A 57,671-nucleotide genomic window follows, 5' to 3' on the forward strand; every position below is an offset into this window, starting at 1 on the left:
TCAGAATCAAAATGTTGTATGTGATTAAAGACTGAGCTGGTGCCTTTGTCTGGGCTGATCACGGCTAAAATAGTATGCGTGTTTTGCAATAAAATATCGGTGAGAACACTAGCATGACCTCCTGAGCCGATCATAATGATAGGCTTAATCATAAATCACCTCCCCAGCAGCGTAGTCTTTACCTGCTTGAGTGCCGAGTCGTTGCCAATATTGATAAGGGCTTGAGCCTGTACCTGGTCGCTTTACCGATAAGTTGTCGGTAGAGAAACGGTCGCCTTTTTTAATCGCTTTCGCCGTAACTAAGCTTTTTCTGGCAACGCTAATATTTTTAAACTCACTGGCTTGGGGGGTCTTAACGCCATTTCCCATGGCAAGTTCAACAGTACGAATTGCAGCAACCATGGCCGTTAGCTCATCAGGCTCCAGAGACGCTTTATGATCGGGGCCTGGCATTTTTTTGTTTAAGGTAAAGTGCTTTTCAATAATGCTGGCTCCACGAGCCGTAGCGGCGATGGGTATCGTGATCCCTTGACTGTGGTCAGAGTAACCTACTGGTAGTGAAAAAACCGACGCTAAGGTATCCATTGCTTTGAGGTTTATCTCATTAAACGGCGCGGGATATTCAGTCGTACAATGTAATAATGTCACCTTTTCTTTCAGTGCTTTTTGCCCCTTATCAGTTATATAAGCCGCTGAGAAAGCATCTATATTTGGTTCGGTGTCGCTTGGTGTTGTCAGGCCGAATGCAATAACCCCTAGTGCTGACTCTATCTCGGCTAAGGTCGACATCCCTGTAGATAAAATGAGATCGCAACCTGTACGTGCATGCTCAAGTATAAAGGGGGCATTGGTGATTTCACCCGAGGCAATTTTTAATCTCTTAAGTTGAAGTGTGTTAACTAAGAAATCTAAACTTTCAGTGTCAAATGCCGTAGAGAGAAACTGTATACCAAGCATTTGGCAATACTCTATCAGGCGTTGATGAGTCTCATAGGACAGCTCCAAGCGGCTTAACATTGTCAGCTGAGATTCAACTTTTTTTGTATTACTAATCTGATATTCAGCTTGCTCTGCTGTGGCTGTCACTAAACTTTTAGCATTAAAAGTTTGAAATTTAACGGCATCTGCTCCTGCTTTATGCGCGACATTGATGAGTTCGATGGCTAACTTTTCATCGCCATTATGATTAACGCCAGCTTCGGCAATGATCAAGGTCATATTATTGTCCTACCTCAATATCATAAAAAGTCTTTATGGGATCAGTATCCATGCTTACTAATATGTTTCTAATGTCATGGCTGGCAAGTCCTTGCCCATAAGGGTTACTCACAGGGGATACTTTTAGCTCTTCAGTCATGTCAATGGCTTGCGTTATCGCATTGACTATTGCATTGAATATTGGCTTGGTATTAATGACGCTACTTGCAGCAAGCCGGCCTTTTTGACGATCACCAATATCGACAGTAGCCACGTTAAAAGCAGGGACTTCAATAACACCACTTGATGAGTTACCAATTACAGCTGCTGCATGTTTGACTGCGCTAAGATAACGAGTCTGCCCGAGAGAGGGGATGGCAAGTACACGACCATTTGACTGTGCAGCATAGGCTTGCAGTTGTGAGATCAGCCCGCGTCCACCATTATCTGCATTGGGATAAGTTAAAATAACTTGGTGCGAGGGAAATTGCGTTAGCGCATCCAATAACGCGCTAAACGTCTCCTGCGCTGGTTCCTTAGATAAGGTAACTGGGTGGTAAGTCACAACAAAGTAGGGTTTAGTTAATGAGTAATCTAGCGATGTAGATAACGCTTCTAAACTCATCAACTGACTGCGGTTGATATGGTCTAAGCCTATTGCACCAACATTGTGGACTCTACATGGGTGTTCACCCATCTGAATTACACGTTGTCGGTATGTTTCGGTTGATGTGCAGTGAATTTGACTTAGTTTGGTTATCGCATGTCGTATTGCATCATCATAAGCACCTTCGGTAATTTCACCACCGTGAATATGTAATATTGCAATGCCGAGAATCGTTGCCGTTTGCGCTACAGCCAACGCCTCAAACCGATCACCCAATATGACCAACACATCAGGTTTCAGTTTATCAAGTGCTTCAGAGTAACCAATAATGCCTAAACCCATGCTTTTGGCTGTGCCAACTGCAGAGTCTGAAGAAAGTAACATCTCAATTTTTTCATCAATGTAAAATCCATCTTTCTCTATTTGTTCAAAGGTATTACCAAACTCTGGAGATAGGTGGCTACCGGAAACAATAAGTTGAAGAGTGAGCTCTTTTGAGGTTTGAATATCTGATATTAACCAATAAAGTAAACCATAATCGGCTCTGGTGCCGGTGAACACAGCAATTTTTTTAGGCATGAGTTAATCCTATTGTCGTAGGAGAGCTTGGCAGGTTAATCAGGCAAGATTCCACTAACTCTGAGTGCTGAAGTGGACCTCGAAGAGCATCTTTAAACATGGGAAGACGATGCATCAGTTGCCAGACCGGTCGAGTCATCACACCACTCTCATTGGTTGACTTAAGCAGCTCGTCACGACGATAAGTATTAGGACAAATAACTGCATTGAGCCAATAGTTCGATTTGGCATAAGGGGGTTCTAGAACAAATTGCAGATCGCTGTCATCAAAAAAAGCTTGGTAGTGTTTTGCCAGTGCGCGTTTTTGTTCGATAAATCGAGGCAGGCTTTCCATTTGGGCACAGCCAAGCGCTGCATTTAAGTTAGGCATTCGGTAATTAAAACCGGGTTCATCATGATAAAACTCGTAAGGGTGTGGCACCTTTGCGGTTGTTGTTATGTGTTTGGCTCGTATTCCACCTTCCTGGTTATTGGTCAGTACCATCCCACCACCACCTGTGGTGATGATCTTATTGCCATTGAAACTAAGCGCGGCGAATTCACCTAACGTACCAGTGTGCTTGTCTTTATACCGAGAGCCTAAGCTTTCGGCCGCATCTTCAATTAAAATGAGATTCCATTGCTGACAAATGAGCACCAACTCATCTAATTCAACAGGATGACCAAAGGTATGCATAGGCATCACAGCTCTAATAATTTGGCCTGTCTCCTTGTGAACACATAAGCCATTTTCATTGAGAATGCCATGCTCTTCTAAATAGTCTTGTACGGCTTGTGGGCTTAACCCTAAGCTTACCGTTGAAATATCGACAAAAATAGGCGCTGCGCCCATGTGATATAAAGTATTGCAGGTGGCCACAAATGTCAGGGCTTGAGTGATCACCAAATCGCCATGGGTTACTCCAGCCAGATACAAAGCAGTATGCAATGCGCTGGAGCCACTCGAAGTAGCAATGGCTTTAGGAGACTGAGTAAAGGCTTCAATTTTTTGCTCGAAATCAGTGACAAACTTACCAACACTTGACACAAAAGTACTGGCTATTGTTTCTGCAACATAAGCCTGTTCGTTACCTTCAAACGTAGGAGCATGCAAAGGAATAAACGCATTGGTTTGATAGGTTTCTCGAATAAACTTAACTAATGACGACATTGAAAATAAGTCCTTTCAGCGTGGTTTGTTTACATTTTATCATCGAGAGATCTTCCAGTTTCTTTATGTCCGAATTCAGGCAGCATAAGATGAAAAAGCTGGACTAATTGCTCTTTACTCCATGATTTTTTCGATTTCATCGATTGGACTTCCTGTTCGAATAACTCGATTAGTTTTGGATCATATTCGAGCTTATTCTTGATGATGCCGAGCTCAGAAAATTTAGCCATATCGAGGGTTTCTTGTTCGGTAAAAAACTCCTCAATGTCTTTCTCACCAGTAGTATCACTTACAGTGAAGTAACATGGCCAAAGGCCTTTAGCTGGAAGAATGGCAGCGAGTTGCCTAGCCTCCGCTTCACTACGGCAAATATAGGCTTCATAGCCACGAGATTTAAGATACCTAATAGCGATGTCAGCAAAGGATATAAGATGAAGAGATGGATCCAGTTTAGGAAAGAAGATGTCCCTATTCTCGCCGAAAATACAAGACATTAAACAGAGTTCACCAGATTCTTGAGCAGTAACAAAATAACGCTTAATATCTGTTGGCGCGACGATGGGTTGATGTTTTAGCATGCGCTGATTAAAACTGTGCAACAACGAACCATCAGAGAATGCGACATTGGCAAAACGTGCGGTTGATATCGTTATTTCCTGACTGCGGCGCATCAGGAACATCTCCATAATACGTTTAGATGCCCCCATCATATTCACTGGATTTGCGGCTTTATCAGTGGACACGCAAAAGTACTTCCTCACGCCGCATGCTATCGATTGTTCAATCGTCTTATCTGTGTTGAAAATATTGACATTTATCATGCGCATCAAAGTGAAAGGGTCTTTCTCGCTTCTTACATGTTTGAGTGCTGACAGATTGAGTACGTAATCATATTGGCCATCTTGATTAATAAATGCGTCATATTCTACGGAGTCAATATCTAGCGTGAAGGTTTGAAAACCTCCTTTGATATAACCAAAAGAACTGCGTACATCTCTGACTAGCTCAGCTAAGTTATTCTCACTGATATCGACGACATGCAACTTCAATGGAACACGCTTAAAAATCTCTTTCACGACAGCCTGACCAATGGAGCCTGCACCACCGAGAACGAGAAAGCGAGACTGGCTAACCTCATTGATTAACTGAGTCTCATGTTGGCCAATATCTGATGAAAAAAGAGCTTTATCTCTTCCAATCAAGGTTAAGGTGTTTGTCATTGTGCTACCAGTGGTTTGATGTATTCAATTTATAAGTTAAGTCAGCTATCACCAGTGAATTTAGTGATAACTAAAGTCTATCTTATTTTCTACTGAAAATATTTTTAATACACCGAGAATTAATGCAAAAAATGAACCAAATCAAGCTTTATAGTTAAAGCAGAGTTCGATATCGCGACAGATTGAGGTAAATAAAGTGAACTATTGAGTAAAAAGTATGTTTTATTTAGAGATACAACCTTGATAGATCACGTTTTGGATGAATGAGCCAGATGTTCAAGGCCGAAGACACCATTTAGGAATAAACAGAGATGCCTTTGACAATAAATTGGCGCTTTATTAAGAGTGTTTGCAGATTAATAATTTGAAAAATGAAGATAAATTGTCATTAAATCATATACAGTATGAAGTGATGACAAGATTGTTGATCGCTCATCCTCGCTTGATGTGTTTTGCTATGAAACTTCAATGAGTATTCGTTAGACTGATATTTAAACAAGAGCCCGTTTAGATGTCGAGTTGCTGAGGTTTAGCTGGTGGGGTTGAGTCGGAAATGACAGTGACTCATTTGCTTGGGATTGAGATTTAAGAAGCCAAGTAGAGTGGAGCAGTTACAGATTTGAACAATGAGTCGAGATACCGTTGCTCTCGAAGGATGAAAGCGAGAACAATTTACTAGGATTTAAGTAAAACTAAAATTATAAGGAATGATATGTTAAAGCTGACAAACTCTTTTTGTGAAGCACTTATTTGTGGTGAATGGCGTTTAATACCTGTTGAGTCACTTCAAGGAGTTGATGGTGTTATACGTAGATGTCCAGAGTGCCATGCCTCCGTTAAGTTGATGAAAGAGGGCAAAGATGGGCAGCGACCACACTTTGACCATGACAAGAGAAATCCAGGATGTAGCCTTGGTAACTCTATGGGAAAACAACTTAAGTATGAACATAACTCTGTAAAGATCACGGCAGAAGAGATAGAAGAGAGTGTTAAGTTTGAAAGTCTACTCTCTCTTTGTATGAAGCGTAGTGATGTGATTAATGATGGTGAGGCCAGTGAAGATATCCTTGATGTGTTAGCCACCCCTTTATCTGACTCTGAAAAGCGACATGAGATAAATGCTCGCATAGGCCAAGGTAAATTTCGCCAAGAAGTTATCAGAGTATGGGGCAGTGAAACCTGTGCATTAACGCTCACGCCAGTTAAAGAAATGCTGATTGCTTCACACATCAAAACATGGCGAAATTGTGAAAACAGCGTTGAGCGATTGGATGGTGCTAATGGTATTTTATTGTGTGCTCATGTCGCTGGACTGTTTGATAAACATCGAGTCACCTTTAAAAAAGTGGGTCGTGAATTCAGATTGAAATTGGCCGATGATCTAGACAAAACACTCATGGCTCAATTGGGAGTCAATGGTGGTGACGCACTTGCGACGGGCAGAATGAATAAAGCAGACTTTGAAAAGTTTGAAGAATATCTATTCCATCACGAAAAGATTTTTAACCAGCTAAATGATATTAATGTGGCCTAGGCCCATAAGCTTCAGAAAATAGTCATTGTAATAGACAATAATTACTCTTAATTGTTGTCTGTTTTTCTGCTCTAATATCCTAGATTCCGAGTGTCATTTTCATTTCTAGACGTACATTCCCCTGCTTTTGTTGATAGTCTTTTGTCGATAGGCTGAGAAGCCAATATCACTGTCAATATCTATGAGATTCGATCTTGTAACTAATTCTGTGAAATTTATGCCTAATAATGATATGAGCAACTTACTTTGTGTTTGTTGTCAAATTATCACTCATTCAGGGGCGGGATAGTTTGCTATGCTCTTGTAATAATTCAACTGCTTGATTCGCATTTGGACTATATTTAACACCGAGTTGTTCAGCAAGAGACATATTCATCGCAGCCCCCCCACATAAGATTAAATAATTATCCCGTTTTCCCTCTTCGGTCAATAACTGAATTAGGCGTTGAACATAGACAATTGACGAATCAGTCATTATGGAAATCGCGATAACATCTGCTTTTTTCTCCTCTGCAGCTTCGATAAATAATTCCGGACTGACATTTTTTCCCAAGTCGTGGACATCAAACCCGTACGCGGTAAATAACAGTGATACCAAGTTCTTTCCAATATCCTGAGTATTTCCCCGTACTAGACCGATAACAATTGTCGCGCTCTTTTCTCCTCTTGCTTTGCGTTTTTCAGGATCAAACAAAGGAAGTAATAGAAGCATTGCTGTGTCCATAACCTTTGCCGATTGCATCAAATCGATAACGAAGATCTGATGTTCTTCATAACGTTCACCACAGATCTGCATGCCAATCGCCAAGCCATTAAAGACGAGGTCCTCGGCAGAAATTCCCTCTTTCAACCCTATGTCGACTAAGTCGAGTACCTTATCTTCATCCTTATTGATAACAGCTTGGGTGATTTGATCTAATATCTTGTTTTTCGGCGTTAGGATTTTAGTACTAGGGTGCTCTATATGCTTAGCTTTACGCTGAATGGTTGCAAAGTGTCTGGCGTGACCTGAAACGAATATTTCTGACAGTTCACCTAGCGAACCAGGTTCAATGGGGTATTTAACTGATTGACAAGTCTTTATCAAACTATGAATATTTTCAGCGGGTACATTCCAATCTAAATCGCAACCAGGAGAGCAGATAAATGCACCATTCATTCCAGCGGTTTCGATACATTTTAGCGTTTCGGTTCTGACTTGTTCTGGCGTCCCTTTAAGCATTGTTGTGAATGGATTAACAGAGCCAACAAGGCAATACCCTTCACCCACAATCTGTCTCGCTTTATCGATTCCCGGCCAAAAATCGCCATTAAGTGCAACCGCTCCAGTCTCTTTCATGTCTTCCCAAATAGGACTGGTAAAGGTGCATATATGTAAAATAGGCGCAAGTCCCAGCCCACTGACGTGTTTCATCACTTCGGTAATATAAGGTTTAGAGAAAGTTCTAAAATGTTCAGGTGGCATGATATCGGCAGAACTAAAAGGGTCAAGGAAATTGATAGCATGTAATCCTGCTTGCGCCATGACATCACATATCGACTTGATGTTATCTGTTGCAAGGCGTAAAACCCGATGACAAAATTCAGGATCTTGATCCATTAGGGTTATAAAACGCGCCGAGCCGACAAGAAGTTGAGCAGTTGTTGCTGGCCCTCCCATAGGGATCAAAATTAAGTGGCTATCCTGAAAACCATGTTTAACTAATATTTCAACCTCTTTTGCCACGTTTAACACGCGTCCTATATCCGGGTTAAAAATACGTTTTGATTCGACTAAGCGTTCGAAGTCATCTTTTGTAGGACAAGGATGTTGAAAAAGTGTCGGTTGGGCACGTTCTAAGTATTCCATACCCGCACCTAGGTTTTCGGCGGACAAAAAAAGATCGGTGCCCGCAATAATGGCATCTCCACCAAACATCTGTGAGGTCACCATCTTAGCCTTAGCCATAATTTCAGGCTCTCTTTGGCATCGATCTGCTAATACCTGACCTCCAAGATTACGAATAGCCCGAGTCATCATGATGGGAATGATAGGAACTCTATCGGGTTGTTCATTGAGTACTGCAGCAAAAATTCGCTCTCGACCATTCATTTCACTGTTCATTGTTATCCTCTCCTATCGGGATAGTTAAAGGCACCATAATGATGACTTCACATCCTTTATTGAGTGAGCTACGGACCGATATCGTACCTTTAAAAACATGAGTGATATAATTATAGAGATGGTTCATTCCTATCCCCATAGCACCGGAACTACGTAACGTCGTGAAAAATGGAGTAAAGATTTGCTCACTTGTCTCAGTGCTCATCCCTTCACCATTATCGCTAAAAAGTACGATTAGCTCATCTTCATTACTATCTATGTAGATGTTGATCTGGCCGTCATGTTTATGCTTAAACCCGTGAATAACGGCATTTTTAGTTAATTGTTCAAGTATCTCTTGCCAGTATTGAGCATAAGATTTGATCTGAATACTTTCACCGCATTCTACAGAAATGAGCTGTTCGTGCTTGCAGTATTTCTGATGAAGATAGCTCTGCATCTTGGTTATAAATGGCATCATATTTATGATTTCTAAATCAACCTCTTTCTGCTGTAACGCCAGCTTTTTAAAATTTGTCATCATCTCAGCAAGGCGCTGGAGGTTTGCTTCAATCAAAACGATACAATCTTCGCTCATATCGAAAAAATGTTCGATATGATTCTCATCCAAGGTACCGCCCTGATAGGCCGATTTAAAAGAGACTAAATCCCGTTTGATGACTGAGCTCGAGGTCACACACACGCCTATTGGTGTATTCGCTTCATGGGCCATTCCTGCAACTAGCTGCGCCATCGATGCCATTTTTTTCTGTTCCACTGTGAGAAGTTGCTTTTCATGCATATCATCGAGTTTTTGCTCATATTTTTTACGCGCTTTAATCGCTTTACTAAGTTTAGATTTTAATTGTTCAATCTCAAGGTGTAATGAAGCTATTATTTCTTGTTGTAGATCTTCCTCATTGTTATTCATAGAGCTTCCACTCCATGAGAAACTCCAAGATCTGATTGGCGATACTCATTAATCAATTGACTTGCTAATTCTTGCCAGTCAGTTACCTGAGACAACTTTTCAAATAACTTAGTGTTGCTCTTAAGAGTGGTAATGGCTGTAATACAGTCACGCTTTCTCTCTTGGGTGGTTGGTGGCTCTGTCGTTGCTGCAATCCATGGCATGATCAGTTTCAAAAACTGAAGTCTTTTAGCGAGTAAAGCAACGTCACCCTTACGAAGTAAACACCCTATTTCACATAGGTCAACGCCACCGTATAACACCATGGTATTAGGTATTTGAGCTCTCAGCTTGTCGAGTGACATATTCTTGATACCAGTATCAACATTGAGTATATCTATCTCTAATTGAACAAGATCATCAATATAGGGTGATATATCTCCGCATGAGTGAAACAGTATTGCAGCCTGAGACTGGTTCTTAAGCCAACAGAGCACCCGCCTCATTTTAGGAAACAGAAATGCTCTATACATCTCTTCTGATAGAAAAGTACCGTTTACAAAAGCAATATCATCACCATAAAAAACAATATCTGCTGATATCTCAGTACTATCAAATAGCTGTTGATAATATTGCAGCACTAATTCAGTGGACCAATCTAAAATACGATGAGCAGATATGGGATCGTGTGCAAAATCAGACAGTAGATTCCAATAGCCGCGCATTAAAAACGCCAAGCCTAAAATGCCTGGTACTGGTGCATCAAAAATCGTGTATGGACGATATACACCTTGATGAGTAAATGAAAGTTGAGTGGCTGGGGGAAGGGGACTATGCCTATCTCTAATGGGATGTAAAATAGGCGAGAAACCTGAGTTAGGATCCTCATGCCATTTAACTCCGAAAGGATCACTCTGGGACAATGGATTGTTTCTTTTGTAAGTTGCCCCGATGCGCTGAAAATCAGAGTGCCAAAGTGCAACTTCTTCAGGTTGCAATATTCCAATGGGCTGAATCGCATCCATAAACTCTGTTGGAGTATCATTAAACCAACTTAAGGGTAGCGCACTAAGCTGAGTGCAACCCACATCGAGTAAAATTTCAGTCAACATATGCTGACGAAACCTATTTTTTACCATCTTTCCCCCCTCTTCATTTATATTGTCATGAAGTTATGATTGTTCTTCACCATAGTTCATCAGAGAAAGCACTTTGTAAGGATAGCAAATATCTGAAAGAGGACTTTTCTTATTGTATTGAAGGGAGCTAAGTCGATCCCAACATTACTTCAGTAACAGGCCATAGCCATCTGTCGTTTGACTGAGGTGAGATCTAAACAAGAGTGAGCATCACCGCCAGTATCTATGCCACCTTGATATAGAAACTGATGCTCAAGAGCCGAAGGTTACTGACTCTGTGAGTTTTTATGTAAATCTTGTGTAAGTAGTAGAGGTAGAACAGCTCTCGGAGGAGAGAGCTGTTTGGTTGGATGGCAATCAACTAAAATAAAAGTTTGTACTGATCCCACTAATTCAAAAATTAATTATTACCTCTTGGTAATAGTTAATTACCAAACCAGCCAATTATCATATTTCTGTTATTCCTTATAATCCTTGACCCGCTTTTAGATGCGCAATGCTCAATTTGCGATTGAGCACCTAATTAGTCTGCTGCTTAACCCTATACTTGCCGCTAGTTGTAGCTAGCCAGTAAATAAATCAAATTGGAAACGCCTTATGTGGAATAAAATTCGCAGCTCTTTGCCGCTGCAACTGGTCTTAGTTGCGGGCGTCGCTTGGTTATTCGCTACCATGCTAATCTCTTTAGTTCAACCCAATGTCATCGCTGAAGTTGAACAGCAAGTCTGGTATCAGTTCTTAATGTTAGGTAAAACCGTATATATCGGATTGTTGAAGATGGTCGTAGGCGTCATGGTGATGCTGTCGTTAATCGAAGGGATCAGTAACATAGGTGCGATCGCTAAGCTTAAAACCTTAGGCGGGCGTACGTTAGCGTTTTACACCTTCACCACCATTATAGCGGTATGTCTTGGTTTGGGTGCGTCGCTACTGCTACCAGCTTGGGAACCACTAATCCAGGCAGTGCCTTTAGCTGAAGGCACCACTCTGATTGGTGAAGAGGCGGCAAGCAGTGGTGCCATAGCGACTAAGTTATTGAATATGGCACTAATAAATCCGGTTGCGGCCATCGCTGATGGAAACTTACTCGCTGTGGTGGTGTTCTCTATCATGTTGGGGATTTCACTATTAACCGCATTCCCTGAAAAGCACCCACTGTTCGAAGTAATAAGTGGCCTGAATAAGGGCATAAACACTATGATTGACGGAATAATTCGTCTATCACCTTTAGCCATTTTTGCTATTGTGCTTGAGTTTTCCCTTAAAGGTAGCACTGCTTTATTTAGTCAATTGGCCCTATTTTCGCTTTTAGTGTTTACACTAACGATGATCCATGGGCTGGTGGTGTTACCTAGTCTGGCAAAATTGTTTACAGGGATCAAAATAACCACGCTGTTTAAGGGCATTAGCGCTCCTCTAGCAATGGCCTTTGCAACCTCATCGAGTGCTGCAACCTTACCCTTGTCGATGCGAAGCGCTGAGGAGCTTGGCGTATCACCCACTACTAGCAGTATGGTATTGCCTTTGGGATCTGTGATGAATATGGACGGTACTGCGCTATTTGAGGGGGTGGCAGCTGTTTTTCTTGCTCAGCTATTTGGCATTGATCTGACAACAACTGGAATCGTGTTGATATTTATAATGGCAATGGTGTCTTCTATTGGCGCTCCAGGAATGCCATCTGGATCGATGTCGGGTATGCAGTTAGTGTTGTTGGCTGCAGGGATCCCTTTAGAAGCGATAGCAATTTTGCTCATTATTGAACGACCCCTAGATACATTTCGCACCGCTGTGAATGTTGAGGGTGACATCATAGCTGCTCTTGTTGTTGATAAATGGCAGCGAAGCTAAGGCATTGTTTGAATCTAATATTCTTCAAAAGAGGGTAAGAAACAAAACGTCACTATCCATGACTTGAGGCGAACCATTGCTTGTTGGAGCGTCATGCGTGGTGGCACTCTTTACTTGATGATGCAAATTCCCAGTAAGCTATTAGGTCATAGCCATCTGTCGATATGTAGTGGTCAACCTTTTTTGGCCACGGTTTTATACGTAAGTCAGTATTACTGCCAGTACTTATGATCATCTTGATATTGAACCTTCTTGTTGTACAAAGGGAGTAGGGTAGAGCTTGGGATCATCACGGCAGAACTGATGGGGTTAAATGTGACTGTGATTGTGAAAGAGTCGAAAGTGGATAAGCTACTGATTGTGTAAGTGCTGGTGTAAAAAGTAGATACAACAGCTCTCAGATGAGGAGAGGCGAGAGCTGTTTGATCAGGAAAAACATTGCCGCGAATGATGTAACTTGAGTTCAAATATTTAGGGATATTAATTATTCGAAAGATAGGAGGTAAAACACAACACTAGCTAATGCGTGAAAGCTGAAAGTGCCATATATGAGGTCTAATTTGAAGACTAACTAGCAAAACAATAATCAATATTAGCGTGAATAAGCGCGTGGCACTTATGGTCTCCCCACAGGTGAGGTGTTTCGAGGTTAACCAAAATTTACCAAAATTAACGAATCTTTATTTATCAGTTAGTTATGTGGTTTTATGCGTTTTTGACATTAACCAAAATTACTGTAGATTGGTCTAAATTAACCCCAGTGGTGACACAGGGGTGACACAGGGAAGCGATAAAATTGAGGCTAAGTCATTATGACAAAACAAATACCTTTCACAAAACGTGCTTTAGAACTGCTCGAAAAGCCCGAAAAACGCTATAAAGTTCCCGATATTGGCCATAAAAGCTCCGTTAAAGGCCTTTTTATTGATGTTTTAGTATCGGGCAAAACTATTTTTCGCTTTCGTCGCAAGCACTTAGGTAGAGCCGTTACAATCTCCCTAGGAGACTTCCCCACGATCACCATAGAGAACGCTCGTAAATTAGCCTTAAAACATGCCGCAACAATGTCTCAAGGACTGAACCCCAACGAAGTAAAACGCGAGAAAAAACAACTAGCTGATCGTGAACTTGCCTTGTCTATGACAGTGCAACAACTCTTCGATGTGTACGAAGTTGAGTTTCAGCTAAAGATTAAAACCAATGAGAGGCGGCCAAAATCCCTACGTGATATTCAATCTCTCTGGAAAGCCCATCTTCAATCTAGAGTCGCTCATCTGCAAGTTGGTGAACTAAGCCGTTTAGATGCTAATAATCTGCTTAAAAAAATCCTCATTAGTAAGACTGTGCCAATTCGCAATAAATGCCTGTCGTTGATGAAGTCGATGTACAACGAACAAGAGCCTAATCCCTTTGCCAAGATCAAAAAGCTCGCAGGTGTAAAACGTGAACGTGTGCTCAGTAAGCTTGAAGTTAAAAACTTGCTCGAAGCCCTCAACTACGAAGATCAAATCTATCAAGACGTGATTAAGTTGTTATTGCTCACTGGCCAACGTAAAAGCTGTGTATTTGCCATGGAGTGGCGCGAGGTGGATCACGAGCGCGGTGTTTGGATTATTCCAACCAGTAAGATGAAAGCTAAGCGGCCTCATGCTGTGCCATTAACCATTGAGGTGATGGATATCCTTAAACGCAGAAGTTCCGAAGCTGTGCAAGGTGAGAAATATGTTTTCCCCGCCAGCCGCACCGCAACAGGGCATATCACCGAAAAATCAGGCAAGGGAGGCTTTTGGTGGCGCATAACCGAAAGGGCGGGTCTGCGAAGCGAGGAGAAAGAGCTAAACGTCACCATTCATGATTTGAGGCGAACCATTGCCAGTTGGAGTGTCATGCGTGGCGGTAACATTCAGATGACCAGCAAACTGCTAGGTCACAGTGATATCAGTATCACTGCCAGCACCTATGCTCACCTTGATATCGAACAGGTGAGGGCGGAGCTTGGGATCACCACGGCAGAACTGATGGGCTTGAATGTGGTTGAGTCTAAAGTTGATAAGCTAGTGAAAGAGATACAACAGCTCTCTGGAGAGGAAAGAAGAGAGCTAATGATTATTATTGGAACATTGAATTAATTTATTTGAATAGATAATCGATTTAAAATAATCAAAGGGATAGGGTATTTAAGTAAAGAAGTAAATATAGTCTTGATGAGTTGTGGGCTTCACAGCCAATATCGTGTGTGAAATCAGATTAAATCTGTATTCTATGAAGCCCACAAATTAATATATCAGTTTCCGTATGGCGTTCTCAACTCTTTTTTCTGTAAAAGACGCTCGATTGGTGCATTTTTGCTCCAATCAATAAACCACATATTTTCAGAAGATTTTTTTTGAAAATCTTCAATGTCTAAAGTATCAAAACACTTAAAATCATTTAAGGCTAATTTAGTTATTTTCGATTTAAATTTATTTGTTAAATATGGGGTGCTCATTGAATCAAAATACAAATGAGTAGATTCTGAACTCGTATTTGTTTGTGGTGCAGTGATTTTAGTAACAATTATTTTTTTGAGCTTTTCTTTCACTGTGCGATAATTTTTGTCATTTCTTATATAGTATAATCCAACCATGATTCTGAAGTAATCACACTCATCGGTTTTCAGGCCGAGTATCGACTCTAGTGTTTCACTTGGAATTTTATAGTTTGGATCAATATCTTTAAGGGCTATGATGAGATTTAGAAGTTCAACATGATGTTTTGAATCACTATTAAGAGTTATACTGATTGCTGAATTTGATTCGTCATACACCTTTTTTACAAACCTTTCACGCTGTTCTGGAGATAGTCTCTTAGATAATCGGTTAAGTATAATGACAATCTGACTTACTAAATAAGTGCTTCTTACTCTTAAGTCCATCGCATATACAAAAAATGACAGTTCAATAAGTATAAGTATAAATCTACATAATTTTTCAGATTGAGTATCGTCACTGAATTTAGACGAATATGCTTTGTCAATCTCAGCTGATTTTATTTTTATAAGAGTGAAAAAATAACCCGTTACACTACAGTAATCAACATTGCTATCATTAATAATACATTTCAGGTCTCTGATTAAACGGTTTGAAATTAAGTTGTATCGATTTAAATTTAATGTAATAGATAGTATGTGGTGAGGGTCTTGCTCTTCACTTTCATCAGTGATAGGTGTTAATTCTTCTTTGTCTGAAAATATATCAAAAAGTTGATTTAATTGACTCTGTATATTGATTTTTGCTGATGTTACAGAAGTTATGAATGGGACTGAAAATTCAATACATTTCGACTCATTACAATATAGTTTGAATTTTTCAAGTTGATCTTTGATTATCTCGAAAGACTGTGTTTTTATTGCGCTATCATTATGGAAGAAGAAGTAATCATCTACATACCGTCTAAGTTCATAATCCTTACCTTCGATTATATCACATTCTTTCAATGCTGATTTAATGTTTAAATCAATCGACTGTAGAATTATTTCAGCAAAAATCCTAGAGAACTCAGGACCTATAACTAATCCATGCATACGTCCAAAGTTACAACTTTCCATTAATTTTATGAACGTAGTATCAAAATTATTAAATGACATTGAATTCTTTGCAAGAACTTCACCTCGGAGACTATTAGCTAACATATGTGTAGAAATAGAGTCAAAGCATTTGGCTATGTCAAATTTGAATAATTTTTGAAATTTCCTTTCAATTCTATGAAATTCATAATTATCGTAAAACTTATATAGGAAGTCATAGTTTTTATATTTGAAAAATGAACTTGCATATTTTGGAGAGTCATTATCATTTGACAGGTCAACTCCTTCATCTTTAAAATCTTTGTGGGGTTCACTACATCCTTTTTCATAATAAATACTGGCGACTGAATGTGGAGATCTTAAACTGAAACTACTTCTAGAACATAGGTGTGTGATTAATAATTTATAATCGTTATATAGCTTTGTGAATTTAATTTGGTTTGAAGGATGTATTAAGTATAATTTCCTTGAAGATTTAGCGTTTCTATTTATCAGGTATTCAAAGGGTTTTGTATCATTGTCTAAGTTAAAGAAATATGAGTAAATGACATTGCTGTCAATGATCCCATTCTTCATTGACTTATAAAACCCTTCATTGGTTAATATGAATGGGAGTTCATAAGGGAGTACATCGGTTAAGACTACTCTATTATAATCATTCTTTTTTATTGTTATGTATTTATTCTTTTTCATTACCAGCACTTACATATAGATTTGAATTGAGTTTCAGTGAAGTTGAAAAATATCCTTTTCTCGAAACCACTTTTAAAGCAAAGAGAAGAAATATATCTTCTGTCTCTGATTGGGATTGATTTTACAATTTTACCTAGGTTTGAATTTCTTTTGCAAAAAACAGTGTTCCTTAAGAAAATATTTAAACTGGTAAGGTTCGAAAGATCATTTATTAATTTGTTGTTGTAATAAATACCTCCTTTCAATGTTCCCATGTCTTCTGAATACTGTGATTTTTTTGAGTTGTCATTATGTAGACTATAGTTTCCAGTTAAAAATTCTATTCGATTTTTTAGTAATTCAATTTCACCTTCTTTAGATAAGTTGTTTTTTCCATATTTAAGAACGGCTTTTATTATTCTTGTTTTTATTTTATTAAGTTTATTTTTTGAAAGCCTGACTGCAACAAGCCTTCGTTGATCTTCTGATCTACTATTTAATGAATCCATTTCGTATTCATAACCAAGATAACTAATAATATTTTTTGTTTGTTGGCTATCTGTAATGTTATTTAAAACAACTTCTGAAGTCTTATTGTTAGACTGAAGTTTGTGTTCTGAGATAATTGGTTTTACCATAGATTTGAATTTTAAATTCAAATCTGGCGTTATTATTATTATATCATCAACATATCTAGTATAAAAATATATCCTATCTAACTCTTTGATTCTTTTATCAATAACTTCCATGTATAGTTCAGAGAGAACTGAGCTGATAGCTAGTCCTCTTGGAAGTCCTGTGAATTTTTTTGGTAAGCACTCTTTGATTTTATCAAGAAGCTCAACACCTTTATAAGATAATAAATTGTCGTTTTTAATTTTACTTATTAAATCTTCAAATGGAACGCTTTCGAAAAAATTCTTTATATCAACTCGTATAACCTTTAAGTGCGATCCATCTTCAAGGATTTTTAGTACTTGTTCTGATATATCTTCTCTGTTACTAAATTTTATTCGGTACAATCGTTTTAAGTTATAAGTAAGTTTTTTTAGTGCATAATAGTCACAGTCACTGTCAACAGAAAATATATTCCTTTTGTCTTTAGTGAATAATGTTAACGATTCAAAATTAAAATTATCATGTTGAATTTTTTTTGATATATTATCTAAGCTTTCTTTATACTCGTCAATATTCCTCCCTAACCTAAATTTAATTATTTCTTGTTTTCTAGTTAACTGTAATAATGATTTTGTATCGAAGGTTTGATTAAGCATTTTTAATCCAAAATTATCGGGAGGCGTTAATGTAGTAGATTATTTGATGTGTGGTATTCATTGTTGTACATATAAAGTTGGTTTGATTGTACTTGAGTAGAATATAGGCGCATGAAGTTAAGTAGAATATAAATATTGCTAAGTAAGATGCAAATATGAAATGGTTTTTCATAAAGTTAAATATGTCGACGTAATATGTGTTTTTATTATCCTCTTCATTCTTCCTATCTGTTTTTCCATATTCAAATTCAAACTCTTCATGGTTAGTAGAGTTGGACTTTAATGTGTTGTAGTCAAATCTAATATCAGCTTCTAATGATGGGGTCATTGAACTATTGTTTAACTCTATTTCACTTACTAATTCATTTAATTTTTCAGCACTTTTCAACATCTCGGCAGATTTTGATGAGTAATTAGATAAAGTAACAATTAGCGATAATGTAGCAATGAAAATTGATGATAGTATTTGATAAAGTTCAAATGAATTAGAGCTAATTACACTTGTTGCAGAATACTTGTTTATTATTGAAATGAATATCAGTGAGAATGACGATGTTGTCAATGCAAATAAAGAGTATTTGTTTAGTTTTTTATATCTTCTAGCCGAAAAGAATCTTGCGTATGCCGTGTTTTTAATTCGCTTTCTAAGTTGTTCTACTTTTTCTGTGTTCATTTTTTAGCTCTGCTTTTAATTTGTTGTATAACTATTTGTATTTCGTTATTTTTTGTTTGATATTTATAAACCTAACTTTTCACCTATAGTTCACTGATATAAGCAATAATAGGCTTGTAGCTAAGAGAGGCATTACAGTACATGTTGAATAACTTTCTGCCTTTCTGGTTTAAGTTCCCCTTGCTCGACAGCTGCGTGCACAGTTCTGTGAACATGGTTTTGGCTAGTTGGGTGCATAGTGAAAACTGAGTAGCTTGCTGTTCAAGGTCGGAACAAACGCTCTTTGGTTTAATTTTCCAAAGTTGATGTTGGAAACGAATATTTGTGTCGTTATAGACAATGTTTTGGGTTGTAACAGTGGCATTGACTGAATCGATTATGTGATCCGCTATGTTATTGCTAGTTACTTGCAGATATGCTGCGATTAGCTGTGATAGTGGATCCATTACTCGTCCTTAAGTATATGTTTAACTGATATTTATCTTGATTGTGATAATACTTTGTTTTCGGCTAAATGAAAGTGTTCTAGACCTCTTTTCATCGTTACTGTCACACTTTAGTCGTTTCAGTACAGTTATTGACAGGACTCCAAGTTAACAGCGTTAGGCTGATGAGTAAGTGTTAGTGTCCATTCGTGATGGCGAGTGATGATCTCAACACCTAGATAGATAAGTCCTTTGAGTTGGGTCATGAGTTCGTCGCCATAACGGTTAGTCTTGTATGCGCTTTCTCGCTGCTCTCTATATGCGCTTGCTAGCTTCAAATCACATGCGCTTTCTTGCTCGATGCAAGTGCTTGCTAACTTGTTTACAGGTTCGCTAGATGTGCTTTCATGCTCAGTGCATATCACGGGACATGTTTCGGCATTGCTTAGTGTTGGTGTGGCTTTGCTATCGATTTTGAACGTTAGATAGCTTTCGGCATTCTGTTGTTGAGGTTCGGCAATTTCGGGATCTTGATTCGGGGATATTCGGGACCCACTGTGCTGTGCATCCCTAGGTTCTATCTGGACTTCCCTGAAATTAGTGTGTTGCTGGTGTGCGGGTTGACGATTTCGTTTTTGAAGGTAGAGCGGTCTTACCGTTTGCTCGTTACGTTTACAAAATACGCCTCCCATAAGCGAGGTGTATTCATTCCAATCAGAGTTGTCTGCGGCCTGTCTAATTGCCTCGAATTCATCAAGGGATTGGTCTGTTTGAGGCGGCAGTCGCCTAAGCTCTCGCCACTGGGTGACACCAACACCGCCTATCTGTTGAAACTGGCGAATGCCCCAACATGAAGCCCACACTTTGATGCGGACTGCGGAAGTGACTGCTTCCTTACCGTATGAATCATGCTCTATGCCTTTGCCGTCGATATTCTTTGAAACGTACTTCACCACATAGCCAGTGGCTGAACCTTTTTCGGGGTCGATATATTCGACCTTGAAACGACGCTGTTTAGCACCGTGTTCGTCTCCGTCTTCCTCTAAACAATATTGTTCGAAGGTATCGACTAAGGCTTGTTGCTGTTCAGTCGGAATGAAAAGTAATAGATGCCAATGAGGCGTTCCGTCATGGTGGGGTTCGGCAATGCGGAAACCAAACGGGACTATTTGATCTCGGTTAAGTGATGCCCTAATGCGCTGGAAAGTGCGATTAAGATAATCTTGGCCATCAAGTGGCGTTGCCCCGTTCCAGTTGGGGTTTTCATCCCCAGATTTCGCAAAACTGCGATGATACTTTGATGGAGTGGTCATAGTAAGAAATAGGGCTGAATAGCCCATCTCTTTAGCGTGATCTTCAAAGCCACGGATGCGAACCATGAGTTCGGCTTTGCGAATAGCGGGATTAGAGACATTGAGCTTTGACAGTTCAGCCAAACTCATGCTGAAATCATCCTCATTGGTGGCTATGGTCTGTTCGAGTAACTGTTGATTACTTTGCCACTGTTTCTTAAAACCGCTCACCGTTATGTCACTGGCATAGATCCCTTTGTGCTTGTTCACCAGATTCAACATGCGTGAGATGGTTTCTATCTGCCTGTTATGCAGCTTTCTGAGTTTAGGCTTCCACCATGACTCATCATTTGCCCGTAACAGTACACCGCGCACTTTGGCGTGTTCGAGTTCCGTTAACGAGTCATGCTTTAGATTCATCAGAATCGTGTCAGACAGTTTAGGCGGGCTTATCTGATAACAGTGCATATAGTGAACCACAGCGTTATAGGTTTTTAGTAACCCTTGGCTGTGTTCACTGGCTGCAATCTTAATGCAACGCCTAGCATGTTGCTTGGCGTTGGCTTTATGATCCTTGTCCTCGATGTTGATGCTGTAAAAGCGGCTATCTTTCCCCAGTATTTGGGCGATAGACTTGGTTAGCTCTAATACCAAAAGATTGGCTTCTCTCCTTGTTGGCCTTTTCTTGTATAGGGCAAGAATCGCTTTTTTATGGGGTGAGGGCAGGCCATAAAGCTTTTGCTTAAGCCATGGCCTATCATGCTGATGAATTTCAGGCATGAGTGCCCCCTAGGTTTTTATTAAGCCAAGCTTTACCTCTTTGATTTAGACTGGCTCGCAACCAGTGGATCCCCGTTACGTAATGGGCTTGCTCTGCAATAAAGCCCTGCATTTTTAATCTAAACAGGGTGCGCTTTTGAAAGTGGCCGTTAAAGGTGTCGTATCCTGTCATCTTGCCTAAGTCAGCACACACTTCGATACAGACCTCAATACTGTTGTCTTTATCTAACCACTCGATAAATTCAATTTGCTCTTTAGTGAGGGCGACCATTATTTGCCCCCTTCTTTTTTCGTTGCTTGCTGGCTATCGCCATGTTCCTTTACATAACCTAACGGGTCAGGTTTTCGTAACGGGGTAAGATCAGCAGATGGTTCGTTAACGAGTACCGATTTCGTTAACGGGTACATAGACTCAGGTTTAGGCGCTGTACCCGTTAACGGGTACGGGGTGCCGTAATATGAACTAAATACCACTTTCGTAATTTGAATGTTTGCCTCAATCTTCCACAGTAGGGCAATGACAAGGATGTAAAAAATGCCATGCAGTATGTTCATAAACGCTCCCGTTAACGAAGTCCTTTCTTGACATAGTTTTTTCACCTTAAAGTAGTTCCAGATTATGTAACCGAGTATCACGCCATAACAGCAGCAGATGAACAGATAAGACCAAAAATCAGAGAGTGTGTTCATAAACCCTCCCGTTAATGAAGTTTTCAACATCGCTTTCGCGATACATCACTCGACGGCCAACTTTGATAAAGTTAAGCGGGTAGCGGCCAGTACAGCGCCAGACAGATAAGGTTCCTATAGTGACGCCTAAGCAGTCAGAAACCTGTGAGGGGGTAAGCAGTGTATTCATGATAACTCCGATAGATTTGTGTTCGTCGGAGTGAGATTACGATCAGATGGTTAATGTGTATTCACGTTACAGGGTGTGAAAGTACTGCGAGAGGGTGTAAAAGTACCGTCACAGGGTGTGACGGTATAAATTAAAGCCATTTATAATTGTGACCAGTAGCTATTAGGTTCTGTTTAAGCCTATTTTTAACTTCTTCGCTCGCTCTGAAGTAAACAGATTTTATATCGTTATCGTAGGCAGCTTGGCTGAAGCCTCGCTCTTTTGCTTTGTCATACCATTCATGGCCTAAAGTGAACTCACCAGTTGAAAGGTAAATAGCACCAAGTAGTGTGCATGGTCTGAAACTCAATAAGGTGACTTTATGCGCTTCATGGCCAAGGTCTATACCTCGGTCATATTCATGTAAATCTCGACAAACACCACCGTAAGTTGTCAGCAGTGCCGATTTTAGCTTTTTATCCTTTTTGGCTTCTTTAAATGGATATACTTCATCTAGTGTTTTCTTGATCTTCTTTAATTCACGCGCCTTTCTGTAAGATGCGCTGGCATTAACAAGCTCCCAAAGTTGGTTTTTCTGTTTCCAGTTCTGGAAATGTTGGTGGGCTAATTGTATGTGGTATTGCCTCTCGACTAACTGATTTGAGAAACCTCTTTCATTTAGCCACGTCATGTCATCAGGGGTGATTGATTTCTTACGGAGCTGAGTAAGAAGAATATCTACCCGTGAGTTTTTCTGGATATCAAAAATCTCGAAATCTTCAAAACTAACTCGACTTGCACTATAGACTTCCTTTTCTGCTCTAAGCTGTTTCTGTAAAGCTTCGGCTTTAGTTTTTCGCTCTTCTAACAGTTTCTTTTGTTGCTCAAAGATCGCTTGTTGTTTACGAGTCTCAATTTCATCAAGCTTGCTTTGATATTGTGAGATAACCAAATTAACAACAGCTTGATTTGACTCTTTTGATAACTCAGTTTGGTACGTAGCAAGCCTTTTCTTTACTTCGACTTTAAGTTTGAGACCATTTGTGAGTAAACTTTCTAGCTTATCTCTCACACTCGTTTTCGAGGTTACGGTTTTGAATAAGTGTTGAGAGGTAGAGCCTAAAGCTATCGAGAGTATTTGAATATCAGATTCGGATACACAGATATCCTGCTTACTTAACATTTTACTAAATAGCTGAATGTAACGACTGTGTATAGGGTAAAGCCCTTTAGGGAATAGCATTTGAACTTGAGACACTTTTTTAGTCATCACTGATAAATATCCATTTTCATAATTGTGATTTCTTGTGTTTGCTCAACCAAGAGTTAATTGTTTTGGTCGCTTGATAAGCTGTAGAGAATGAATACCCTATAGTCTGTGCATATTCCATAACTTGTTCTGCTATCAGTTGCGCTGCTTGATGTGGGGTCGCGTAATTTCTTTGGCTATAAAGCTGTATAGCGTAGGCGTTTACTTTATCTCTTTTCTCATATCTCTTATTTCTACCTGATTTCCCTGCTTTGGAAGAGTTTTCAATAACGCCTTTCTGCTTAGTGATCTCTGTCTGTAGCTTTTGGTAGTCTTGATTAGCATCAATGAACTGACGTTGAGTGAAGAGGTTGAATAGCAACTTGGCAGGTTTTGTCATGCCAGCTAACTGACAGGCGATTGCGGCATGGATAATTTCAGCACTCTCTTCTGATATGTCATCAGCTAGCGTTGAAAAGGCTAACTGCTCCTCTTGGGGGAAAGCGTCTTTCAGTGTTGCAGCATTGGCAAACAGTCTAATCTCTTCAATATCGTCACAAGGTTCAGAATCTGCCAAAGAGTCAAACATGAGATTAAATATAGCGGCAGCTTCTTGTTGCTCTGATTCCAGTATTGGCTGGCTAGCGTCAACTTTTGCTAATTCCTTAGCAAGTGTTTCCTCTGTTGTGTCTTCGGGTAATAACTGTCTAACTTGTGAGTCAGTTTGAGTGAGCGAGTCAAACTTCTGAAAGGTATCTATGAACTGTTGTTTGAACTCTTGTTTGGGCTCTTGCTTAAGCTCTGGGTTTGGATTCTCGGTAGAGTCGAGTAGGGCGGCTAATTGTTGTCGTGCCGCTTCGGGCATTTCAGGGATGAGTCGTGCCAGTTCAGTTTGGAGATCTGCTTCTTTGGGCTTTGGTTTAAGTTCTGGTTTCAGTTCTGAGCTGACTTTTGAAGTGTTGACCGATTTTTGAGTGCTCATTAAATACGACTTCCATGTTATCTCGTAAAGAGAAAACTATTAGAAATGGAGCGATTTGTCTATAACTGAGTTTAATGCAGTAAAACGAGGGTTATTTGAAATGCTTATAAATAAAAGTGCTAAAAAAGCACATTCCTGTGGTGATACAGGGGTGACTCAAGATTGTTAATAAAATGTTAACCCGTTGAATCTAATAGGAAAATAGGCCTATTTGGTCTCCCCACAGGGACTCGAACCCCGATCGATCGCTTAGGAGGCGACTGCTCTATCCTGTTGAGCTATGGAGAGACGGGAGTGATTATACTGGTTTTTTCCTCGATGAAAAGCCTTTAAATTTAGTTGCTTATTTCTTATTCAAAAGCTTCGTTTGTTGGTCATCGTTAATCGTTAGCTAGGCGTTGATTAAATCAGCAAACCGTTTGCTTGTCTGTGGTCAAATTTTTATCGCGATATCATTAACCTGAACATTATAGGCTGCTTTCTGATCTACAAGAACAGCGGTGGCGGTATCTTGGGTGACTTGATCTATTTTGACTGTGGCTCGGCTTTTGCCGACGACTGCGCGCATCTTGTCAAAACGGTCGGGAAAGTTTTCTTGCAGGACTAACTGGAAGGAGTCACCAACACGTATGCCATGGCGCCGGCCTAGGTTGATTATCAGCCGGTCATGTTGTTTGGCGACTATCTGACCAAGAATGGGGCGACAGCTTAAACTACGATCTATATCTTGAATGGCTTGAAGTAGTACTTTATCAATATTATTCCCATAGGCAGAGTTCCAGAATCGGTTTTGGTTTGAAGGCACGGTCTCTTGGCGTTTAAACTCCCACGGCGCTGATGAGGTGTAATCTTGGCTCCAGATCTGTTCGCCACTTATACCATGGTATAGGGAAAGTCTGAGTTGAAATTGTCGGATAGGATCACTGCTCCAGAGTCCCAACATGTGATTTTCTGCTGGATCTGTTGAGATATCGATAATTTCAGGTAGCAGCACGTATTGGCTATCGGTTATTTCGCTGAGCCAACTAGGAAGTCGATACCCTCTGATATCGACTAAGGCTTGTTCTATATCTAATCGCTCGTTTGCATGTAAGTGAGGGAAACTACTGTTTGATGCTTGAGTCAATGTATCGCTAATGCGTACAGACAGTGCTTTTTCAAAGAAGCCGATGTTGCCGTAACGTAACTGGGTTCTGTCGTTAATCAAGGATTGGGGGACGAGGATAGCAGCTTTTAGCGACTGACTTTCACACTGGGCCTGATGTGAACTAGCGCCTATTACATCGACTCTGATCATGACGGTCAGTTTATCGCCTTCAATCAGTTCGTTGATTAACTCTACTTTAGCGGCTTGAGATTGCTGCTTTATTGAGAAACTGTCTTGGGTTAACTGGCCATTATTAACCGTTTGTGTGCTGGTAAAGCTGGCTCCATTTTGCAATGTTGCATAGGTAAGAGCCTGATGAATGGCATCTTCACGAGCTTTGGTCACATTGCCATCGACGATATTCGACTCTCCTTTGACCACGACCCAGGCCCCGATTGCTAACTGCGAATAGAGAGAGAGACAGGTAAGGAGAAGCAAGGCTACAAATTTCATCTTTTATCCATTTATCCTTGTAGATGCAGTGTTAATGTATCTATCGACATAAAAATGACAGTTGATTCACTGATAATAAGTTATAGAGAGTATTAAGCAATAAATGTGCCTTTATGGAGTCATTACGTTCTTGAAAAACACCGCGAGTCTAAGTGGGCTGATTAGATATTCATAGCAAGTTGAATCATGCACATGAAACAACTGAGGGGACGCTAAGTTCAACTCTGCATTGAACTTAGCAAGTGAAGGCTAATCTTGATTTACCAGTGTGAGTAATTTTTCTGCAAGCCAGGTGTAATACTTGTCATTACCGTGGATCCAATCATGATTGCCATCATCATATTCAATATCTGACAGATAACTCTGAGGATCTGACACCTCTTGATCAAAGATGGCAGCAGCATTAAAAAAGGTGATGCCGAGTTGACTCCACACATATTCCATTGCATAAAAGTATGAGTAGATTATGTTTGTCATCGACTTTGATTCTTTAAAATATTGACAGAAAGGCGGATCGGATACCACGATCACTCTATGTCCATGATTGTGAAGTTTTAAAAGGATGGATAGCTGATCGGTTAAATCATCGTTGAAGTAATCGACAAACTCTTTGGTGGTGATTTCAGCGACTCCCTCAGGGTATGTTTGTTCCAACCATGTTGAAAATCGCGAGATGTTTTGGTGTGTCTGCATGCCAAGGTTGGTGATGATGGTGGAGTTCGCCGTGGTTTTATCCTGCAGGTGATTGTTCAAGTTATTCAATATTCTTGACCATAGCTTTCTCGATACCGCACTCTCCAGTGGGACAAAATATTCGGCATCGCACATGGCAAATTTCTTTTGTGAGAATCCGGAGCCATTCATCACCATACCGCCACAATGTTGGATATCTATCTTGCTAAATGCAGTGGACAATTTACCCATGTGGCTGTCACCAAACAGACTAATATCAATTTTTTGTTGCTGTGTTGGGTTTACTTGCAGCTTCATTGCGGCTTCGAGTAGCTCATCTTCGCATACCACTTCATCACTGCTCGAGACGTTTATTCCGGACTGTAGAGTGTTAACTGTTTTTTCTTGAGGTGATATGACATGAGTCGTTTTATCAATAACGGAACGAAAGTGCTGCATGACATAGTTAACCGCTTGAGGTGTGACCGATCTAAGGTTTTTCTCAAATCTAAAATCTCCTGCACCGGGAACGGTGATGATTTCGTAGGAGGGGAAGTAAGAGAAATCAACATGGTTATCACTCAGAAATCCCGCCACAGTGCGTAACAATGATTTAGAATGTTGATTGGCTACCATAATATGCTTGTTTGTCATGGTTGCTGTGAGCGGGACTGGTGAAACGGTCAAAATGATCTGAATTTGGGGGTTAATAGATTTTAGCCGGGTAGCAATCTCTTCTAAATCGGTGCGGATCTCTTCATAGCTGAAATTATGGAAGGTATAAATTGAGTCATCAAATAGACCTGATACCACTCCTGGGCAGCTTGGGTAATAAACATCACTGTTATCTTTCCATGCTTCGGTTAATCCAAGGGTAAAAACCAGTAGGTCTGTCGCTAATATCGTCTTTCGCATCTCATTTGATGCCGCGAGCCTGGCTGTAACTAACTCGGCTTGTGAGTCGAAACCTTCTGGATTAAAGCTGGGTCTCAAAAGATCGAAATATATACTGTTATGGGTGTAGACCGCACTATTGATGTCGAATGACTTATCGTTATCACCCATATCAAACCACTGCAGAAGGCACCTTGGAGTGTATAGGTTGCCAAATGCAAAACTGGAGATTTGATTCGTTTCAAGTTTACTTTGATTAAACTGGTAGCCACCACTGTTGAGCCACTTACCAACATGTTGAGCAAAACAAGATCCAATTGAGGATATCCTTGGGTTCTTGATCGCTATATCAATTTGATGCAGTTGGGTGAACTCCTCTTGTCCAAGTTCGATACTGGCTACGGCAGTCCGCCAGAAGGCGTATTTCCCCTGATTATTATAAGGGGTGGAATCGGTTCCCTGCATAATGTTATCTCCATACTTTTGAATTCGACTGTGTCGTTTTTGTGGCGCTTCGTTTCCTTATGGTTAATAAAGCAATTTGTGTGCCTGTAAGTCAGAGATAAGGGATGATAGAAAGATAAAGAGCTGTAAAGTTATGTTCGCTAGGGCCGATAAAATGCTATTACAGATATTTAGTTTCTTTGGGCTAAATGGGATGACTCTTTTACTTGGCTTGATACTTGCTGTTTCTTTAAGAAATAACCGATATTGGTTTAGTGTATGTCATTAACTTTGCTGATTTAGCCATCAGTGTTGTTTATTTTTCGTTTGTTTAATTTAGGGTTTAGCCATGCGTATCATACTGCTTATCTTCTTTGTCTCGTTTCTTAGCAGTTGTGCTCAAGTTAAGCACACAACTAAGTCTATACTTGATGACGGCAATCGATTGCCGTCAAGTTCGGCAATTAATCACATGTCTGAGCAAATAGTAAATGAGTTGGTGAGGCAAAATGATGCTCTACGGTCTAATCAACCTTTGTTGGTGTCAACGCCTGTATTGTTGGCAGATCTAAATAAAACCAACGCAGTGGGTCTTCAACTTCAGCAAGGTTTGACTGCTGCGATGCATCAACATCAATTCAGTTTGGTCGATATTAGTGTGGGCGAGAATATACGTGTGACTCCTGAAGGTGACTTTATATTGACAAGAAATTGGCAACAGTTGCCAGCAGATATCGCCGTTGAACATGTGTTAGTGTCCACCATGAGCATGAGCAGCGAAGGCATGGTCGTGAATGCTAGAATTGTTAATATAACCAATAACCGGGTTGTTTCGGCTTCCCAAGCGAGTTTTGGGCTCACGCAGTTACCTGGTTATTTAAGGTCTTCAGAGAAAGTGGTATCTCAAGATGGTTTGCTTTACCGAAATAACCATATGGGAATGCAAGAGGTGCAGGTGATTGGAGGTTTGAAATGAATAGATGGTTAATATTGATGATGCTTGCACTATCGGGCTGTGCCTCTGATGATCGATACATTGAGTGGGAAACTCAACAACCAGAAAGTTTTCCTAAACTCACTGCAATAGGTTACGCGAGCTTGGATTCTCAACCATCAAAGGATAAGTCACAACGTGTGTTGATGGCGATGCAAGCATCTAAAATCGCTGCATACCGTGAGTTAGCTGAACAGGTGTATGGCCAGGAGTTGTCTGCCAGCAGTCAGGTGAATGATTGGATGTTGACCGATAACACCATTCAAGCGTCAGTGACAGGCATTATTAGAGGGGCGAAAGTGGTAAAAAGTTACCCTGCTGGTGAGCATTATGTGACTGAGTTGGAACTGGACTTTTCTCAGGTTTGGGCGCTATACCAACAAAATAGCAGACCTCAGAAAATAAAGAGTGTGACCTATTTTTAAAGACCGTTTTTAGTATTTCAGTGGCAAGTAATCTCTTGCCACTTTTTTATCACCCGCATTACACGAGCCTATCAGGTGTCGAATTTCTGACGATTACCATTGCTTTCATTAATTTGAAAGCCTGAATGACGTTGAGTTGACTAACTATTGAGTCAGCTTGGTGCAATAGGGAACGATTCAGGAGTGATGAAATTAACCGATAGTCCAGTGAGAACTCGTGCTTTGTAGAGCCATAACCTCGTTCAGCTTGCTAAGCCTTTAAGTTGTTGCCTAATGAGGATATGGTTGAAGTCTTGCCTTTGTCATTATAGGTTAGACTCGACGCATTTCGACTCACTTGCAGAGCTTGAGCGAAGCGATTAACGCTGGCAATATTGAGCTCGATTAAGCTGGTATTTTCTATATTAAGTTGCTGGCATTCTGCGAGTTTTGTTTTGGTAATATCTACCAGCTCAATTAAATGAGGATCAGATGACAAACTCGCGATATCAGGTTGAGATGACAAGTTGTCATCGTTGGCCTTAAGGGCATCAAGTAACTTAGCTTTACTGGAAGCGAGAGAAAGTAAAAGCTCTGCATCTTGATTAACTAGTGCGCTTTTTTCTTCAGAGATCGTTACTTTTAACTCTTGTAATAGCCGGTGTTGTTTTTCAATGATGATAGATAATTGACTCATAAAAACTAGTTAAGATCCTTAAGTTCATTTTCAAACATAGCAATATTACTCGCTAATTTTTCTGGATCAACTTTGTAGCGACCTTCTGCGATAGCAAGCTTAATTTCAGCTACTTTCTTCTTGTCGACTTCAGGAATATCACCGAGTTTTGATTGAATGTTTTGCAATTGCTGAGCTTTGGAAGTGATTGAAACTGAATCACTTTTTGGTGGAGAACTAATTGAACTCGCATTGCTATTTGTCTGGTTTGCTTGGGGATCGGTTTTATTCGCCGATGTTTTGCCAATATGAGAGTTTGCAGCTGTATTTACTTGTTTAATATTAATAGCCATCATTAGGCTCCAGCAGTAAAAAAGGAAGAACATACCCATATATCGGCAGTGATGGATAGAGCTTTAGTAAATTTTTATTGTTATTACATTCTAACTTCAACTTCACCGACACCGATCACTGTAGCATGTAGGCTTTTATTGGAATTCGTGTTCTTGATACGGATTCTATCACCTAAATTGCCATCACGTAGTGCTTCACCTACTGTTTTTATCACTAGAGTCCGTGAACGTGCGAATATGGATACAATATCACCTTTGCAAACAAAGCAGAGGTTGTTACTAAAAATAGGTTGGTTAGGCGGAATTCGCCGTTTTACTCGCGTACCGATAACCTGTTCGACAGTATCAAATTGCTGTCCCCTTAAATAGGTTTGGTCTACATATTGAACTGAAACATCGCCACTAGAAAGTAGATCACCAGGCCCTAAGGTTTCTCTTGCTACGACAACCGGGTAAAGAATGTCGACACGAACGGAGAGAAATATCTGCCAAGGATAATCCAGCTGCGGGCTATCACAACTTATTTTAACAGTATTTGTTCGTTTTATTGCCCTATTTGTCGCGAGTTCTGCTTTTATTGGTGGTAAACATAAAGGTGGGGTAAGACGGGAGTCTAAGCTCTGGGGGGTAATTTTAATCTTAGCTCCATCAGCAACATTTATCTTTTTCTCTATAACCTCTATAGCTAATTTAGATATGGCCGATAAGCTGGGTATACTAGCCTGACTTGCGCCAAAGCTCGGTATAGAAAAGAAAACCGTAAATAAAATGAGTATATTTTTTATTTTCATAATGAATAGACTAGCTTGATTCACTAGATTACACCTATACTTTCGTAAAGACCGAGATTTTACATTTCTCAAATCGAGAGAATGAGTCAGAAACTTGACTAATTCAGTGGTCTGGTTGTGAGGTCTATCTACTTAAGCAATTAATATGCCTATACTCATTGAATAATGAAATGTAGGTCAGCATCCAAAAGACGACAAGGCAAGCGTATTATGTCAAGTATTCTTGAGTCAGTTAACAAACGAACCCAGTTAGTTGGGGCCAATCGGTTAGAGCTTCTACTTTTTAAGCTTAACGGTCGCCAAAGGTTTGGAATCAACGTGTTCAAAGTTAAAGAGGTACTCCAATGCCCACCTCTTACAAGTTTACCTAAACTAAATCCTTTCGTAAAAGGTGTTGCTCATATTCGCGGGGCAACTATTTCGGTTATCGATTTGAGTGCGGCAACGGGTGGTCGCCCTATCGAGAATATCGATGGTTGCTTTATTATTATCTCTGAGTACAACCGAAGTATTCAGGGCTTTCTTGTCAGATCAGTTGAACGTATCATTAATATGAACTGGGAGGCGATTATGCCGCCTCCAGAGGGCTCTGGAAAATACTCCTATCTAACGGCTGTTACTGAGATTGAAGGAGAATTGGTTGAGATCCTAGATGTTGAAAAGATTCTCGACGAGATCTCACCAGTTAAGACTGAAATTAGTCAGGAACTTAGTGAGAGTCTAACCATAGATAAAGAACAGTATTTCCATATTATGGTGATAGATGATTCTGCAGTGGCTCGAAAGCAGATTATTCGTGCGCTTGAAGCATTGGGGTTGCAAATTGATACAGCCATTGATGGTAAAGATGCACTGAATAAACTAACCAAGATGGCTGAAGAGATGGATGATGTGTCAAAAGAGATCCCATTAATTATCTCTGATATTGAGATGCCTGAAATGGATGGGTATACCCTAACTGCGGAGATAAGGGATAATCCGAAATTAAAAGATATTAAAATTGTGCTGCATACTTCATTGAGTGGAGTTTTTAATCAGGCTATGGTAGAAAAAGTTGGTGCAGATGATTTTATTGCAAAATTCAACCCTGATGAACTTGCAGCAGCAGTGAATAAGCACTTGAGTTTATAATGATTGTTGTGCGCTGTTTTATATTAAGCTTGTTTCTTTTTTACTGCTAATGTATAAACCAGCGCTCTGTACGATTAAATGCTGTAATAGCCTATTTTACTGATATTAGGACACCAAGGTGCCAAACAAATCACTTGCTGAAACTGAATACACACAATTTAGGTTATTTCTGGAACAACACAGTGGAATTGTGTTGGGTGATAATAAGCAGTATCTAGTGCGTAGTCGCCTAGCACCTTTGATGGGGCAATATAATCTTCCTTCGTTGTCAGAAGTTGTAAAGCATTCCATGAGACCTACGGAGCGACAGTTACGAGCTTCTGTGATCGATGCCATGACTACAAATGAAACCTTATGGTTTAGAGACAGGTATCCATTTGAGTTGTTATCTAATAAATTGTTACCTGAATACAGTCGACTTGGACGACCTCTAAAGATTTGGTCTGCTGCATGTTCATCAGGTCAAGAGCCATACTCTTTGGCTATGACTATTCTTGAGTACCAACAAAAGAAACCTGGCAGTCTACCTGGCAACGCATCTATTTTGGCAACCGACCTTTCACCGTCGATGTTGGATCGCTGTAAGCATGCAGAATATGACAATCTAGCCTTAGGAAGAGGTTTGTCTGATGAGCGTAAACGTCAATTTTTTGCGGCTACCAATAACGGCACTATGGTGATCAATGATAATGTTAAGCGCCTGGTAAATTTCAGAGCTCACAATCTGCTTGAAAGTTATACCTTGCTGGGTAAATTTGACATTATCTTTTGTCGTAATGTACTTATCTACTTTTCTCCTGAGGCAAAAGCGAAAATATTGCGGCAATTTGCTGCCGCTTTAAACCCCAAAGGGATACTCTTTCTTGGCGCATCTGAGTCAATTGCCGGTTTAACGGAAGAGTTTGATATGGTTCGCTGTAACCCCGGCATCTATTATCAGAAGAAAACGTAATTGCAGGTGCGAGGACGCTCGTTAATAAGTTGGTTACGAGGGCGTTCTCAGGATTAATTTATAACATCAATACGATAAACTAGGGGTGTAGTATCTTCTAGGATACTCTCAATCTCGCTGCGAGATGCCAACATCTTGGCTACGGGTACGTTCACCAGCTCACTTCAAGCAAAATCAACCAAAGGAATTGAGTTGGACAGAGTCCATCTCAATTTGTTTCTCCTAGCTGGCGACTTTTCCGTCGCCCAGTGAGCTGTCTAGCAACATCCTCGAATCTTCCTCCCTTTTTTGGCACAACTATTGCTACATTATTGTCAACAAGTTCAGGAGGCAATTTTATGGCGATTAATTTTGATAAGGCGTTAGGAGTTCACCAATACACTCTTGGGATCCGTGCCCAACGTGCAGAGGTCATCTCTTCTAATATCGCTAATGCCGACACTCCTCACTATAAAGCCCGTGATGTTGATTTCGATAAGGCTCTGCAAGCCGCAACGAGCCGTCAACGTGGTCTTGTTATGACGGGTAATGACGGCAAACATTTTGATCTAGCCGCCCTCTCTGAGCAACATTATGGCTATAGAGTGCCAAATCAGCCTGATACTGGTGATGGAAATACGGTCGATATTCAGCAAGAGCAATCAGAATTTATGCAGAATGCACTTGAGTATCAAATGTCTCTAGGATTTTTAGACAGTAGATTTTCTGGGCTTAAAAAAGCCTTGAGAGGTGATTAATTATGAGCTTATTTAATATCTTTAATGTCTCGGGTTCTGGGATGTCTGCTCAGTCGGTAAGGTTAAATACTACAGCCAGTAATATTGCGAATGCAGATTCTGTCTCCAGTAGTATTGATGCAACCTATCGTGCTCGACACCCTATTTTTGAGGCCGAAATGGCCAAAGCCAGCCACCAGCAACAGTCTTCTCAATCTGTTGTAGTAAAAGGCATTGTTGAGAGTGATGCGCCTTTGCAGAAGGAGTTTTCTCCCAATCATCCAATGGCTGATAATGATGGTTTTATTTATAAACCGAATGTGAATGTGATGGAGGAGATGGCCGACATGATATCTGCATCTCGTTCCTATCAAATGAATGTCCAGGTAGCTGAAGCGGCGAAGTCAATGCTTCAGCAAACTCTCAGAATTGGCAAATAGAAGGAGGTAATCAGTGAGCCTCATTAATCCGTTAAATAGTGCGCAAACGTTAGGTGGAACTTCGCAGACATCAAATCAGTCTGTGGCGCCAGCAAAACAAACAGCATCGGCGGTTCAAGCTGCTACAACTCAAAGTGCTGAGCAGACTTCAACAACAGGTAATCCTTTTATTGATGCGATTCGTCTTCCTGATGAATCATCGACCCCAGAGCCAAATAATCAAGAGTTGACTCAGGAGGATTTCTTTTCATTACTGAGTCAACAGCTGTCGATGCAGGACCCTTTTAAGCCCGTCGATAACGACCAGATGATTGCACAAATGGCTTCGTTTTCGACAGTGGATGGCATTAATAATCTCAATGATGAAATTATTAATCTGAATACTGTTATGACGTCAAGCCAAGCGCTGCAAGCTTCAGGTCTCGTCGGGCAAAAAGTACTAATTCCATCAGATACAGGTAATGTCTCAGCTGAAGGTCGAGAGATCAAAGGGATTATCAGTACTCCTGAAACAATCGAAAGTATCACAGTGCGTGTCGAGGATGATACCGGTCAGTTGATTAAGACTTTTACTGTTGATGGCAGTGCGGGGGGAAATATCGATGTCAGTTGGGATGGACTGAATAAAAATGGTGAACCAGTAGCCGATGGCAATTACTCCATCAAAGCTTCCGGTAAGGTTGATGGTAAGAGTGAAGAACTGGCCGTTTCAACTTATGCCCATGTCACCAGCGTTTCATTAGGTACGGCCAGTACTGGTGCCATCCTTAATTTACGTGGGGTTGGCGGGATTAAGATTGGTGATGTCTTAGCTGTCTCTGAAAGCTAATTAGAAATGAATTTAAATCGAGGTGAATTATGTCGTTTAACATAGCATTGAGTGGTATTTCCGCTGCCCAGAAAGACTTAAATACTACAGCGAATAACATCGCTAACGTTAACAGCATCGGTTTTAAAGAATCTAGAGCTGAGTTTGCTGATGTTTACGCAAACTCAATTTTTGCTAATGGTAAAACTGCGGTTGGTGGTGGTGCTACGACGAGTCAGGTTGCTCAGCAGTTTCATCAAGGTAGTTTACAATTTACCAATAATGCCTTAGACATGGCGATCAATGGTGGCGGTTTCTTTGTCACATCTAGTGGATTGGATTCACAAGACCACACCTTTACTCGCGCAGGGGCTTTTAAGGTCGACTCCAATAACTACTTGGTTGACTCTCAAGGTAATTTCTTGCAAACGTTCGGTGTAGATAAAGATGGGAATTCGACTTCTGTGAGCTTAACCACAACGAGTCCCGTTATTATTCCAGATTCGGCAGGTAGTCCAAAGAAAACAGATGGAATAGGCATACAGATGAATCTAAATGCGGCAGATTCAACATTAGATCCCGCTGCATTTGATCCCAATGACCGTGATACTTATAACAATTCGACAGCGGTGACTATGTATGACTCTCTAGGTGAGCCTCATGTTATGACAACCTATTTTGTTCGTCCACCTCAAGCGGCATACACGGGTGCAAGCCACTGGGTCGCATTTTATGCCGTTGATGGTAAACAAGTTGATTTGGCCGGTGCCGCAGGTACGTACCAGACCGATGCTAACAGTGATGGAACTGCTGACGGTACAGGCACTGCGACAAATGCTGGTGGCTGGAAAGGTTCGGTAATGACCTATAATGATACCGGTGCTTATACTGGAAGCGATCCCGCTGTTATCTTAACTGAAGAGTTAGGTGTTAATGGTGCTGGTGTTTTAGGTCCTGGAGCCGATGGTACACAGAGTTTGACGGTTAAATTCAATAATCCGACTCAATATTCGTCTACTTTTGAAGTGACTGAATTAACTCAAGATGGCACCACCGTGGGTCGTTTGACTAATGTTGAAGTGGGCGCCGATGGCCTGATTAATGCCAGTTATAGTAATGGTTCCACAGTACCGCTAGCCCGAGTTGCTCTGGCTCGCTTTGCTAATGAACAAGGTTTGACTCAAGTGGGAAACACCTCTTGGAAGGCCAGTTTAGATTCAGGTATTGCACTCGCAGGTGAAGCAAACAGTGGTACATTTGGCAGTATACGTTCGTCAGCACTTGAGCAGTCAAATGTAGACTTGACGACTGAGCTGGTGGATCTTATCTCTGCCCAACGAAATTTTCAGGCTAACTCGAGAACGTTGGAAGTAAACAATACGCTGCAGCAGACGATACTTCAGATCCGTTAATCGCTGAGAAGAACAAGCCGTGGCTTAAAAGCTAAGGCGAATACGACTAGCGGTTACGGAACGCTTCGCTCACAGTAAAGTCAAAAGTAATGCCGTACATTTAAAGCAAAATCAAATAATTGATTTTGCTTTTTTATTAGTCTTAAGTTTTTACCGTAAGCGCCAGCGTTCCGTCATCTGTTGACTCTTTATCTTAGCCTGCGAGACTTTCTAATTGGCACGTAATTTGCTCTATATTATTTAATATAGAGAATTAAGTGAAAGATTGACGGAGGAGCGGATGGACAAATTACTCTACGTCGCGATGAGCGGCGCTAAGCAGAATATGAATTCGCTTGCGGTTCGTGCGAACAACTTAGCCAATGCCAATACTGATGGTTTTAAAGCCAGTATGGCACAAGCCCGTTCGATGCAAGCCTTTGGTGAAGGTTTGCCAACCCGAGTATTTGCAATGACAGAGAGCCCATCGGCAGATTTTTCTTCTGGTCCGATTAAGACGACTGGACGGGATCTTGATATTGCCGTTAATGGCAGTGGTTGGATTGCTGTGCAAGGTGCCGACGGGGGTGAAGCATATACTCGTTCCGGGAGTTTAAGTTTTGATACCTCTGGTTTATTACGTAACGACAGAGGAAACCCAGTAATGGGGGATTCCGGTCCTATCGTACTACCGCTTCCTATTGAGAAAGTTGAAATAGCTCAAGATGGCATTATTTCGGTAAGGCCATTAGGGGCAACAGCTGAAGTGATTGAAGAGGTGGGTCGAATTAAGTTAGTTAACCCAGGCGATCAAAACATGATGAGAGGTGCTGATGGTCTATTCAGACAGATGTCAGGAGAGATAGCACCCGCAGATCCATTTGTTAGTGTTGAAAGTGGCGCTGTTGAAGGCAGTAATGTGAATGCTGTCGATGAGATGGTGTCTTTGATTAGTATACAACGTCAATTTGAGATGCAAGTCAAAATGATGAAAACTGCTGAAGAGATGGACCAAGCATCAGCTTCGTTAATGCGCATTAGCTAGGAGATATATTATGCATCCGGCGTTATGGATAAGTAAGACTGGGTTAGATGCCCAGCAAACAGACATTTCAGTGATCTCCAATAATGTGGCTAATGCCAGTACCGTTGGCTATAAAAAAAGTCGTGCTGTTTTTGAAGACCTCTTATATCAAACCGTCAATCAGGCTGGCGGTGTGAGCGCATCAAATACTAAGCTGCCTAACGGTCTTAATATTGGTGCGGGGACAAAAGTGGTTGCCACGCAAAAAGTGTTTACTCAAGGCAACATGCTCACCACTGATAACTCTTTAGATTTGATGGTTGAAGGGCCTGGTTTTTTTGACATCCAGTTACCAGATGGGACCGCAGCTTATACCCGAAATGGACAATTTACCTTAGATGATACGGGGCAAATAGTGACTTCTGGTTCCGGTTACGTGGTTCAGCCCTCAATTACAATTCCGGATAATGCAACAGGTATTACGGTTTCTGCTGAGGGTGAAGTTTCAGTTAAAACGCCGGGTACTGCAGAGAGTCAGGTGGTTGGTCAGTTAACTATGTCCGACTTTATTAATCCAAGTGGATTAGATCCTATGGGTCAGAATTTATATACTGAAACGGGAGCCAGTGGCACACCCATTCAGGGAACTGCCTCGTTAGATGGTATGGGAGCCATTCGTCAGGGAGCATTGGAAACATCGAATGTTAATGTGACCGAAGAACTGGTGAACTTGATAGAGAGTCAACGTATTTATGAGATGAACTCTAAGGTTATCTCTGCTGTCGATCAAATGCTGTCATATGTTAATCAAAACTTGTAGAGGCATCGACATGAATAAGTTATTGCTTTGGGGCATATTGATAATATTGTTTATGCCAGCATTAGTAGGCTGTAGTTCAACGGGGAGAAAACCCATTGCAGACGACCCTTATTATGCCCCGGTTTACCCAGAGGCTCCACCGACTAAAATTGCGGCAACAGGTTCAATGTACCAGGACAGTCGAGCATCTAGCCTCTATTCAGATATTAAAGCCTTGAAGGTGGGTGATATCATTACGGTGATCCTAATGGAGCAGACTCAAGCAAAGAAAAGTGCTAACAATGAGATTAAAAAAGGCACGGACTTAAGTTTGGATCCTATCTATGCAGGTGGTGGTAATATTACGATTGGTGGGCAACCTATCGATTTGAAATATTCAGACAGTATGAACACTAAACGGCAATCTGATGCAGATCAAAGTAATAGCTTATCTGGCAGTATCTCCGCAAATGTAATGCAGGTATTGAATAATGGCAATTTAGTCATTCGTGGCGAAAAATGGATAAGCATTAATAACGGTGATGAGTTTGTACGCCTTACTGGTGTTGTTCGTTCACAGGATATACGTCCAGATAATACTATCGACTCTCCACGCGTCGCCAATGCACGGATCCAGTACAGTGGAACGGGGACCTTTGCCGAGGTTCAAAAAGTGGGCTGGTTAAGCTCTTTCTTTATGGGCAGTTGGTGGCCTTTCTAAGGGGAATGAAAATGAAACTTAAACTATTTTATCTATTTGTTTTGCTGTTAGTTTCAGGTACTAGTCAAGCACAGAGGATAAAGGATATTGCCAATGTCCAAGGTGTGAGAACGAACCAATTGATAGGTTATGGCTTAGTTGTCGGTTTGCCTGGAACTGGCGAGAAAACAACTTACACAGAACAAACCTTTAAAACTATGCTGAAAAATTTCGGCATTAATTTGCCGGATAACCTAAGGCCAAAAATTAAAAATGTTGCCGTGGTCGCGGTTAGTGCTGAAATGCCCGCATTTATTAAACCAGGTCAAACTCTTGACGTTACGGTTTCAAGTTTAGGAGAGGCGAAAAGTTTGCGAGGAGGCACATTACTGCAAACTTTCCTCAAAGGGGTTGACGGCAATGTGTATGCCATTGCGCAGGGAAGTATGGTTGTCAGTGGCTTTAGTGCTGAGGGGTTGGACGGGTCTAAAGTAATTCAAAATACACCGACAGTGGGTCGTATTCCTAACGGTGGAATTGTGGAAAGAACCGTGATCACACCATTTTCAACGGGTGATCACCTCACATTTAACCTGCGCCGTGCAGACTTTTCGACGGCGAAGAGATTAGCCGATGCCATTAATGAACTGCTTGGTCCAGGAATGGCGAGGCCTCTGGATGCCGCATCAGTTCAAGTCAGTGCACCAAGGGATGTTTCACAACGTGTTTCCTTTCTTGCCACTCTTGAGAATATTCAAGTAGAACCCGCCACTGAATCGGCAAAAGTGATCGTAAACTCGCGTACAGGCACGATAGTTGTCGGTAAAGGTGTTCGTTTGCTGCCTGCGGCGGTGACTCACGGTGGTCTGACGGTGACGATTGCTGAAGCCACTCAGGTTTCGCAACCCAATCCTCTGGCTGGCGGGCAAACAGTGGTGACGGCTAATAGTACTGTGGATGTCGAAGAGGAAGACAGCCGTATGTTTATGTTCAATCCCGGTACGACTCTCGATGAGTTGGTCAGGGCGGTTAATTTGGTCGGAGCTGCACCATCGGATGTGCTCGCGATATTAGAAGCATTGAAAGTTGCCGGAGCCTTACATGGCGAGCTCATTATAATCTAATCTTAATTAGAATCATTATCTTCCAATCTAAAGGCTTAGTTTATCGACTAGGCCTTTAATGTTTCTGAAGGAGAGATTTTAAGAACATTAACAGGACGAGAATTATCTTAGATAACTGGTATGTCTTTTGCATTATGTAGTTATAAACGTCTATTTATTGTCGCAATAGCTGGAATACATTATGGAAAAGCTGTCAAATTCTTCTCACTTTTTGGACCTTGGAGGTCTAGATTCCCTTAGAGCTAAAGCCCAAAAAAATGATAAGGCAGCTTTGAAAGAGGTCGCTCAACAGTTTGAAGGTATTTTTGTACAGATGCTAATGAAAAGTATGCGTGAAGCTAATGCTGCTTTTGAATCTGACAGCCCAATGAATAGTCAGTACACCAAGTTTTATGAACAGATGCATGATCAACAGATGTCTTTGAATCTCTCGGATAAAGGGATGTTAGGGCTCGCAGATTTGATGATACAGCAGCTTTCTCCAGAGACCAGCAAGGTTACTCCTTCATCGGTATTACGTAATGATGGCAATCTTGGTGGCGGTATTGAGCAGACGATGGTGATGAGTCGTGTTGCAAGATCTGAGTCTCAATCCAGCCCACAATCTGAGTCCCATAAGAAAGCGGCAAGTGATCCGCTACAAACTGTCTTATCAGGCAAACAATTGCCGTCAGAGGTGCCATATTCGAATATGACATTCAATGACCGCAATGACTTTGTGGCTCAACTTTATCCCCATGCCCAAAAAGCTGCTGCTGCATTGGGAACTCAAGCCGAAGTACTCATCGCTCAATCTGCGTTGGAGACAGGCTGGGGCCAGAAGATGGTGAAACGACCCAGCGGCGATTCAAGCAATAATTTATTTAACATCAAGGCTGATAATCGTTGGCAGGGAAATAAAGCCGCAGTCAAAACGTTAGAGTTCGACCAAGGGATCGCTGTACAACAAAGAGCTGATTTTCGTGTGTACGATAATATTAAACAAAGTTTTGATGACTTTGTGAGCTTCATCTCTGAAGGACCTCGCTATCAAGAGGCAATGAAGAAAGCAGCCAATCCAAATGAATTTATAAAGGCGTTACAAGATGCTGGTTATGCCACTGATCCGAAATATGCAGACAAGGTGATGAAGGTAATGAAGTCGCTTTCTTCAGAGATACAAGCAGTTTTACCTAGGGAAGCACAATGAAAACTCTGTTTATCATTATCCAGCAGCTTAGGAGTGCCAAGTAATGGGTATGGATCTTCTTAATATCGCACGGACCGGTGTGTTGGCTGCTCAGTCTCAACTAGCAGTGACCAGTAATAATATTACTAACGCCAATACTCAAGGCTATCACAGGCAAGTCGCAGAACAATCCAGTCTAGATAATCAACAACTTGGTGGCAATTTCTATGGTGCTGGAACCTACATCTCTGATGTTAAACGTATTTATAACGATTATGCAGCCAGAGAGCTGAGAATAGGTCAAACCAGTGTTAGTGGGGCTCAGACCTCTCAAGTTAAGTTAAATGAGTTGGATCAACTATTTTCACAAATTGGTAAGTCTGTTCCTCAAGGTCTTAATGATCTATTTGCTGGATTAAATAGTTTAGCGGATCTTCCTGATGATCTTGGGATCAGAGGGAGCGTATTAGGTTCGGCAAATCAGCTTGCCAGTGGTTTGAATCAGATGCAATCTCATTTAGATGGCCAGATGAAACAAACTAATGATCAGATCTCTGGTATCACCGACCGTATTAATGAGATCGGTAAAGAGTTAGGTCATATAAATCAGGAGTTAATGAAGTCCCAAGGCGAGGACATGAGCTTACTAGACAAACAAGATGCTTTGATTCAGGAGTTGAGTCAGTACTCACAAGTTAACGTGATCCCTTTAGATACCGGGGCAAAAAGCGTCATGTTAGGGGGGGCTGTGATGTTAGTCTCCGGTGAAGTGTCTATGTCAATCGGGACAACTGTGGGTGATCCATATCCTGGAGAGTTGAGAGTGACGAGTTCTGCAGGTTCGGCGACCATGGTGATTGACCCTACACAGATGGGTGGTCAGCTTGGTGCTTTATTTGAGTTTCGTGATGATACGTTAGTACAAGCTCAACTTGAAATAGGCCAACTTGCTTTAGGTGTCGCGGATGCATTTAATCAAGCCCAGTCTCAAGGGTTTGATCTCTCAGGTGCGCTGGGTAAAAATATCTTTACTGATATTAATGACCCTAGTATGTCAGTTGGCCGTGTCGGTGGGTTTGGTACCAATACAGGGAATGTAAACCTTAGGGTTAACATTGATGATACTTCCGCATTAAACGGGTCAAGTTATGATCTGACTTTTACCACTCCTGCAACATACGAGCTTAAAGATACGAGCACAGGTGTCGTCACGCCGCTGATTTTAAATGGCACTCAACTTGATGGTGGTGATGGTTTTTCGATTCACATCGATTCAGGTGCGTTTGCCGATGGTGATAAATTTGAAATTCGCCCTTCGGCGGGGGCTGCAGCAGGTATAAAAGTTGAGATGACCGATCCGAAAGGGATCGCCGCTGCCGGCCCGAATATTACTGTCGGAGCCGCTAACTCTGGAAATACTCAGGTTGAAATTGTCAGCATAGATAGAAATAACGCCAATCTTCCTCTGACTGGATCTGAGCTGACGTATCAGATAGACCCAGTCGGCAATACTTTTACCGTATTCGATGCATCCGGTACGTTAGTGAGTGCTGCAGCGCCTTATACACCACCGACAATCACCAGTAATGGTTTTAGTTTCAATGTTAACACTACATCCACATCTACAGAGAGTTTCACATTTGATTTCGCTTTTGCCGAAGGGGATAACAGCAATGCTGTGGCAATGGCCAAACTTAGTGAAGCTAAATTGATGAACACTGGTGGCTCTAATACTAGTGGCTCAACATTAGCTGATGTATATGAAGGCACTAAATTAGTTATCGGCGGTAAAGCCAAGGCCGCATCGGTAGCCGTTGGATCGGCCGAAGCTGTGTTTTCTCAAGCTTACAATCGAGTCCAGAGTGAGTCAGGAGTTAACCTTGATGAAGAAGCTGGCAACTTAATTCGATTTCAACAAGCTTATCAAGCGTCAGCAAGAATCATGACCACAGCTTCAGAGATTTTCGACACTTTATTTAATTCAGTTCGATAGGGGAGGAGAATATGAGAATTTCAACTTCACAGATGTTTAACCAAACTATCAATAGCGTGTTAGATAAGCAAACGTCTACGAGTAAGATTTTAGATCAGCTTTCGAGTGGTAAAAGAGTTAATACAGCGGGGGATGATCCTGTTGCCTCCCTTGGTATCGATAATCTGAATCAGCAAAATGCCTTAGTCGATCAATTTATGAAAAATATCGACTATGCCAATAATCGTCTTAGTTTGAGTGAAAGTAAACTGGGCACTGCTGAAACATTAGTGGCTTCAACACGAGAGCAAGTGATCCGTGCAATCAATGGTGGTATGTCGACTTCAGAGCGGCAAATGATTGCCGATGAGTTGCGTGGCACTTTAGAAGAGCTTCTTGCTGTAGCGAATACTAGAGATGAATCAGGTAATTATATTTTTGGTGGTAATCAAACTGGTCAGCAGCCTTTTGCTTTTGATAACGCAGGAGATATCGTATACAGCGGTGACAATGGAGCACGTCAATCCGTTATTGCGTCTGGAGTGACGGTCGCGACAAACATTCCTGGTGACACGGCATTTATGAATGCACCTAGTGGACTGGGAGATTACAGCGCCAATTATCTGGCTAGTCAAGTGGGTGATTTTTCAGTAGATAGTGCAAAAATCACCAGTCAAGCTACTTATGTTGAAGATACTTATACCTTCACTATGGTTGGAGCAAATCTTGAAGTTAGGGATTCAAGTTCTGCTTTAGTGACGACGGAAGTCGGTTTCGATCCTGCTAATCCAGTCTCTTTCAATGGTATGGAAGTGAAGTTAGATGGCTTGCCAGCGAATGGCGATAGCTTTTCAATTACGCCTCAATCAGAGGTGAGTATTTTTGACACCATAAATCAAGCGATTGCCTTAATCGAAGATGCAAATAAAGTGAATACACCGCAAGGTGTATCTGAGTTGGCACAGATATTGAATAATATTGATAGTGGTGTCAATCAATTAAGTATTGCTCGAAGCGAAACAGGGAACAGCCTAAAAAGCTTAGACAGTTACAGTACGCAACATGTAGAGGAAAAGTTAGTGAATAGCTCGACTCTCTCTATGTTGGAAGACCTTGATTACGCATCGGCGATTACGGAGTTTGAGAAACAGCAGTTGGCTTTAAATGCAGTTTCAAGTGTGTTTAGCAAAGTAGGGTCTGTTTCACTGTTCGATTATATATAGACCTCAATATTGAACCTATAAATCAATTTAATTTAGCCAAGGTGCAATCTTGGCCTTGTACTAAAAGAGGAAGTCAAAATGGCTATTACAGTTAATACGAATGTGACATCATTGAAAGCGCAGAAAAACCTGAATACATCCAGTAGTAATCTAGCTACGTCAATGGAACGTTTATCCAGTGGGTTGAAGATTAACAGTGCAAAAGATGATGCGGCAGGTCTTGCTATTTCAAACCGTCTAAACTCCCAAGTTCGTGGTTTGGAAGTAGGCATGCGAAACGCTAACGATGCAATCTCTATTGCACAAATTGCTGAAGGCGCGATGCAAGAGCAAACTAATATGCTTCAGCGCATGCGTGATTTGACCATTCAGTCTGAAAACGGTGCAAACAGTACAGACGATTTAGTCGCGCTAAAGGCTGAAATGGATCAATTGGTGACAGAAATTGATAATATCGGAACCAGTACGGCTTTTGGTAATACAAAGCTGATGCAAGGTGGTTTTTCAGCGGGCAAAAATTTCCAGGTTGGTCATCAAGATGGTGAAGATGTCAAAATTACTGTTAAGAAGACAGATAAGACCACACTTTCCGTTGCCGCACTCAATAATGCCACGTCAGCAAACCGTGCATCGTCATTAGCTGCCATCGATAAAGCCATTAAAACCATCGATACTCAACGAGCTGATCTTGGTGCGGTGCAGAATCGTTTAGCACATAACATCAGCAACAGTGCCAACACCCAAGCTAACGTTGCCGATGCCAAAAGTCGTATTGTAGATGTCGATTTCGCTAAAGAAACAGCGACGATGACGAAAAACCAGGTACTGCAACAAACGGGTTCAGCGATGCTTGCTCAGGCGAACCAACTGCCACAGGTAGCACTTTCTCTTTTAGGGTAACGTGGCATACCATAAAGCGACTCGCATATGTAAGTATGGAGTCGCTTTTAGTTATCTGTTTTATCAATTATTTCTTCTGTTCATTTGTTATGATTTATTTTATTTTTACTTTTTTATCAAAAAAGATTAAAGATAAAAAATCCTCTGCCGTTAAATATACTGTAACCCAAATGCTCCGCCTGGCTAAGAAGACAGGCAACGTTTCAAGCCAGGTATAAAGAGGAAACAAATTATGGCTATTACAGTAAATACGAACGTCACATCACTGAAAGCACAGAAAAACCTTAATAGTTCTAGTGGTAATTTAGCCACCTCTATGGAGCGTTTATCAAGCGGCTTACGTATTAACAGCGCAAAAGATGATGCGGCAGGTCTAGCGATTTCAAACCGTCTTAATAGTCAAGTTCGTGGCCTCGAAGTCGGTATGCGTAACGCAAATGATGCAATCTCAATTGCTCAAATTGCAGAAGGCGCGATGCAAGAACAGACTAACATGCTACAACGTATGCGTGACTTGACTGTTCAGGCTGAAAACGGTGCAAACAGTACAGATGATATTGCAGCATTAAAAGCTGAAATGGATCAGCTTGTAAATGAAATCAATGATATTGGTACTAATACCGCTTTTGGTAATACCAAATTGATGACTGGTGGTTTCTCTGCGGGTAAAAATTTCCAGGTTGGTCACCAAGATGGTGAAGATATTAAAATTACCGTTAAGAAAACGGATAAAGTTTCATTGTCAGTTGGGGCTCTTGTTCTAGCAACGTCGGCTAACCGAGCTTCAGCTCTAGGTGCTATAGATAAAGCCATTAAGACCATTGATACTCAACGTGGTGACTTAGGTGCGATTCAAAACCGTCTTGCTCATAACATCAGTAACAGTGCAAATACTCAGGCAAACGTAGCCGATGCTAAGAGCCGAATTGTAGATGTGGATTTTGCAAAAGAGACGTCTGCAATGACCAAGAATCAGGTATTGCAACAAACAGGCTCAGCTATGCTAGCTCAGGCTAACCAGTTACCTCAAGTTGCTCTATCACTACTATAATATTAACTAAAGATTAGTTGATGATATAGTTGAAAGGGAGGTTCGGTTACGGATCTCCCTTTGTTCTTTTTAGGACAGTGAAGTTATTTGGTGAGAGGAGAATATAGTTATGGATATCAATTTTACAAACTCATCCAGCACTGCAACGGCTAAAATAGAAGTCGCTACTGCGCCAGTAAAATCGACGGCTGCAGAGAGTACTGAGTTGGAGCGCCGCGCAACGATTCAAGCGGTGGAGGAGACTGAAAAGGATACTGAAGTTCAGTCAAAAAGCAGTCAAGCTGAAATGCAGCAATTGGTCGAAGATCTCTCTGATATGATGTCAGTGATGCGTAAAGGTTTAGCGTTTAAAATCGACGAGAGTTCAGGTAAGAATATTGTCAGCGTTATGGACGTTGAGTCTGGTGATATCATTAGACAAATCCCTAATGAAGAAGCGTTGAAATTAGCACAGAAGTTGTCTGAAGTAACGGGTCTTCTGATGAAGACTGAAGCGTAAATAGTCAGTTTTAACATTATAGATTTATGAGGTATTTATGGCATTAACAGCGACGGGAATAGGTTCAGGGCTCGATATCAACACTATTGTCGGTGTTTTAGTTGATGCTGAGAAATTGCCTAAAGAAGCTATTTTTGATAAAACGGAAAAAACTATTGATGCAAAAGTGTCAGCAATAGGCACCTTAAAAAGCGCTTTGTCGACTTTTCAGGATGCATTAGAAAAACTTAAAGATGGCAATAATATTAACCAGAAAACGGTATCGACTGGTGACAGCAAGTTTTTGACTGCTACGGCAGATAAAACAGCCCAGACAGGTAGTTACAGTTTAATAGTCAAACAATTAGCAACTGCCCATAAAGTCGCGGGGGCCAATACCCTTGATCCTACAATACCTGTTGGAGAAGGAAGCCTAGATTTAACCGTTAATGGTAGTAGTTTTTCTGTCACTGTTGGAGCAACCGACTCACTTGCAGATATTGCCAAAAGTATCAATGACGCCACTGATAACGTTGGGGTAACAGCAACGATTATTACCAGTGATCTTGGAAGTCGATTGGTGCTGAGTTCAGATGTGGAAGGAACAGATAGTCAGATATCCTTGGTTGCCAATGATACTGTTGGTTCTGGGCTGAATGATATGTTTGGTGGTGCGAACTTAATCGAACTTCAAGTTGCTAAGCCATCAATTATCCATGTAGATGGTCAGGAGTTAACCTCTCAAACCAATGAGGTTAAGGGGGCCATTACTGGCGTTACGCTATCTCTTACTGCTGAAGATTTGAATACCACTAGTACAGTTAAAATTGAACTGGATAAAGAGGGAATTAAAGAGAACATCACTGGTTTTGTCGATGCTTATAATAGTCTTATGGGATCTATCGATAAGCTTAGTGCTTATGATATAGAAAAAGAGACCGCAGCAGCGCTTCAAGGGGACTCTATGATCCGCTCTATAGAGTCTCAAACCCGTAATCTGATCAGCTCTCGAGTGACCGTAGATGGTGAAACCGTTGCGCTTTACGATATTGGAATCTCAGCAGATCGCTATGGAAAACTCACTATAGACAGTGAAAAACTTGATAAAGTGATCGATGAAGATATCGGTAGTATTGAAGGCTTGTTTTCAACGGAGACAAGCGGAATTGCGGTTAAGTTAGATGATCTTGTAGAAGGTTATGTTAAAACCAGTGGTCTTATCGATTCCAGAAATAATGCCTATACTAGTGATAAACAGAGATTAGACGATCAACGAGAAGCGTTTTCATTAAAGATGGAACAACTGCAAGCTAGACTTTTCAAACAGTTTAATGCCATGGATCTTGTTGTTGGTCAGCTAAACCAACAAGCTGGTGGTATTATCAATGGGCTCAACTCCCTTCCTGGAGTTGTTAGGGCTCAAAGTTAAAACATCTATTATTTTGGAGTGAAATTTGACGAGTTTTCTTGAGTTGGAAGCGTTGAACAAATCTCTCGCTGAGTTGTTAACTATTTTGGATAAAGAACCTGCGGAAAATGAGCTGGCGGATGAGTTGGTATCAAACTTGCTTGACTTAGTTGGTAGGCGTCAACTTTTGCTTAATGAGTTACTTATAAATATTCAGCCTGAAGATAAAACAATGTGGCTGAAACAATTAGAGTTAACTCATGGTTTTGAGCAACGAGCTAAAGTTATAATGCGGCATAGACAAGAGTTGATGCATCTGAGTAGTAAAAGTAAACGTCAAATTAGTGTTTACAAATCAATCGATGCTAAATAGGTAGGAATTTATGAGAAAGTCACTGCAATCATATCGTAAAGTATCTGTTGAGAGTGAAATCTCGGTCGCTTCACCACACAGAATAATACAGATGATGTTTGAAGGTGCTTTACAGCGTCTAGCACAAAGTCGCTATGCAATAGAAAACAATGATATAGCCAATAAAGGCATCTATATAGGTAAGGCCGTAGGTTTAATAACAGGCTTAAATAACAGTCTGGATATGGATGCCGGTGGTGATATTGCTGGTAACCTTTCCGATCTCTACGATTTTATGTTACGACGTGTTTCTGAAGCAAACATCAATAATGATGTACGTGCGATTGATGATGTCAGCGATATCTTAAAAACAATAAAAGAAGGCTGGGATGCAATTCCGCCCGAAATGCATCATATGGCTTCGCATACTGAAGCTATTTAATCTTTATAGGTATATATCTACAAGGGGCAATGCCCCTTGTTTCATTGACTCCAGTCAAAAAGTTGACATTCAAACCATAATTCGTTGACTAAATTCAGAAAAACTAAAATAGTTCTGCTAAAATCAATTTAGTGGAGCATAAAATGCATCAGGCACTTGCTAATAGCTTGCTGATAATACACTATTCCTCACGGTAGTTATTTTGTTAAATATGTACTGGAATATACTACTCCGCTTTTTGAAGCAACAAACACTTATAATTAATGCGAATAATAACGAGCGCTTTACGGCTTTTTGAATGATGCAAACAGATCAACGAATTCTACTTGTCGGTAACCAGTCTGAGCGAATTAATCGCTTGTCGTGTGTATTTGAATTTTTGGGTGAGCAAGTTGAGTTAGTCGCAGTCGATAAATTTGAATTGCGAATTCAGAACACTCGATTTAGAGCCCTTATCATCTCCTCTGACATTCAGTCTAAAGAGTTACTTCAATCTCTTGCGGTGACTTCACCATGGCAGCCCATATTATTACTTGGGGGTATGGAAGGCACCGTTGTGTCAAATATACTCGGCCATATTGAAGAACCACTTAATTATCCTCAACTGACGGAGCTATTACATTTTTGTCAGGTTTTTGTCCAAGCTAAACGGCCCAACATTCCGACGAGCGTTAATCAGACAAAGTTGTTTAGAAGTCTGGTTGGAAGAAGTGATGGTATCGCTCAGGTGCGTCACTTGATAAATCAAGTCGCACCTTCAGATGCAACGGTACTTATTCTTGGACAGTCTGGAACAGGTAAAGAGGTGGTTGCTAGAAATATTCACTATATTTCAGATCGCCGAGATGGTCCTTTTATACCTGTAAATTGTGGTGCAATTCCTGCTGAACTGCTTGAAAGTGAGCTTTTTGGTCATGAAAAAGGTTCCTTTACTGGTGCGATAAGCGCACGTAAAGGACGGTTCGAACTAGCTGAAAAGGGAACGCTTTTTCTAGATGAGATAGGTGATATGCCCCTGCAGATGCAAGTTAAATTATTGCGAGTGCTGCAAGAACGTGTTTTTGAACGTGTTGGCGGAAGTAAGTCTATTGCTACAGATGTACGTGTTGTAGCTGCAACTCATCGCAACCTTGAATCTATGATAGTAGATGGAGATTTTAGAGAGGATCTCTATTATCGTTTAAATGTCTTCCCCATAGAGATGCCTGCATTATGTGAACGTAAAGATGACATTCCTTTACTGCTACAGGAACTCATTAGTCGGGTTTATAATGAAGGACGAGGAAAAGTACGCTTTACACAAAGGGCAATTGAATCATTAAAAGAACATGCTTGGTCCGGTAATGTACGTGAATTATCAAATTTGGTAGAACGTTTGACGATTCTGTATCCTGGTGGCTTGGTCGACGTTAATGATTTACCAATCAAATATCGTCATATTGATGTACCTGAATACTGTGTTGAAGTGAGTGAAGAGGAGTTGGAGCGTGACGCGCTAGCTTCAATTTTCAGTAATGAAGAGCCTATTGAGATACCTGAATCACGTTTTCCAAGTGAACTTCCACCTGAAGGCGTGAATTTGAAAGACCTCTTAGCTGAGCTTGAAATTGACATGATCAGACAAGCTTTAGAGCAGCAAGATAATGTGGTGGCCAGAGCAGCTGAAATGCTAGGAATTAGGCGAACCACACTTGTTGAAAAAATGAGAAAATATGGTATGGGGAAGGAATAATCCTGAATTATATCAAGTTTAACAATAATGACCCTTATATTTTGTAAGGGTTTTTTTTATCTGGTAGTTTCCTATACAGTCTTACCCATGTCAGCTTTATTCCTTCAGTTTTGTTTCTGGCGTAAAACTTGCTTTATCCATGTTAGTAGCAATTTTTTGACGGAGTGAATATGTCCGTAAGTCCCCATATACACAATGATACGACGCCTGTGCATAAAGCGGCATGGTTGGAAGTGGCACCTGCTGCGAATATGTCCAATCGGATGGAGCATATTTTGCAAGCTATGCCCTCTGGTGTGGTGATCATTAATGGTGATGGGGTTGTGACAGATGCCAATCCAGTAGCGATTAAGCTTTTAGGTCTACCTTTAGAAGGCTTAAAGTGGATTCAAATTATCAACCGTGCTTTTTCTCCTCAAGATGATGATGGACATGAAGTCTCGCTTCGAAATGGACGTAGGGTCAAAATTGCAATTACGCCACTTACGCCAGAAAGTGGACAATTGATAGTGTTAACTGACCTGACAGAAACCCGTTTATTGCAAAAAAACCTATCTCATCTTCAGCGTCTTTCGGCGTTAGGCAAGATGGTAGCAACTCTGGCACATCAAGTACGAACACCTTTAACTGCAGCTTTACTATATGCTTCAAATCTAGGCAGTCCTAAATTAGCTGAAAGCTCTAGACGTCGATTTCAAAAGAAATTAGTAGACAGGCTCAATGAACTTGAACATCAAGTAAATGACATGCTGTTGATGGCTAAGGGTCGGCAACAAGATCAAGATAAGCCAGAGAACATTTCAACTGTAATGGATAGGGTGTTAGCTAATTGTGAACCGATTGCTGAACAGTATTGTTGTCGCCTTGAATTTATCGATTCAACCAAGAGTCAATTCTTGGCTAACTCAAGTGCACTGAGTTCCGCAATTAATAATCTTGTTATTAACAGTATCGAAGCGGGATCGACAGCAATTAAAATTAATGGATATGAAACAAGTAAATTTTTGCATATCGATATTATCGATAACGGTAAAGGCTTAGACAAAGCGTCACAGCAGAAAGTACTTGAGCCTTTTTTTACTACCAAGGCACAAGGCACTGGGCTCGGTTTAGCAGTTGTTCAGTCTGTTATGGCTAATCATAGTGGAAAACTGCAACTTAGATGTGAAGAAACAAAAGGTTGTACGGCATCATTGCATTTCCCCAAAATTTTGCAGGATGGATCTGAGCGTCAAACTCAGTCGTATATTTTAGAAGATGATGAAGGAGCTGAGTATGTCGGAAGGTAAACTATTATTAGTTGAAGATGACCATTCACTTCGAGAAGCCCTATTAGATACCTTATTGATGGCACACTATGAGTGCGTTGACGTTGCTTGTGCAGAAGATGCAATAGTGAAACTCAAGCATGAGTCATTTGATATGGTGATAAGCGATGTACAGATGCAAGGCGTTGGCGGTTTAGGTTTACTTAATTATCTTCAGCAGCACCATACACAAGTGCCTATGTTATTGATGACTGCTTATGCCACGATTGATAATGCAGTTAATGCTATTAAGCTAGGTGCAGTTGATTATTTAGCAAAACCATTCTCACCTGAAGTTCTATTAAATCAAGTGTCTCGATACTTAAAACCTAAATCATGTCAAGGGCAACCTATTGTTGCCGATGAAAAGAGTTTAGCTTTGTTGTCGTTAGCTCAAAAAGTAGCGGCATCTGATGCCTCTGTAATGATAATGGGCCCTAGTGGTTCAGGTAAAGAGGTGCTAGCTCGCTTTATTCATCAAAATAGTAGTCGGGCTGAACAGCCGTTTGTGGCAATTAACTGTGCTGCGATCCCAGAAAATATGCTTGAAGCGACTCTTTTTGGTTATGAAAAAGGGGCTTTTACGGGGGCTTATCAGGCTTGCCCTGGGAAATTTGAACAAGCTCAAGGAGGAACCTTACTGCTAGATGAAATTTCTGAGATGGAGTTAGGACTTCAGGCTAAACTGCTACGTGTTTTACAGGAGCGGGAAGTCGAACGTATTGGTGGGCGTAAGAACATAAAACTCGATGTAAGGGTCTTGGCAACCTCAAACCGGGATCTCAAGTCGTTGGCGGCTTCAGGTGAGTTTAGAGAAGATCTCTATTACAGGATCAATGTTTTCCCTTTGACCTGGCCCTCATTAAATCAAAGACCTGCCGATATTTTGCCATTGGCCAGACATCTGTTGTCAAAACATGCCATCACATCTGGCTTAGCTGAAACTCCAGTGTTGGAAGAGAGTGCTGCACGTCGTTTGTTGACTCATCGATGGCCCGGAAATGTCAGAGAGTTAGATAATGTTATCCAAAGAGCATTGATCCTATTTAATGGAAGTTGCATTACTTACAAAGACATTATTCTAGATGTAGATGAAGTGATACTAACACCGGATAAAACGTTTAAAATCAATAGTCAAGAGAGCTCAGTTGAATTGGAAGCTTTAGGTGACGAGTTAAAAGCGCAGGAACATGTCATTATTCTCGAGACGTTGACTCAATGTCAGGGAAGTCGAAAACTGGTTGCTGAGAAGCTTGGAATAAGCGCGAGAACACTCAGATATAAAATGGCTAAAATGAGAGATGCTGGAATACAACTTCCTGCTTAATATACGCTAGCAGGATACGTTAAAGCCAGCCGCTAGCGACTACGGATAACGGAATAGCCTATGGCCGCACAGAACGCTGAGCTTACGGTATAATCAAAAAAAAGTAGTGTCATCTAGAGCAAAATCAAAGAATTGATCTTGCTCTTTTTATTTTTAGTAACATTTATCCAAGCTTTAAGTTCTTAACCGTAAACGCCAGCGTTCCGTTATCCGTCAACGCAGCGTCAATTTTTGCTTTGAATATATTGGCTAATTTATTGCATGGTCATTATCAAGATTCATTTTTGTCAACTATCTGTCAATACCCTAACCGTTAGTCGACTATTTGGGAGAAACCTATGCAAATCGGAGCAAACTCTTTACTACAAGAGATGAAGTCACTTAGTGGTGAAATTCCTACAGGTAGTATCAGCACCCAAATTTCACAGCAGGTAAGGAGTACTTCAGGAAGTGATTTTGCTGCGTTGCTATCTCAAGCAGTAGGTCATGTTGGCGAGTTGCAGGCAAATTCAGGTGAGCTTTCCACTAGACTAGATATGGGAGACACTCGGGTTTCACTGTCTGACACCGTTATCGCGCGCGAGAAAGCCAGTGTTGCTTTCGAAGCCACTGTTCAAGTTAGAAATAAACTAGTAGAAGCGTATAAAGAGATCATGAGTATGCCTGTGTAATACATTGCAACATTTAGTTTTATTACATTTCGTTGGTATTTAAATTACGTAGTAAATAATAGACAAGCAGGGATCTATTTTGAGCACAGATATGGTTGTAGGTACAAACTCTACGCTAACAAGCAATGACGTTGCCGGTGGGGTACAAGAAGAGAATAAGTCTGGTGGACTTGGGTCTTTTGGCGGAGCAGATATGTTGCGCCAGCTGACTATGATTCTTGCGCTTGCTATCTGTCTTGCCGTTGCTGTGTTTGTGATGTTATTGGCACAAGAATCTGAATTTAGGCCATTGGGGAAAATGGCAACTGAAGATATGATTCAGGTGCTCGATGTGCTGGATAAGAATAAAGTTGCTTATAAGATTGAAGGAGATGTAGTCAAAGTTCCGGAAGAGATGTTTCAAGATGTCAAATTGATGCTTAGCAGAGAGGGTGTTGATAACTCTCCCAGTGCGAATGATTACCTGAGCCAGGACAGTGGATTTGGTGTTAGTCAACGCATGGAGCAAGCAAGGCTAAAACACAGTCAAGAACAGAATTTAGCGAGAGTCATTGAGGAGCTTAGAAGTGTCACTCGTGCAAAAGTGATATTGGCCATACCTAAAGAAAATGTGTTTGCAAGAAACCGTGCAAAACCAAGTGCAACCGTGGTGGTCACTTCTCGTCGTAGTGGTTTAGGTCAAGAGGAAGTCGATTCAATCGTCGATATCGTTGCTTCTGCGGTTCAAGGGTTAGAGCCAACACGAGTAACCGTTACCGATTCCAATGGCCGTCTGCTCAACTCTGGTAGTCAGGATGGTGTGTCTGCACGAGCCAGGCGTGAACTAGAGCTTGTTCAACAAAAAGAATCTGAGTACAGGTACAAGATTGAATCCATTTTAATGCCAATACTTGGTCCAGAAAACTTTACTTCACAAGTCGATGTAAATATGGACTTTACTGCCGTTGAACAAACGGCAAAACGGTACAATCCAGATTTACCTGCACTGCGTAGTGAGATGACTGTTGAGAATAGTTCTAATGCCGGAACTAGCGGCGGTATTCCCGGGGCGTTGAGTAATCAACCACCAATGGAAGCGAATATTCCTCAAGATGCATTGGCAGATCAGGCCAATCAAGCTGACAAAAATTCAGGTTCTATTCATAAAGAAGCGACTAGAAATTTTGAGTTAGACACTATTATAAGTCATACCAGACAACAAATTGGAGTGGTAAGGCGAGTAAGTGTATCAGTTGCTATAGATTTTAAATCAGGTCCAGCTGCTGAAGATGGTCAAGTGAGCCGCGTACCCCGTACCGATCAGGAGATGAGTAATATTCGACGTTTACTTGAAGGCGCCGTCGGATTTAATACCCAGCGTGGAGATGTGATCGAAGTGGTCACCATTCCGTTTATGGATCAATTAATTGAGGCAGCGCCTACCCTTGAAATGTGGGAGCAACCTTGGTTTTGGCGAGCCGCAAAACTGGCGATGGGTGGACTCGTTATCCTCGCCCTCATTTTATTTATTGTCAGACCTTTGTTGAAAAAACTCATCTACCCAGATAGCTCAGCATTACCTGATGACCCGAAATTTGGTGATGAGTTAGCCGAGATAGAAGATCAATATGCATCGGACACGTTAGGAATGTTAAAACGCCCTGATGCTGAATATAGCTACAACGATGACGGTTCAATCTTGATACCGGATCTGCATAAAGATGATGACATGATTAAGGCGATAAGGGCTCTTGTGGCCAATGAGCCTGAATTGTCGACACAGGTCGTTAAGGGATGGTTACAAGAAAATGAACAATAATAAAGAGGTGGCGGAGGCTGGAGCAAAGGGCAAATCGGTTATCGATGAGCTTAGTGGTGTTGAAAAAACGGCGATATTACTGCTGAGTTTAAGTGAGGCTGATGCTGCTTCTATTTTAAAGCATCTAGAGCCCAAACAAGTTCAGAAAGTGGGTATGGTCATGGCGGCGATGAAAGACTTTGGTCAGCAGAAAGTCATTGCAGTACATCAACTGTTTCTCGAAGAAGTACAAAAATATTCATCTATCGGTTTCAATAGTGAAGAGTTTGTACGTAAGGCTCTGACGGCAGCGTTAGGTGAAGATAAAGCGGGTAATTTAATTGAACAGATCATTATGGGAAGCGGCGCTAAGGGTCTCGAATCTTTGAAATGGATGGACTCGCGCCAAGTTGCTACTATTATTCAAAATGAACATCCGCAGATCCAAACTATCGTACTTTCCTACTTAGAGCCAGATCAAGCCGCAGAAATCTTGGCGCAATCACCGGAGAATACTCGTCTTGATCTCATGATGCGAATCGCAAATTTGGAAGAAGTTCAGCCGGCGGCTTTGCAAGAGTTAAATGATATCATGGAGAAACAGTTTGCAGGCCAAGGCGGAGCACAAGCTGCGAAGATGGGCGGTTTGAAAGCCGCTGCAAATATCATGAACTACTTAGATACTGGTGTTGAAAGTCAGCTGATGGAAACATTACGTGAGTCTGATGAGGAGATGGCTCAACAGATACAAGATCTAATGTTTGTGTTTGAGAACCTAATCGATGTTGACGATATCGGCATACAAGCGTTATTAAGAGAAGTTCAACAAGATGTATTAATGAAAGCGCTTAAAGGTGCTGATGATCTACTTAAAGATAAAGTCCTTAGTAATATGTCAAAGCGAGCAGCTGAACTATTAGCAGATGATCTTGAAGCTATGGGGCCAATCAGGATCAGTGAGGTTGAAGTTGCACAGAAAGAGATATTGTCTATTGCTCGTCGTTTGAGCGACAGCGGTGAAATTATGTTAGGCGGCGGTGGCGGTGAAGAGTTCTTATAATGAAACCAAATAAACCTGAAGACGCGACCGATATTGAGGTGAATGAGAGTAAACATGAGTTCACTCATTGGCATATACCTGATGTCACAGAAGCCATTCCTGAAGATATATCAAATCTTTTTGGGCGAAGAGAAGCTCAAAAACCGTTAACGGATGAAGCTGTTTCTATCTTGCCGCCGACCTTGAGTCAAATCGAGGAAATTAGGCAGGAAGCTGAGAATGAAGGTTTTACTCAAGGCAAAGAGGAGGGACACCAAGCGGGACTTGAAGCCGGCCGTCTAGAAGGGTTGGAGCAAGGTCACGGTGAAGGATTTGAGCAAGGTAAGGAACAAGGCTATCAAGAGGGGTTAGAAAAAGCGTTAGAGATGCTAAAACGATTTGAAGGTTTGATTGAGCAATTTGAGAAGCCGCTAGAACTGCTTGATAACGAGATAGAGCAAGAGTTAGTGTCACTTACATTGAAATTATCTCGCGCCGTTATCGGCCATGAGATAAAAACTCATCCAGAACATATACTGGCCGCATTAAGACAAGGCGTCGATTCTCTTCCTCTGAAGGAGCAAGGAGTCGTTATCCGCTTACATCCTGATGACCATCAACTCACTCAGGAATTATATACCGCTAACCAGTTGGAAAAAAATCGATGGCAGCTTGAGGTCGATCCTAGTTTGTCTCCTGGAGATTGCATCATTTTAAGCCAACGCAGTAATATTGATATGCGGCTGGAATCTCGAATGAGTGCAGTATTGCAGGAGTTGGAAGGCCATCACCAGCACTTAGGTCAAATTGTTGAGCAGCAAAAACAGGCATTAGATACTTCCTCCATGGTCAATCAAGGCGAGTCAATAGCGGAGTCAAGTTCGGATCCTG

The 57,671-nt window shown here is 41.1% G+C and carries 54 protein-coding genes and 1 tRNA gene (2 of these 55 cut by a window edge); 31 read left to right on the top strand and 24 right to left on the bottom strand.

Annotated elements, in window-relative coordinates; all coding sequences use genetic code 11:
• The 5 genes in view from HWQ47_RS09015 to HWQ47_RS09035 are tightly spaced (at most 29 nt apart) and all read right to left on the bottom strand, a layout consistent with a single transcriptional unit that may run on beyond the window.
• Positions 1–152, bottom strand: the beginning of a protein-coding gene (locus tag HWQ47_RS09015; protein WP_269970806.1) for an acetyltransferase. Its footprint begins 487 nt before the window's first position; 152 of the gene's 639 nt are visible here — the first part of the coding sequence; its start codon is at positions 150–152; its stop codon lies beyond the left edge, outside the window.
• Positions 145–1,218 carry an N-acetylneuraminate synthase gene (gene neuB / locus HWQ47_RS09020; protein ID WP_269970807.1) on the bottom strand — a complete coding sequence of 358 codons (1,074 nt, stop codon included), beginning with the start codon at positions 1,216–1,218 and terminating at the stop codon, positions 145–147. The genes HWQ47_RS09015 and neuB overlap by 8 nt, the downstream gene beginning before the upstream one ends.
• 1 nt (position 1,219) lies before the next feature.
• On the bottom strand, positions 1,220–2,383 hold the full coding sequence (neuC, locus tag HWQ47_RS09025) for a UDP-N-acetylglucosamine 2-epimerase (RefSeq protein WP_269970808.1): 1,164 nt from the start codon (positions 2,381–2,383) through the stop codon (positions 1,220–1,222).
• Complete coding sequence (locus tag HWQ47_RS09030) at positions 2,376–3,533, bottom strand: LegC family aminotransferase (protein ID WP_269970809.1); 1,158 nt, start codon at positions 3,531–3,533, stop codon at positions 2,376–2,378. The genes neuC and HWQ47_RS09030 overlap by 8 nt, the downstream gene beginning before the upstream one ends.
• 29 nt (positions 3,534–3,562) lie before the next feature.
• Positions 3,563–4,753, bottom strand: a complete 1,191-nt coding sequence (locus HWQ47_RS09035) for a UDP-N-acetylglucosamine 4,6-dehydratase (RefSeq protein ID WP_269970810.1) — start codon at positions 4,751–4,753, stop codon at positions 3,563–3,565.
• A gap of 712 nt (positions 4,754–5,465) precedes the next feature.
• Here HWQ47_RS09035 and HWQ47_RS09040 point away from each other — a divergent pair.
• Positions 5,466–6,287 carry an HNH endonuclease signature motif containing protein gene (locus HWQ47_RS09040; RefSeq protein ID WP_269970811.1) on the top strand — a complete coding sequence of 274 codons (822 nt, stop codon included), beginning with the start codon at positions 5,466–5,468 and terminating at the stop codon, positions 6,285–6,287.
• A gap of 274 nt (positions 6,288–6,561) precedes the next feature.
• Here HWQ47_RS09040 and HWQ47_RS09045 read toward each other — a convergent pair whose 3' ends face one another.
• Genes HWQ47_RS09045 through HWQ47_RS09055 form a run of 3 tightly spaced genes read right to left on the bottom strand, consistent with a single transcriptional unit; the run spans position 6,562 to position 10,419 of the window.
• The gene (locus HWQ47_RS09045) at positions 6,562–8,391 is read right to left on the bottom strand and encodes an MtaA/CmuA family methyltransferase (protein ID WP_269970812.1); all 1,830 of its coding nucleotides are present in this window, start codon (positions 8,389–8,391) and stop codon (positions 6,562–6,564) included.
• The gene (locus HWQ47_RS09050) at positions 8,381–9,301 is read right to left on the bottom strand and encodes a sensor histidine kinase (protein WP_269970813.1); all 921 of its coding nucleotides are present in this window, start codon (positions 9,299–9,301) and stop codon (positions 8,381–8,383) included. The genes HWQ47_RS09045 and HWQ47_RS09050 overlap by 11 nt, the downstream gene beginning before the upstream one ends.
• On the bottom strand, positions 9,298–10,419 hold the full coding sequence (locus HWQ47_RS09055; RefSeq protein ID WP_269970814.1) for a uroporphyrinogen decarboxylase family protein: 1,122 nt from the start codon (positions 10,417–10,419) through the stop codon (positions 9,298–9,300). The genes HWQ47_RS09050 and HWQ47_RS09055 overlap by 4 nt, the downstream gene beginning before the upstream one ends.
• A 597-nt stretch (positions 10,420–11,016) precedes the next feature.
• Here HWQ47_RS09055 and HWQ47_RS09060 point away from each other — a divergent pair.
• Entirely contained in the window at positions 11,017–12,270 is a 1,254-nt protein-coding gene (locus HWQ47_RS09060) for a dicarboxylate/amino acid:cation symporter (protein WP_269970815.1), read from the top strand.
• Between the two features lie 812 nt (positions 12,271–13,082).
• Positions 13,083–14,399 carry a tyrosine-type recombinase/integrase gene (locus tag HWQ47_RS09065; RefSeq protein ID WP_269970816.1) on the top strand — a complete coding sequence of 439 codons (1,317 nt, stop codon included), beginning with the start codon at positions 13,083–13,085 and terminating at the stop codon, positions 14,397–14,399.
• A gap of 155 nt (positions 14,400–14,554) precedes the next feature.
• Here the strand turns inward: HWQ47_RS09065 and drt3b are convergent, their stop codons facing one another.
• From drt3b to HWQ47_RS09130, 13 genes are all read right to left on the bottom strand, one after another.
• On the bottom strand, positions 14,555–16,528 hold the full coding sequence (gene drt3b, locus HWQ47_RS09070; RefSeq protein WP_269970817.1) for an antiviral reverse transcriptase Drt3b: 1,974 nt from the start codon (positions 16,526–16,528) through the stop codon (positions 14,555–14,557).
• Positions 16,528–17,781: an antiviral reverse transcriptase Drt3a gene (drt3a, locus tag HWQ47_RS09075; RefSeq protein ID WP_269970818.1), complete on the bottom strand. Its 1,254-nt coding sequence runs from the start codon at positions 17,779–17,781 to the stop codon at positions 16,528–16,530. The genes drt3b and drt3a overlap by 1 nt, the downstream gene beginning before the upstream one ends.
• Before the next feature lie 13 nt (positions 17,782–17,794).
• The gene (locus HWQ47_RS09080; protein WP_269970819.1) at positions 17,795–18,454 is read right to left on the bottom strand and encodes an SLATT domain-containing protein; all 660 of its coding nucleotides are present in this window, start codon (positions 18,452–18,454) and stop codon (positions 17,795–17,797) included.
• An 83-nt stretch (positions 18,455–18,537) separates the two neighbouring features.
• Positions 18,538–18,900: a hypothetical protein gene (locus HWQ47_RS09085; protein ID WP_269970820.1), complete on the bottom strand. Its 363-nt coding sequence runs from the start codon at positions 18,898–18,900 to the stop codon at positions 18,538–18,540.
• A gap of 128 nt (positions 18,901–19,028) precedes the next feature.
• On the bottom strand, positions 19,029–20,951 hold the full coding sequence (locus HWQ47_RS09090; RefSeq protein ID WP_269970821.1) for a replication endonuclease: 1,923 nt from the start codon (positions 20,949–20,951) through the stop codon (positions 19,029–19,031).
• Entirely contained in the window at positions 20,944–21,222 is a 279-nt protein-coding gene (locus tag HWQ47_RS09095) for a hypothetical protein (RefSeq protein WP_269970822.1), read from the bottom strand. Before HWQ47_RS09095 ends, HWQ47_RS09090 begins: the two co-directional genes overlap by 8 nt.
• Complete coding sequence (locus tag HWQ47_RS09100; RefSeq protein ID WP_269970823.1) at positions 21,222–21,506, bottom strand: hypothetical protein; 285 nt, start codon at positions 21,504–21,506, stop codon at positions 21,222–21,224. Before HWQ47_RS09100 ends, HWQ47_RS09095 begins: the two co-directional genes overlap by 1 nt.
• A 118-nt stretch (positions 21,507–21,624) precedes the next feature.
• On the bottom strand, positions 21,625–21,810 hold the full coding sequence (locus HWQ47_RS09105; RefSeq protein WP_269970824.1) for a helix-turn-helix domain-containing protein: 186 nt from the start codon (positions 21,808–21,810) through the stop codon (positions 21,625–21,627).
• 130 nt (positions 21,811–21,940) lie between these two features.
• Entirely contained in the window at positions 21,941–23,062 is a 1,122-nt protein-coding gene (locus HWQ47_RS09110) for a hypothetical protein (RefSeq protein WP_269970825.1), read from the bottom strand.
• A 16-nt stretch (positions 23,063–23,078) separates the two neighbouring features.
• Positions 23,079–24,020 (bottom strand): hypothetical protein, encoded by a 942-nt coding sequence (locus HWQ47_RS09115; RefSeq protein WP_269970826.1) that lies wholly within the window; start codon positions 24,018–24,020, stop codon positions 23,079–23,081.
• Positions 24,021–24,232: 212 nt separating this feature from the next.
• A tRNA-Arg gene (locus HWQ47_RS09120) sits at positions 24,233–24,308 on the bottom strand.
• A gap of 145 nt (positions 24,309–24,453) precedes the next feature.
• Positions 24,454–25,620, bottom strand: coding sequence for a flagellar assembly protein FlgT (locus tag HWQ47_RS09125; protein WP_269970827.1), 1,167 nt, complete (start codon positions 25,618–25,620; stop codon positions 24,454–24,456).
• A 249-nt stretch (positions 25,621–25,869) separates the two neighbouring features.
• A complete protein-coding gene (locus tag HWQ47_RS09130; protein WP_269970828.1) occupies positions 25,870–27,651 on the bottom strand; it encodes a GSCFA domain-containing protein in 1,782 nt (593 codons plus the stop codon).
• Positions 27,652–27,979: 328 nt separating this feature from the next.
• Between HWQ47_RS09130 and HWQ47_RS09135 the strand changes: the two genes are divergently transcribed.
• The gene (locus HWQ47_RS09135) at positions 27,980–28,606 is read left to right on the top strand and encodes a FlgO family outer membrane protein (protein WP_269970829.1); all 627 of its coding nucleotides are present in this window, start codon (positions 27,980–27,982) and stop codon (positions 28,604–28,606) included.
• Entirely contained in the window at positions 28,603–29,049 is a 447-nt protein-coding gene (locus HWQ47_RS09140) for an LPP20 family lipoprotein (RefSeq protein WP_269970830.1), read from the top strand. Before HWQ47_RS09135 ends, HWQ47_RS09140 begins: the two co-directional genes overlap by 4 nt.
• Before the next feature lie 250 nt (positions 29,050–29,299).
• Here the strand turns inward: HWQ47_RS09140 and HWQ47_RS09145 are convergent, their stop codons facing one another.
• The 3 genes from HWQ47_RS09145 to flgA form a co-directional block, all read right to left on the bottom strand.
• A complete protein-coding gene (locus tag HWQ47_RS09145; protein ID WP_269970831.1) occupies positions 29,300–29,725 on the bottom strand; it encodes a flagella synthesis protein FlgN in 426 nt (141 codons plus the stop codon).
• A gap of 5 nt (positions 29,726–29,730) precedes the next feature.
• A complete protein-coding gene (gene flgM, locus HWQ47_RS09150; RefSeq protein ID WP_269971709.1) occupies positions 29,731–30,057 on the bottom strand; it encodes a flagellar biosynthesis anti-sigma factor FlgM in 327 nt (108 codons plus the stop codon).
• 83 nt (positions 30,058–30,140) lie between these two features.
• A complete protein-coding gene (flgA, locus tag HWQ47_RS09155) occupies positions 30,141–30,848 on the bottom strand; it encodes a flagellar basal body P-ring formation chaperone FlgA (RefSeq protein ID WP_269971710.1) in 708 nt (235 codons plus the stop codon).
• Between the two features lie 210 nt (positions 30,849–31,058).
• On the opposite strand from flgA, the gene HWQ47_RS09160 reads away from it, so the two are divergent.
• The 26 genes from HWQ47_RS09160 to fliH form a co-directional block, all read left to right on the top strand.
• Positions 31,059–31,979: a chemotaxis protein CheV gene (locus HWQ47_RS09160; RefSeq protein WP_269970832.1), complete on the top strand. Its 921-nt coding sequence runs from the start codon at positions 31,059–31,061 to the stop codon at positions 31,977–31,979.
• A gap of 118 nt (positions 31,980–32,097) precedes the next feature.
• Positions 32,098–32,931 carry a CheR family methyltransferase gene (locus HWQ47_RS09165; protein WP_269970833.1) on the top strand — a complete coding sequence of 278 codons (834 nt, stop codon included), beginning with the start codon at positions 32,098–32,100 and terminating at the stop codon, positions 32,929–32,931.
• A gap of 338 nt (positions 32,932–33,269) precedes the next feature.
• Positions 33,270–33,668, top strand: coding sequence for a flagellar basal body rod protein FlgB (gene flgB / locus HWQ47_RS09170; protein WP_269970834.1), 399 nt, complete (start codon positions 33,270–33,272; stop codon positions 33,666–33,668).
• Between the two features lie 2 nt (positions 33,669–33,670).
• A complete protein-coding gene (flgC, locus tag HWQ47_RS09175; protein WP_269970835.1) occupies positions 33,671–34,087 on the top strand; it encodes a flagellar basal body rod protein FlgC in 417 nt (138 codons plus the stop codon).
• 13 nt (positions 34,088–34,100) lie between these two features.
• Positions 34,101–34,916 (top strand): flagellar hook assembly protein FlgD, encoded by an 816-nt coding sequence (flgD, locus tag HWQ47_RS09180; RefSeq protein WP_269970836.1) that lies wholly within the window; start codon positions 34,101–34,103, stop codon positions 34,914–34,916.
• Between the two features lie 29 nt (positions 34,917–34,945).
• Entirely contained in the window at positions 34,946–36,307 is a 1,362-nt protein-coding gene (flgE, locus tag HWQ47_RS09185) for a flagellar hook protein FlgE (RefSeq protein WP_269970837.1), read from the top strand.
• Between the two features lie 280 nt (positions 36,308–36,587).
• Complete coding sequence (flgF, locus tag HWQ47_RS09190) at positions 36,588–37,331, top strand: flagellar basal-body rod protein FlgF (RefSeq protein WP_269970838.1); 744 nt, start codon at positions 36,588–36,590, stop codon at positions 37,329–37,331.
• A gap of 10 nt (positions 37,332–37,341) precedes the next feature.
• Entirely contained in the window at positions 37,342–38,130 is a 789-nt protein-coding gene (gene flgG, locus HWQ47_RS09195) for a flagellar basal-body rod protein FlgG (RefSeq protein ID WP_269970839.1), read from the top strand.
• Between the two features lie 10 nt (positions 38,131–38,140).
• Positions 38,141–38,830, top strand: a complete 690-nt coding sequence (gene flgH / locus HWQ47_RS09200; protein WP_269970840.1) for a flagellar basal body L-ring protein FlgH — start codon at positions 38,141–38,143, stop codon at positions 38,828–38,830.
• Positions 38,831–38,841: 11 nt separating this feature from the next.
• The gene (locus tag HWQ47_RS09205; RefSeq protein WP_269970841.1) at positions 38,842–39,933 is read left to right on the top strand and encodes a flagellar basal body P-ring protein FlgI; all 1,092 of its coding nucleotides are present in this window, start codon (positions 38,842–38,844) and stop codon (positions 39,931–39,933) included.
• Positions 39,934–40,114: 181 nt separating this feature from the next.
• Positions 40,115–41,122, top strand: a complete 1,008-nt coding sequence (gene flgJ / locus HWQ47_RS09210) for a flagellar assembly peptidoglycan hydrolase FlgJ (protein WP_269970842.1) — start codon at positions 40,115–40,117, stop codon at positions 41,120–41,122.
• Between the two features lie 43 nt (positions 41,123–41,165).
• Positions 41,166–43,094: a flagellar hook-associated protein FlgK gene (gene flgK / locus HWQ47_RS09215; protein ID WP_269970843.1), complete on the top strand. Its 1,929-nt coding sequence runs from the start codon at positions 41,166–41,168 to the stop codon at positions 43,092–43,094.
• Between the two features lie 11 nt (positions 43,095–43,105).
• Positions 43,106–44,296 carry a flagellar hook-associated protein FlgL gene (gene flgL, locus HWQ47_RS09220; protein WP_269970844.1) on the top strand — a complete coding sequence of 397 codons (1,191 nt, stop codon included), beginning with the start codon at positions 43,106–43,108 and terminating at the stop codon, positions 44,294–44,296.
• Between the two features lie 78 nt (positions 44,297–44,374).
• Positions 44,375–45,196, top strand: coding sequence for a flagellin N-terminal helical domain-containing protein (locus tag HWQ47_RS09225; RefSeq protein WP_269970845.1), 822 nt, complete (start codon positions 44,375–44,377; stop codon positions 45,194–45,196).
• A gap of 232 nt (positions 45,197–45,428) precedes the next feature.
• Entirely contained in the window at positions 45,429–46,247 is an 819-nt protein-coding gene (locus HWQ47_RS09230) for a flagellin N-terminal helical domain-containing protein (RefSeq protein WP_269970846.1), read from the top strand.
• Between the two features lie 109 nt (positions 46,248–46,356).
• On the top strand, positions 46,357–46,746 hold the full coding sequence (locus HWQ47_RS09235; protein WP_269970847.1) for a flagellar protein FlaG: 390 nt from the start codon (positions 46,357–46,359) through the stop codon (positions 46,744–46,746).
• Between the two features lie 37 nt (positions 46,747–46,783).
• Positions 46,784–48,154 carry a flagellar filament capping protein FliD gene (fliD, locus tag HWQ47_RS09240; protein ID WP_269970848.1) on the top strand — a complete coding sequence of 457 codons (1,371 nt, stop codon included), beginning with the start codon at positions 46,784–46,786 and terminating at the stop codon, positions 48,152–48,154.
• Between the two features lie 25 nt (positions 48,155–48,179).
• Positions 48,180–48,506, top strand: coding sequence for a hypothetical protein (locus HWQ47_RS09245; protein ID WP_269970849.1), 327 nt, complete (start codon positions 48,180–48,182; stop codon positions 48,504–48,506).
• A 10-nt stretch (positions 48,507–48,516) separates the two neighbouring features.
• Complete coding sequence (fliS, locus tag HWQ47_RS09250) at positions 48,517–48,927, top strand: flagellar export chaperone FliS (protein ID WP_269970850.1); 411 nt, start codon at positions 48,517–48,519, stop codon at positions 48,925–48,927.
• A gap of 298 nt (positions 48,928–49,225) precedes the next feature.
• Positions 49,226–50,659, top strand: a complete 1,434-nt coding sequence (locus tag HWQ47_RS09255) for a sigma-54 dependent transcriptional regulator (RefSeq protein WP_269970851.1) — start codon at positions 49,226–49,228, stop codon at positions 50,657–50,659.
• 170 nt (positions 50,660–50,829) lie between these two features.
• Positions 50,830–51,948, top strand: a complete 1,119-nt coding sequence (locus HWQ47_RS09260) for a sensor histidine kinase (protein WP_269970852.1) — start codon at positions 50,830–50,832, stop codon at positions 51,946–51,948.
• A complete protein-coding gene (locus HWQ47_RS09265; protein WP_269970853.1) occupies positions 51,935–53,293 on the top strand; it encodes a sigma-54-dependent transcriptional regulator in 1,359 nt (452 codons plus the stop codon). Before HWQ47_RS09260 ends, HWQ47_RS09265 begins: the two co-directional genes overlap by 14 nt.
• A 338-nt stretch (positions 53,294–53,631) precedes the next feature.
• Positions 53,632–53,964 carry a flagellar hook-basal body complex protein FliE gene (gene fliE / locus HWQ47_RS09270; RefSeq protein WP_269970854.1) on the top strand — a complete coding sequence of 111 codons (333 nt, stop codon included), beginning with the start codon at positions 53,632–53,634 and terminating at the stop codon, positions 53,962–53,964.
• A 91-nt stretch (positions 53,965–54,055) separates the two neighbouring features.
• Positions 54,056–55,762, top strand: coding sequence for a flagellar basal-body MS-ring/collar protein FliF (fliF, locus tag HWQ47_RS09275; protein ID WP_269971711.1), 1,707 nt, complete (start codon positions 54,056–54,058; stop codon positions 55,760–55,762).
• Positions 55,752–56,801, top strand: coding sequence for a flagellar motor switch protein FliG (fliG, locus tag HWQ47_RS09280; protein ID WP_269970855.1), 1,050 nt, complete (start codon positions 55,752–55,754; stop codon positions 56,799–56,801). Before fliF ends, fliG begins: the two co-directional genes overlap by 11 nt.
• A protein-coding gene (gene fliH, locus HWQ47_RS09285) for a flagellar assembly protein FliH (protein WP_269970856.1) crosses the window boundary here: on the top strand, positions 56,801–57,671 show its 5' portion. It continues 125 nt past the right edge of the window; 871 of the gene's 996 nt are visible here — the first part of the coding sequence; its start codon is at positions 56,801–56,803; its stop codon lies off the right edge, out of view. Before fliG ends, fliH begins: the two co-directional genes overlap by 1 nt.

The organism is Shewanella sp. MTB7, assembly GCF_027571385.1.
In the GTDB taxonomy this organism is placed as follows: domain Bacteria; phylum Pseudomonadota; class Gammaproteobacteria; order Enterobacterales; family Shewanellaceae; genus Shewanella.

Bases quoted from the DNA above. Each gene is read 5' to 3' on its own strand.
- neuB (WP_269970807.1), bottom strand. From the start codon at position 1,218: ATGACCTTGATCATTGCCGAAGCTGGCGTTAATCATAATGGCGATGAA.
- neuC (WP_269970808.1), bottom strand. From the start codon at position 2,383: ATGCCTAAAAAAATTGCTGTGTTCACCGGCACCAGAGCCGATTATGGT.
- HWQ47_RS09030 (WP_269970809.1), bottom strand. From the start codon at position 3,533: ATGTCGTCATTAGTTAAGTTTATTCGAGAAACCTATCAAACCAATGCG.
- HWQ47_RS09035 (WP_269970810.1), bottom strand. From the start codon at position 4,753: ATGACAAACACCTTAACCTTGATTGGAAGAGATAAAGCTCTTTTTTCA.
- HWQ47_RS09040 (WP_269970811.1), top strand. From the start codon at position 5,466: ATGTTAAAGCTGACAAACTCTTTTTGTGAAGCACTTATTTGTGGTGAA.
- HWQ47_RS09045 (WP_269970812.1), bottom strand. From the start codon at position 8,391: ATGAACAGTGAAATGAATGGTCGAGAGCGAATTTTTGCTGCAGTACTC.
- HWQ47_RS09050 (WP_269970813.1), bottom strand. From the start codon at position 9,301: ATGAATAACAATGAGGAAGATCTACAACAAGAAATAATAGCTTCATTA.
- HWQ47_RS09055 (WP_269970814.1), bottom strand. From the start codon at position 10,419: ATGGTAAAAAATAGGTTTCGTCAGCATATGTTGACTGAAATTTTACTC.
- HWQ47_RS09060 (WP_269970815.1), top strand. From the start codon at position 11,017: ATGTGGAATAAAATTCGCAGCTCTTTGCCGCTGCAACTGGTCTTAGTT.
- HWQ47_RS09065 (WP_269970816.1), top strand. From the start codon at position 13,083: ATGACAAAACAAATACCTTTCACAAAACGTGCTTTAGAACTGCTCGAA.
- drt3b (WP_269970817.1), bottom strand. From the start codon at position 16,528: ATGAAAAAGAATAAATACATAACAATAAAAAAGAATGATTATAATAGA.
- drt3a (WP_269970818.1), bottom strand. From the start codon at position 17,781: ATGCTTAATCAAACCTTCGATACAAAATCATTATTACAGTTAACTAGA.
- HWQ47_RS09080 (WP_269970819.1), bottom strand. From the start codon at position 18,454: ATGAACACAGAAAAAGTAGAACAACTTAGAAAGCGAATTAAAAACACG.
- HWQ47_RS09085 (WP_269970820.1), bottom strand. From the start codon at position 18,900: ATGGATCCACTATCACAGCTAATCGCAGCATATCTGCAAGTAACTAGC.
- HWQ47_RS09090 (WP_269970821.1), bottom strand. From the start codon at position 20,951: ATGCCTGAAATTCATCAGCATGATAGGCCATGGCTTAAGCAAAAGCTT.
- HWQ47_RS09095 (WP_269970822.1), bottom strand. From the start codon at position 21,222: ATGGTCGCCCTCACTAAAGAGCAAATTGAATTTATCGAGTGGTTAGAT.
- HWQ47_RS09100 (WP_269970823.1), bottom strand. From the start codon at position 21,506: ATGAACATACTGCATGGCATTTTTTACATCCTTGTCATTGCCCTACTG.
- HWQ47_RS09105 (WP_269970824.1), bottom strand. From the start codon at position 21,810: ATGAATACACTGCTTACCCCCTCACAGGTTTCTGACTGCTTAGGCGTC.
- HWQ47_RS09115 (WP_269970826.1), bottom strand. From the start codon at position 24,020: ATGAGCACTCAAAAATCGGTCAACACTTCAAAAGTCAGCTCAGAACTG.
- HWQ47_RS09125 (WP_269970827.1), bottom strand. From the start codon at position 25,620: ATGAAATTTGTAGCCTTGCTTCTCCTTACCTGTCTCTCTCTCTATTCG.
- HWQ47_RS09130 (WP_269970828.1), bottom strand. From the start codon at position 27,651: ATGCAGGGAACCGATTCCACCCCTTATAATAATCAGGGGAAATACGCC.
- HWQ47_RS09135 (WP_269970829.1), top strand. From the start codon at position 27,980: ATGCGTATCATACTGCTTATCTTCTTTGTCTCGTTTCTTAGCAGTTGT.
- HWQ47_RS09140 (WP_269970830.1), top strand. From the start codon at position 28,603: ATGAATAGATGGTTAATATTGATGATGCTTGCACTATCGGGCTGTGCC.
- HWQ47_RS09145 (WP_269970831.1), bottom strand. From the start codon at position 29,725: ATGAGTCAATTATCTATCATCATTGAAAAACAACACCGGCTATTACAA.
- flgM (WP_269971709.1), bottom strand. From the start codon at position 30,057: ATGGCTATTAATATTAAACAAGTAAATACAGCTGCAAACTCTCATATT.
- flgA (WP_269971710.1), bottom strand. From the start codon at position 30,848: ATGAAAATAAAAAATATACTCATTTTATTTACGGTTTTCTTTTCTATA.
- HWQ47_RS09160 (WP_269970832.1), top strand. From the start codon at position 31,059: ATGTCAAGTATTCTTGAGTCAGTTAACAAACGAACCCAGTTAGTTGGG.
- flgB (WP_269970834.1), top strand. From the start codon at position 33,270: ATGGCGATTAATTTTGATAAGGCGTTAGGAGTTCACCAATACACTCTT.
- flgC (WP_269970835.1), top strand. From the start codon at position 33,671: ATGAGCTTATTTAATATCTTTAATGTCTCGGGTTCTGGGATGTCTGCT.
- flgE (WP_269970837.1), top strand. From the start codon at position 34,946: ATGTCGTTTAACATAGCATTGAGTGGTATTTCCGCTGCCCAGAAAGAC.
- flgF (WP_269970838.1), top strand. From the start codon at position 36,588: ATGGACAAATTACTCTACGTCGCGATGAGCGGCGCTAAGCAGAATATG.
- flgG (WP_269970839.1), top strand. From the start codon at position 37,342: ATGCATCCGGCGTTATGGATAAGTAAGACTGGGTTAGATGCCCAGCAA.
- flgH (WP_269970840.1), top strand. From the start codon at position 38,141: ATGAATAAGTTATTGCTTTGGGGCATATTGATAATATTGTTTATGCCA.
- HWQ47_RS09205 (WP_269970841.1), top strand. From the start codon at position 38,842: ATGAAACTTAAACTATTTTATCTATTTGTTTTGCTGTTAGTTTCAGGT.
- flgJ (WP_269970842.1), top strand. From the start codon at position 40,115: ATGGAAAAGCTGTCAAATTCTTCTCACTTTTTGGACCTTGGAGGTCTA.
- flgK (WP_269970843.1), top strand. From the start codon at position 41,166: ATGGGTATGGATCTTCTTAATATCGCACGGACCGGTGTGTTGGCTGCT.
- flgL (WP_269970844.1), top strand. From the start codon at position 43,106: ATGAGAATTTCAACTTCACAGATGTTTAACCAAACTATCAATAGCGTG.
- HWQ47_RS09225 (WP_269970845.1), top strand. From the start codon at position 44,375: ATGGCTATTACAGTTAATACGAATGTGACATCATTGAAAGCGCAGAAA.
- HWQ47_RS09230 (WP_269970846.1), top strand. From the start codon at position 45,429: ATGGCTATTACAGTAAATACGAACGTCACATCACTGAAAGCACAGAAA.
- HWQ47_RS09235 (WP_269970847.1), top strand. From the start codon at position 46,357: ATGGATATCAATTTTACAAACTCATCCAGCACTGCAACGGCTAAAATA.
- fliD (WP_269970848.1), top strand. From the start codon at position 46,784: ATGGCATTAACAGCGACGGGAATAGGTTCAGGGCTCGATATCAACACT.
- fliS (WP_269970850.1), top strand. From the start codon at position 48,517: ATGAGAAAGTCACTGCAATCATATCGTAAAGTATCTGTTGAGAGTGAA.
- HWQ47_RS09255 (WP_269970851.1), top strand. From the start codon at position 49,226: ATGATGCAAACAGATCAACGAATTCTACTTGTCGGTAACCAGTCTGAG.
- HWQ47_RS09260 (WP_269970852.1), top strand. From the start codon at position 50,830: ATGTCCGTAAGTCCCCATATACACAATGATACGACGCCTGTGCATAAA.
- HWQ47_RS09265 (WP_269970853.1), top strand. From the start codon at position 51,935: ATGTCGGAAGGTAAACTATTATTAGTTGAAGATGACCATTCACTTCGA.
- fliE (WP_269970854.1), top strand. From the start codon at position 53,632: ATGCAAATCGGAGCAAACTCTTTACTACAAGAGATGAAGTCACTTAGT.
- fliF (WP_269971711.1), top strand. From the start codon at position 54,056: ATGGTTGTAGGTACAAACTCTACGCTAACAAGCAATGACGTTGCCGGT.
- fliG (WP_269970855.1), top strand. From the start codon at position 55,752: ATGAACAATAATAAAGAGGTGGCGGAGGCTGGAGCAAAGGGCAAATCG.